This is a genomic window from Paenibacillus taihuensis, assembly GCF_003386535.1.
In the GTDB taxonomy this organism is placed as follows: domain Bacteria; phylum Bacillota; class Bacilli; order Paenibacillales; family Paenibacillaceae; genus Paenibacillus_Z; species Paenibacillus_Z taihuensis.
On the sequence record NZ_QTTN01000007.1, the window covers coordinates 1 to 57,202 of the forward strand.

The following is a 57,202-nucleotide window of genomic DNA, read 5'->3' on the forward strand; positions in this document are numbered from 1 at the left end:
TTTTTTTTCCCCTCCCGCAGACCTCCCCAGATAAGAACGTCATCTTTCTGCCCGCAACCACTGGAGTTTACAAAGGTAGCCTTTGGCGACTTGGGATTTCGTCATGTGTTGGTGACTCATCCGACTAACCCTGCCTCGAATCCAGTTCGTGTACCTTGGCTCGTGCATTTGCCTTAAGCTTCCTTCAGATTCCGCCTCGCGGCGGACACCCTTGCTCTTGGCTAACGGTAGGCGTTCGCCAGCCCCCGTTCGGGACTTTCACCCTAGAGATGACGCCCATGCTGGGCGTACAACGAAAGAAGGGCAGCCACATTCCACTGTGGCTGCCCTTCTTCATTCTATTCGCCGCTCGGATAGATAATCCGCGCACCTCCCCAATCCGCATGATCCCAATCGTTGCCGTTGCCGCCATTCTTGACGACTAGCTTAAGCTCATTGACGCCGGAGATGTCCAGATCAATGTCCGGTGTCGTCGACGTCGCATTCAAGACGCCGCTGTCGAACGCCTTCAAGGAAGGCGGAGCAAGTACCGCATTCACTTCGTTGCTCGCTTCGGAACGATTGCCCGCCGCATCGAGTGCTTTCACGGTGAATTTGCGCGCCGTGCCTGGAATAAGGCCAGTTACTGCGAATGAGGTTGCGGATACGCCGGAAGTCGAACCAGCCAAGACACCATTCCGGTACACTTCGTAACCGGTCACCGCCTTATTATCTGTGGACGCCGTCCAGGTCAGATTCGCGCTCGTGCCCGTTACAGCTGCAATCGTCAAATCCGAAGGTGCCGTTGGCGCTTGCGAATCCGGAAGCTCCGTCGTTACGGCTATCGGCTGAAGTATTCTCCGCAGCGTCTCTTGCACGCAGCGTAATACTGTAGGTCGTTGCTGCCGTAAGTCCCGTGAGCGTGAAAGACGTTTCGCCAGGAGCAGTCGAGCATGCAAGCTGTCCGTCTTCATAGACATCGTAGCTGACGACACCGACATTGTCGGATACGGGGCTCCACGTCAGATCAATTGTCTCATCGGTCTGCGAAGACGATGATAAATTCGAAGGAACTGTCGGCTTCTTCGTATCTGGCAGTCCTGGACTTACGAGAATGAGCTTTTCCTTCACATTCGAACGTCCTTCATTATCCCATACGACAAGCATGACTCGGTAAATGCCAGCTTTATCATACACATAAGTAGGTTTGGAGGATGAGCTCGGAAGTCCCGCGCCGAAATCCCACAGATACGATGCGATCGAACCGTTATCTGTCGACTTGCTTACGAATGTCACTGGTTCACCTACACGAACGAGTTGAGAATTCGTAAAGTCAGCGACAGGCTTCGGATTCGTAAACCCGCGCGGCGTCGGCTGCGTATTGTCCCCGTTACGGAAGACGAGATTGCCGGACCATTCCAGATGCTGCGCATCCGCAGGATACGGGTCCATCGTCACATCCTTGTTCCCACTGTTCGGTGTCGCTAGAGCCTGCCCCTTGAAGCTGCATGCCCCACATCACCATATTTTTGATGACATTGTAGCATTCACCGTGCCGGCGAGATAATACGTGCCTTTCGGCAGAAGTACCGTATCCCCTGGCGAAGCCGCGTCAACCGCAGCTTGGATGGCAGCTCTGTCGTCCAAGCTGCCCGAACCGTTCGCCCCGTAATTGACAACGGAAATCGTCGCCGAAGCAACTGGTCCTGCATGGGCTGCTCCTGTCAACGGACCGACCGACATCACCATAATTGCCGACAAGAACGTACTCGTTACCGATTTCTGGAATGACTTCACTTTCATGCTTCACAATTCATCTCCTTCATATAGGAAATTTGCATATTGGCACTACCTCGTGCTCTTCTCCATGCTAGCTCGAACTGTAAAAAAGTGGATCGTGTACAATAGCCGAAAATGACCTATAGAGCCGAAAGGAGAGCTTATACATTTTTCGAAATTCTGTACAATCTTGTAAATAACGCAAAAAACGTCCCTGTCCGATGGCGATCAGACAAGAGGCCGCTTCCGCTTCACACTATTCATGTATCACTGCTTCCACAACTTGTTTCGCAATAGACGCGAACGACTCAATACGTTCTGGACACCGATCAATTGCCCATCTGAGGTTATCGAAAGCTCTCAAGAGGAGCAGCTGTCTTGTGGTAACAAGGTCTTCTTCGCTCAACCCGTAACCGTCTAGAAACGCGTTGAACTCGTCTTCATTCGGGCTTTCTACAATCCCGAGCATGTGGTACATCAGCACTTGAGCAATTGTCGCATGGGGAACGACGTCTACTTCGGCATTGCCCCAATCAATCACGCTGACTAGGCCAGCCTCACCTACGATCGTGTTCTTAATCGAGAGATCGCCGTGATTTAAGCCGAAGCGGAAGCTTCTACCCTTCAATCTCTCGAACAGCTCTCTAACAAGCTGCGATTGCTTCCATGTGAGAACGCCAAGCTTGATAAGCGGATCGTGCTCCGTCAGACTGTTGATATTATGCTGCACGAATCCCAGCCAACTGCCGTCTGATCCAGCATGTGGAGGAGATAGAAACTGACCGTGGTCTGGCTCAGCCAAATTTCTTCCGAATCCGCTTGCCCCAATCGTATGCATCCGTGGCGCGTATTCACCCAGCATCCTCCAAACCTCGCTCCTTGGAGCGGAACTGTCCATCCCGTTATCGCCGTGAATATACTCTAGAATCATATAGGCTGAATCATTGGCAATCCCGATAGACAGCACCTCTGGTCCGGGAATTCCCGCTGTGATCGCTTGCTCGATGCACCATTTTTCTTTGATATAGCTTGGGTAGGAGGCTTGATCATTCATGCGGACAACGACTTTACGCTGCTCTGTTCCGACGACGCAAACCTGATTATCAATCCCTTTGTCAACGATCCGGTAGGAATGAGTAATCGCTTGCTCTGGTAGAAAATCTGCTGCGATTCGTTCTGCTTGTGCAACTACGGTGTCAGTCATTCGTTATAATCCCTCTCTTCTATTCTCTCTTGTACTATACTATCTTCTTATACACGCTCATAGCGAAAGATTAATCCACGAGCATGGTTCAAATCGTGCATGCAAAAAATCCGCGGATTTACTGACTTTTCTTCGTTATTTGTTAAAGTAATGTCCCTGCTCGAGGTCTGCGATAAGTCCTTGCTGCACCGGTTTCCAGCCAAGCAGCTCCTTCGTCTGGGCGTTCGATCTTGGCATATCGAGCGAAGCGACCATCCCTAGGAATCCGAATGCAGCTTGTGCTTCATCCTGTGATATGCTGACAACCGGAACGTTCAAGTGACGACCAATAACATCAGCAATTTCACGGAATGGAACGCCCTCATCATCCGTGCCATCCAGACGTGAGCCAGCTGGCGCAGATTCAACTGCATAGCGGAACAACGTCGCCGCATCGAGGCGATGAATCGCCGGCCAACGGTTCATGCCGTCTCCAATGTAGGCGGAAGCGCCTTTCTCGCGGGCGATGCGGATCAAAGTCGGCACAAACCCTTTACCCCCCTAACCGTGAACGGAAGGCGCAAGGGAAACAATCATTGACCGCACGCCGCGCGCGATTGATGCGAGGGCTGCTTCTTCCGATGCTTGTCCATTCGCATGAGCTGTAATGACAAGAGGTTTCCCGGAACCTTCAAGTCCCTCACCCATTGCCTCGATTGCGCGTAGATCGGTTGCGAGCGAACCGGCGAAATTCGAGAAATCGTGATTAAACGCCAGATGAATGACGCCGTCCGATGAGGCTGAGCTGCTGCGAAGAAGATCCAGATCTTCCAGAACGCCTTGCTGAACCTCTGCCCCTAAGCGTTCCAATAATTCGGCTCCTTTGTCCGAACGGGTAAGACCAACCACCCGATGACCTGCTTGAATGAGTTCTTTGACGACAGCCGAACCAATATAGCCAGCTGCTCCAGTTACGAATATGCGCATCCTAATTCCTCCTTAGCATTTGACGAACCCTACCATTCAATTCTAAACTATGAAGTGAACTCTAAGGCAAGCATGCAAAAAGGAGCTGTTGACATGAAAATTCAGGAACTTGCAGATAAGATGGGCTTAACCGCTCACACCATTCGTTTTTATGAGAAAGAAGGTCTGCTCGACGGCAGGCATATTCAGCGTGAGAAAAATAATTATCGCAACTATTCGGACGAGGCCATCGAGCGGTTGAAGCTCATAAAGAAATTCCAAGGCATCGGCTGCTCGCTCGCAGAACTCAAGACGATACTGCAGGATCATGATACGAATACGCGGACCAATCAAGAAGTAATGGAATGGATTGGTCAGAAAATTGATGAGATCGAGCGCAAGAAAGCAGAATATGACCATATGCTTGTTACGCTTCATTGGATGCTGGAGTACAGGAAAGCGCTGATTGATGATCCGGACAAAGCTGAAGCGATGATGGCGCAGTTTAGAGCCTTAAGCGCAGAATAACTAGATGGACGAAATTCGCCTTCGTCTCACAACTGCTTGAAATACATCACAATGCCTTTCGTAATTGACGTCGATACTTGCTCTTGAAACGATTTCGTCTTCATTCTTGTTTCTTCCCTATCATTCGAGATGTATCCGAGCTCAAGTAGAATAGCTGGCTTCATATTCTCGCGAATGACATGATAATCGCCAATTTGAACGCCGCGGACCTTCGTTCGGATGTTCGATTCGAACAGCTGGTCATGAATGATCTGTGCCATCAGCTCGTCCTGTGATTTGTTGTAATACGTTGTCATGCCGTATACATCATTCGTTTGAAACGCATCATAGTGAATGCTTATGAATAAATCTGCTTGCTCTGTCTGCGCGAGTTCTGTTCTGGCTTGCAAAGAGATCTTCGTATCATCTTGGCGAGTCATGGCGACAGTTGCACCTTGCTGGATTAGTTCTGTCTCAGGATAAGTGCCGTGCTTAGTGTGACGTCTTTCTCGTAAGTCCCTTGACTTCCGATGGACCGACGTCCTTGCCGCCATGCCCCGGATCAAGTACGATTGTTTTGCCTGCTAAAGGCGAGTTCACCTCGTTGATAGATTTATCCGTGCTTGATAGATTCGTTAATGCGACTGAGCTTCTTTCCTTCGCTCCATCCGATTGAATATGGAAGTAGAATGATGACAGTACGACTCCGATAGCGGCAATAGCAATATAGTAGGATGTTTTTTTCATAGGACGATTGTATGAGCTGCGAATAAAGAAGAAATAGATGCGAGATCAAGTTGATATAAAGATTGCATGCATAACAAAAAAACCGCTTGCCAACGATGAGTGAAATTTCCACCATGTTGGCAAACGGCTCAGCACATCTAGCTCGAACTGCTCGCTATCTTCCTTTATTCAAGCAAAAATAAAACGCAACGCCATCCTCCGTATTGTACGCCCCATACTCTGCCCCATGCAGCTCCAATATATTTTTGGAGATTGCGAGGCCAAGACCCGTTCCCCCATCGGCCCGCTGTCTGGACCGGTCGCCCCGATAGAAGCGATCCCATACTTTCGCAATCTGGTCTTCCGGAATATGCGCGCCTTTATTCTCGACACAGACGATGATGCGCTCACCTTTCTCTGTCTCAGTGACGATAATCTCATGCTGCTCTGGCGTATAACGGATCGCATTCGTCATGAAGTTCGTGATGACTTGCTCGATCCGGTGTTGATTGGCGCAAGCTTCAGCCATAGCTAATTGCAGGCGTAACCGCAATTGTTTGGCCCCCAACTCGTGCATGAGCCCACTGCAGATGTGCTCGATCGCTTTGTCCAGTCGGAACGTATCCATCGGCATGTTGTACGTACCCGATTCGTATTTCGCCAGCTCCAGCATATCGACGATGAGCAGATCCATGCGATCCACTTCCTGCTCCATCGCTGCGAAGTAATGCTCCTTCTTATGCGCGGCAACGCCGTCCTTCAGGATGGAGATGCAGCTCTTCATGACGCTCAGCGGCGTCTTCAGTTCATGCGAGACACCTGAAATGAACTCTTTTCGCGTCGATTCCAGCTGCTTCTCCTTCTCGATATCCTCCTGCAGCTTGCTGATGTAGGTGTGCAGCTTAGCTGAGAGCTGATTGATATTGCTCGAGAGGTCGCCAATCTCATCTTTCGCCCGGACGGGAATCGATTCCGAGAAATCCAGATTCGCCATCTTCTGCGTCGTCTGATTGATGCGCAGCAGAGGACGAGCGAGTTGCAAGGAATAATACAATGATGCGATCAGGATCAATACAAACACGAATAGGACGATATAGACGTAATAATCCTTCACCATCTGCACGGCTTCGTCCACTGGCTGCAGCGAGGTCATTGCGAATAGGTAATTTATCGACCCGCTGTCCGATTGTACCGGCAATGTGAACAGCTTGTATTTAACGTTGTTCTGCTCATAATCCTGAATAAGAAGCGAATTGGTTGGCTGGAAATCGCTAAACAACAGCTTCGCTTGGAAGGCGTTGACCTGCTCCAGGAATAGCTTATTCGAGTAGATAAGCTCGGATGCGTTTCCTTCTTTAGGGAGATGGACATCCGTGACGGTCCCGAACAATTCGATTATTGGCCATTTATCGCTCTGCAGCTTGGGCTTTCCCTGGTACTTCAGTCGATCTCCATCGAACGCTTGGCGCATGAAGGCCTGATTGGAATATAGAATCTCCCCCGACTGACGATGCAGCGAAATCGGCGTAAACGCGGTACTGCTCTTGATTCCTGTGAAGAATAGACCAGCTTGACGCAGGGTCGACAAGTCGTTAGCAGCTGCATCATCCATGCTGATCAAGTGGTACAGAGGCACCTGGTATCGAAGTTTCTCCTCTTCTTCTGACGTCGGCTTGAGTAATTTGAATTCGAGGTAGAAATCGTTCTCATACTTCAAGTTGCCGTCATGGTCCAGAATCGTGATCGATGTATTATTATTCCGGTAAAACTCCTGTTCCAGCGACTGTATAGCATGTGCGTTTCCAGCGGACTCCTGGTAAGCCTTCTTGAACACTTCGAGCTTCGTCTTCAAATCATTCACTTTTCGGTTTGCATAATAGTCTTTGAAAAATATCGTCTGCCCGATGTAGATGGCTGCCAAGATGAGCGTGCATAACGCCGCGGTGAGCAGGAACAGCTTCGGCACTATTCCGATTCTCATGGATGCGCCTCGAATTTATAGCCTGTCCGAACAACCGTGACGATCATCGCGGCTTTATCGCCGAGCTTCGTACGCAAGTTTCGGATATGGGTATTTATCGTGCGATCGTCGCCAACGTACTCAAAGCCCCATATCTTCGTAATTAACTGCTCGCGCGTAATGACAATGCCTTGATTCTGCATGAGATAAGTTAAGATTTCGAACTCTGTATGCGTAAGATTGACCGGAGCTCCATCCATCGTGACGGATCGCGATGGCAGATGAGCTCGAATGCCATTCATCGTTATAGCATCCTCTAGCTGAACCGTCTTGCCGATTCGGCTGCGGCTGTCCAGGAGGCGCTTCGCTCTTGCGAGAAGAACAGGCGGACTATATGGCTTCGTTACATAATCGTCGGCACCAAGCTCGAATCCAAGCAGCGTGTCGTCTTCATCGACCCGTGCTGTCAGCATAATGATCGGGACATCGGATTGTTTGCGGATTCGGCGGCATACGGACCATCCATCCAATTCCGGCAGCATGATGTCCAGTACAATCAGGTCCACTTGATGCTCATCGAAACTGCTATGGGCAGCTTTGCCATCCGAGGCTTCAAGTACGTTATAGCCTTCGTTCAGGAAGTAATCTTTAATAATCTCTCGGAGTATTTCTTCATCTTCTACGATTAATATCGTCTTCATGACTATGCTCCCGTTCACAGGTATTCATTGATCAGTATAACCTTCGCTGATCAAGACGATGTCGAGAGCAAGTGAAGATCAGATGAAGATCCGAGCGGGAATCGCGCTTCGAATACCGTTTGCCACATGTCGCTCATCGCTGTAATTCGTCCGCCATGAGCTTCAATGATGCTCTTGACGATGGCAAGTCCAAGGCCTGTTCCGCCTGTGACTTTGGAACGTGATTGCTCGACCCGATAGAATCGGTCGAATACGAACGGCAGATCGCTATGCGGAATGGGCTCACCGAAATTGACGAAACGAACGATCGCCTCGCCTTCTTCTTCGCCAATAGCAATGACGACTTCCTTGCCTTCAGCGCCGTAGCGGATCGAATTGGAGAGCAAATTCTCGAAGCTGCGCACGAGCAAATCTCCGTCCGCCCACACGATAACCCGCTCCACCTTCGCCGTAATTCGAATATTGACACCAGCATGCTCCGCAGCCGGAACGAACTCCTCTGCCAGCTGACGGAGGAACCCGACCAAGTCCAGTTGAGCCGGACGGATCGGGTAGCCGTTGTTCACGCGCGTATATTCGAAGAGATCATCGATCAGCTTCTTCAAGCTCTGCGCTTTCTCGTAAGCGATGTTGACATAATGGCGCAGCTCCGTTTCGTCTCGATACCGGTCTTCCTCAATGACTTCGAGGAACCCGAGAATCGAGGTGAGCGGCGTTCTTAAATCATGAGACACGCCGGTAATGAGATCGTTCTTTGACTTCTCGGCGTTTCGCTCTTCCTCGATGGATCGGCTTAGACGGGCAGCCATTTTATTAATGCTATCCGCCACGTCGGCAAGCTCACCGTCTCGCACCGGGATCGGACGGTCGAACTGTCCCTCGGCTATTTTGTCCAAGCCCTCCCGGATCTCCTCCAAATACAATCTGAGCTCGGAAGCCATCCCGTTAATGCCAGCGGCAACCGCTCCCAGCTCGTCCGCAGCTTTCACTGGCAGCGCTACATCGAGCTGCCCGCTCCCGATCTCTTGCAGCGCGACCTCGATTTCCTTCAAGTAACGAGTCAAACCGCGCGAGAACAGGAAGAACATAACGACAAATACGATAATACCTGCAGTGATCATGACAGGGTACGAACCGATATGATTAACGATCCATGGCAGCGGCCAGAAGAGCAGATTATAGATAAGCAGCCATTGGAGCAGCTGCCGGCACAAGTAAACCAGTACCAATGAAGCGACCGCGCTTTGCAGCAGAAGAAGCAAGAGCTTCACGCGCAGCGAGTAGAACCTTTTCCAATCCATCCGAATCCCTCCAGGCAATCGCTCTCAGCTGCTCTCCATCTTGTAGCCGATTCCCCAGACCGTCTTGATATAGCGAGGACTTCGGGGATCACGCTCGATCTTCTCACGAAGCTTGCGGATATGAACCATGACCGTATTTTTCGATTCCATATAAGGTTCTTTCCACACTTCTTCGTATATTTTATCCATACTGAGCACAATATCCTTATTCACTGCAAGCAGATGGAGAATCGCGAACTCGCGCGGCGTCAGCTTCACTTCCTTCTGTTCTACAGTGACCGTATGCGTCGCCACATTAATGACCAGATCTTCAATGACGATTTCGTCCTTACTGACATCAGTACGCTTGTTGAATCGGTTGTAACGGCGAAGCTGAGATTTCACACGTGCCATCAGTTCCAGTGGATTGAACGGTTTGGTGACGTAATCGTCGGCTCCGATACTTAGCCCAGCGATCTTATCGATGTCTTGGCTTTTCGCGGACAGCATAATGATTGGCATATCTCTCTCTTCGCGTATTCGCATACACGCCTCGATGCCGTCAAGCCTGGGCATCATGACATCAAGGATGATCAGATCCACCTCGTTATTTCCTAGCAGCTCAAGAGCCTCAAGTCCGTCGGACGCCTTCAGCAGCTCATAGCCTTCGTTCTTCAAGTAGATTTCCATGAGCTTCAAAATTTCTTTCTCGTCATCGACGATGAGGATCGTTTCTTTCGCAGACATAAGTTCCTCCTGGCACCAATAAACAGTTACTTCCAGCTTTCACTATACCATTCAACGCTTGCGGTGCAAATCATGCTTTCTTGCCCGACATGCCCAAATTCGTATTCAGTAACTGCGCCCAACTCGTTGTCCGCGCTGCAGTCGAGCTGTTCAGGAACAGGACATCCGTAATTTTCTTATTTTTCACGAAGGCCGCAAGGTTCCCCTTATAGGTGCGAGGATCAATGATATCAATCTCCTCGAAGTGCGGGATTAGGAACGGGATAAATGCATTCGCATAAGAATCTTTAACCACGACTAATCGCTTCCCATTCTCGTTGCCGGACAAGATTTCACCTTGCGGGAAATCTCCCCCGAGAAACACCGCGTAGTACCCATTGCCTGCCGTTGCATAATGTGGATCGACAACCTGGCGGCTTGCGCTCTTCTTCGCACCGATTGTATACGTATATCCACCATCCGGCACATAGTAGGTTATTGTATCTGGATGCGACTTCAGGCTGCTGCTAAGTGTCGCCTTATAGCTAGAGCCTAAGAATCCTGTAATCGTTCCTTTCTTATAATTGCTAAGCGAATGCGGCTTCTCTCCAATCGTTTTCATCAATTGCGTGTAGGCATAATAAGCGCCTAGTGCTGTCCAATGGTGATCGGTGCGGAAATAGATGTACTCCGAACGGTGCTGTTCCAGTGCCGAGTAGGCGTCTATCCCCGTGACTCCTTTGGCCAACTGTTTGTAAATCGCGTTGAAAGCATCCTTTTGCGAATCAGACATGTCTCGGTACTTCGAATCATCAAGGAAAGCTGCTGCCGATGGGGCGAGCATGGAGTATACGCGCACATTCGCATTAATCGATGCCTTGAACGTGTTGATGGCTGTCGCATACTGTTTGCCTGCCTCGGCGGAATAGTTGAACAATGTAACGGCTTGGTTGTTCATGATCAGATACTTCACTTTATCCGAGCCTGTGACGGAACTGCTTGCGGTGTTATCCCCTCGTTCGAGGATGCTGACGCCGTTCTTCTCAGGCAGCCCCTTCAGTCCTTTCAATTCCGCACCTGCTTGTACTAGTGAAGAACGGAACACGAAGTTGTCCGAGAAGTAACTTTCTAACTCGCGGGCATACTCGCCCTTGAACAGTTTGTTCCAAGTAAACGTCGGTGTTTGCGCCAAGTTACGCTGCTCCAGTTCAGATAACCCTGCCGAATGAGTGCCAAGCAGATTAAATGCGCCCAGTCCGAATAGGATGAGCAAGAACGACACTGCATTGAGTAGGATAAATGATTTCTTATTAAGTTTCATAGCTGTGGTCTCCTATTAAAATCTGTAGTACAAGAATGGGTTATAGGTACTTCCGACCAGCAACACCGTAGCAATGGCGAGTACGGCAGCATTCCCGATGATTGCTGCCCCGTTCTCGAGCTGCGGGAAGCTGCGAGCGAGTCGCGCTAATACGTTCTTCGCGAGCGGTGTGCAAGCGATAATGGCGATGACGAACAACAGCAGATTCTCTTTGAAATAGATCCATAGTTCCTGGTTCGCCCACTCGCGTCCATACAGTCCGAACATCGTTAACATTGCCTTCGCAGCACTCTTCAGATCGGTAAAATAGAACCACACCCAGCCAATCAGCATCACTGCCGTTGCATACAGATGTGCGAAGAACGCCGGCAGCTTATCGAGCCATGTTCCGAGGAACTGCCGCTCGATATAGATGAGGAATCCGAAATAGAGCCCCCATATGATAAAGTTCCAGCTCGCTCCATGCCAGAAGCCAGTCAGGAACCAGACGACGAACAGATTGCGCACCATATGCTTGCGGTTGCCGCCGAGCGGAATGTACACATAATCGCGGAAGAATCCGCCGAGCGACATATTCCAGCGCCGCCAGAAGTCTCCAGCGGATTTCGAGACGTAGGGGTAATTGAAATTCTCTCGCAGCTCGAACCCGAACATTTTGCCAATACCGATCGCCATATCGGAGTAACCGGAGAAATCAAAGTAAATCTGCAGCGCGAATAGGCAAACGCCGAACCAGATGCCTAGAACCGTTGCGTCTGCAGAACCAGGCTGTAACAGCTGAGAAACGGGTTCCCCCAGCAGGTTGGCGAAGATCACTTTCTTACCGAGACCAATTACGAATCGGGTGACGCCTTCGCTGAAGCTTGCGAGTGATACTTGCGGCTGTTCAATCTGCTCTTCAATGTCACGGTAGCGAATGATCGGACCTGCCACCAAATGCGGGAAGAACGATACGTAGAAGAGGATGTTCTTAGGCGTTGCAGGCGCGGGAATCGTTCCTTTGTACACATCTGTCAAATAACAGATGATCTCAAACGTGAAGAATGATACGCCGATTGGTAGCGCAATATGGGGCTCGGCAAGCTGGAACGGCAGCACGGCATTCAAGTTGTCTACGAGGAAGCTTACATACTTGAAGAAGCCTAAGATGCCGATGTTAACGGCGATCGCCGCGATATACAGCGCTTTGGCCAACCAGGTCCCTCGTGACTTGGCTATTCCAAGCGCGAACAGGTAGCCTGTTAAGGCAGCGGATAACAGGAGTACGACCCAAACGGGTTCACCCCATGCATAGAACAAGAAAGAAAATCCGATCAGCAGCCAGACGCGGAACGCCGGTTTGCGACACACATAATAGAGAACTAGTAAAGCAGGCAGAAACAAATACAGGAAGAACAAGCTGGAAAAGACCATAATAGTTCGCATAACTCCTCTCAATCTTCATCTGAAAAGGAGTGTACCAGCCAAAACTTAACGGGCTTGTGCCGGAAAGCTTAACAAATTCTTATCGTTTGTTTAGGATTTGATGAGGAAAGCTGCAAATAGAAAAAAGCCGCGATTTGCGCGGCTTTTGGATGGTATGATAGGAAAGAGTTTCAGGCAAAGGTTCTATACGTTCGCTGAGGAGAGTGAGGAAATTGGAAAAAAAAGCATTAATCGTATCTTCATTTGCAGGATATGCAGATGACATTGGCCGCTTTCTTTGGTGCTTAGAAGATGTTCGCACCAAGCTTCTCACTGAATTAACAGGTATCAGCCAAGCAAGTTTAGATCGCAGATTAGGCGAGAGACAATCAATCGGATCCCTTCTGTATCACATTGCATTAATCGAAGCAGATTGGTTGTATGTAGACCTGCTCGGTACCGAATGGGATCCAGAAATCAGCTCCTTATTTCCGGTCGACAATAAAACCGAAGATCAGTTATCTCATTTCGAAGGCGAAAGTTTAGAACAGCATATGTACCGACTTGCTAAGGTGCGTGAGCAACTTCTCTCCCACTTCCGTTCCATGGACCTGAATCAATGGCGGAAACCGAGAGTTCTTGAAAATTATGAAGTAACACCGGAATGGGTTGTATACCATTTGATCGAACATGAGTCGAATCACAGGGGGCAAATTTTCCAGTCACTTCGGGAACTGCGTATTGAATCATAGTAGTACTTGATGTGCTAGCTAAGCATCATCTTAGCCGATCCGCCGAGCCACGTGGAGAACAACGCCCCAGTGTCGGCGGACCGACTTGTCTGGACGACGATTTAGACGATCTCGGATTTCATGGAAGAGCTTCTCACGCTTCCAGTCCTCCATAAGGATATGCCCGGAGAACGTCTCGAGAAGCTTGATATATGCTTCAGCATCATAAATCAGTTCCCAATCGAAATGCGCGCTTGCTGATAAATACTCGCAGCTTGTTCGAATGACTCGCGCAACAGTTGGTTATCATTATCATTCATCGAGCGTAATTTACCTCCGTTACGTTCGATCGCGCATCGCGCCTAGCACCAGATTATAGCCGTCCGGATCTTGAATGTATGCATTCGTAAACTCCCAGCGGCCATGAGCTTCAGTGAACGGTTCAACAGCGATAACGCCGCCTTTGCCGCGCACCTCTTCAACAAATGGAGTATAGGTCATCCCAATCAACGTGAATAAATGAATCCCATCCGAATTGTGGCCCTTCCCATTCCGTCGGGTAATCGGAGCGCTTCTGCGATGGAGGATTCGGTCGCACATCGTCAACGGAGACAGCCTGTTGCAAAATAATCGTCATCCCATCTCGTTCCGCATGCCCCCAATCATCAACATTACAACCAAGCACATCGCGATAATAGGATTGCGATTTCTTAAGATCCGAGACCAGCCTAACTTGGATGGATTGCGCGAATACTCCCCTCTTTGAACCTGTAATCTCCGTTAATTGCTCTTCCATTTTACGCTCTCCCCTCGATATTATGGTTTCTTCAAGTCCTCAACCATCCTAATCAAATGTCCATTCGGATCATAGAAGGTGAAATACCCGAAGTCATGCATAACGGCCGGCTCTTGTTCAATACGCGCGCCTGCTTGTTTGATCCGCTCGTACATCGCATTCAGATCATTCGTCAATAACTCAATCATCGTCACATGTCCAGTACTGCTAGTAATGAAGAATGAACGCGGGAATACAAATTTCAGCTCGGTAACTTCCTCCGGCGTCGTTTCCATCAAGAAGATACTCGGTCCATTGCTATTCTTCAATCCGATATGTGCTTCTCCGAACGAGTAATCTGCCGAGATCAATTCGCAACCTAGCACCTCGCAATAGAAATCGACAGAAGCCTTCAAATCCAGGACTGGAAATCGGAGTGAACAGTAACCGATCACATCAGCTGCTTTCACGCTCTCGTTCGACATTGCCGCGTTCTCCTCTCCATTCGTTCTTCTCCTTCCATTCATATTCGGTAAAAAATTCCAAATCCCTGCGCATCACAAGATTTCGATATACCCTTCGGTTCCATTGACGCGAATTCGCTGCCCATCCGCAATCAGTTTAGTCGCGTTGTCTACCCCGACAATTGCGGGCAGCCCGTACTCTCTTGCGATAACTGCGCCATGCGTCATCAACCCGCCAACCTCCGTGACCAGCCCTTTAATCGATACGAACAGAGGTGTCCAGCTCGGATCTGTGAAAGTGGTGACAAGTATATCACCATCCTCTAGATCGGCATCTTCCATGTTCAATATCACCCGCGCTCGCCCCTCGATCACGCCAGATGATACCGGCAAGCCTACAATAGCGTCAGTCGGGACATTTTCTCGCTGATACTTCCCTGAAATTCCTTCTCCATCAGAAGTGAGAACGCGCGGCGGGGATAGCTTGTCATACAGTTTGTACTCGGTCTTTCGAGTGCTGATGATCTGTGGATCCAGTTGCTGCGTCCGCACGACTTCATGGTATTCATCAAAACTGAGGTAAAATACATCCTCCTTTTCATGCAGTACGCCAGCTTGCACGAGCTGTTCTGCTTCTTTCATCAAGGCTTGCTTATAGACGAAGAAGCGGCTGATATAGCCGTATTTCGGATATTCGCGATAACCGATGAAATTCCGAATGAGATCGATCTTTCGTTTCGTTTCATTCGCCTTCTCTTCGCCATCCGGTAATTGCCGTAAACGACCTAACAGCTCTTGTTCTTTGTTTATCGCTTCCTGCAGCCCATGCTCGAATTTGCGCTTGCTTTCGTGAGGCTCGAAGTTTTTGACATTGCCCAGGATTAGTGGAACAAGCGTTATGGGTTTCTCGCTCCAACGTGTTCTCGTAATATCGATTTCTCCGGCGCACCGCACCCCGTATTTGTCGAGATAAGACTGGATCGCATCCCGCGCCTCCTGACCGCCCTCCAACTTAGTGAGCCCATCCAGGAAATGATCATCTGAAGTTTGCTCCAGATAATATACGACTTCCGGATAAGGGCGAATGGCATCGGCGACATCGAGCAGCGCGAGTCCCATCTCCGATGTTACGTTGTTCGGCACAGATTGAGCAAGCTTATCTGCAGCGCTTGATTCATCCAGCCACTCTTTCATATTCTCATTCATCCATGCTGTCGCGTTCATGGCCGCAATAAACACAGCTGTACTTTCAGGGTTGAACAAAATTTTCTTTAATCCTTGCGCAATATCTTCCTTGATAAAATCAAACAACTCCGCCCCCGACTTCGCTTGGATATCACGCGACAGTTGTTCAATCGAAGCACGACTAAGATTAATGAGCTCATCAACGATTGCCGGATTATTTTCAAATGGTGGAGGCGGTGCGCTGGCGGTAACTCTGACTTTACTGCCAGCACTCGGACCTCCACCGTTCTTCTCCGCAGGCTCTATTTTGATAAAATCGCCTCGCTCGATGACGGTTAACAGTGCATCCTTGATGAGTGGATCTGACTGTCCTGCATTGTTTATGATGGTATCTCTAGTGGCGGGCGAAGCAAGCATTGCCGTAACGTCAACAAACAACCTGCCGCCTGCTCTGCGCATCGGTGCGGGAGTAAGCATCAAGTAGAAGGATAATCCCAATGGTTTAATCGGGTCTGTCATCATCTGCTGGTGTCCGACTGATAAGTAAACATGGTTCTCCTGATCATTCGCTTCAGGAATCGGGAACAGCGTCGTTATTGGCCGGCTTTGAACAATATAGAACTTACCTTGATCCAGGCACCATTCGATATCCTGTGGTGAGCCAAAATAGGCTTCGATCTGTCTTCCGAGACGCGCCAGTTCTACTATTTGTTCATCCGTGAGTGTCTGAGCCAATTGTTGGTCCGGGTCGAGCTGTTTGGTCTCGGTTCCGCTGGATTCACGTCCATAGATCGCCAGCTTCTTGGCCGCGATCCGCTTCTCGATAATCCGCTCTTCTTTCACTTTGTAATTATCGGCGGATACCAAGCCCGAGACTAATGCTTCACCAAGTCCGAAGCTGGCATCGATGGATAAGACCTTCCGGTTAGAGGTGATCGGATCGGCGGTGAAGAGTATGCCGGAAGCCTGTGGGAAAACCATCCGTTGCACGATGACGGATAGGTAGACCTGACGGTGGTCAAAACCATTCTGTATGCGGTAAATGACAGCGCGATCTGTAAACAGTGAAGCCCAGCATTTGCTGATATGCCCCAGAATCGCTTCTTGGCCGATAATATTCAGATACGTATCTTGTTGTCCGGCGAAAGACGCATGCGGCAAATCCTCCGCAGTTGCACTGGAGCGAACTGCATACGCATGTTCTTCACCAAACTTGGTGAGATAGCGAGCAACCTCCAGCACAACGCCAGATGGGATTTCTGCGTGCATGATGAGTTCGCGAATCTCTCGGCTTATCTCACCGATCTGCTCTCGATCTTCTAGTTTCAGCACGGCTAACCGATCTAATAGAGCATGATAGGCTGCGTTATGTCCAATCGCTTCCTGGTAACCGTTAGTTGTAACACAAAAACCGTCAGGTACTTGAATGCCTTGAATTCTCGACAATTCCCCTAAATTCAGACCTTTGCCGCCTACAAGTGATCGTTGATCATTTCTCATTTCCTGAATACCGAGAACGAACGCATTCATTCAACATCTCTCCTGACCCGTAGAATAAAAAACGTTTGACACAAGTTTCACCGCCATGATACAATTTAATTGTAAGATAGACTTACTATGTCTATAACTAATAAATCAAAATCATTTCATTATAGCATTGGTCATATCCCCATGCAATATAAGAAGAACCTAGGACAATGTCCCAGGTTCCTTTTTTTGATATCCACTAATTCGCCTCGCTGCTTGTTATGAAACGGACCGTTGAATCAACTGAATCGTCTTACGAGCCCCTTCGATCTCGTCACCGTCAGCCGGCACGCTCTCGACGCCCCATGTACCTTGGAACCTGTTATCCAGCAGCAGCTTGCAGAAGGCTGGAACATTCTGAGTCAGCTCCTGTCCGTCTTCTGTGAAGTGGAAGGATTTGATATGAAGCGCAGTCGCATATTTCGCGCACTTCAACCAGCCTTCTGCCTGCTTCCCATGCTTCCAGTTCCATGAATCGAGCAGCAATCCAAGCCCAGGTACAGCTTCAAGCAGCTTGACCACATTATCCGGATCTACCGTAGGTCCCCAATGATTCTCCACGATGACCTTAATTCCGGCCTTACCGGCACGTTCAATGATATCGTTATAGCCTTCAACTACAATGTCAAACACTTCATCCGTCCACTGCGCCGGTCCGCCAGAGTCGATACGGATTGAGGACGCCCCGAGCTTCTCGGCAATCGCGATCCAGCGGTACGCCCGCTGCCGGTTGCTATTACGTGCTTCTTCAGACTCTTCATAGATATGTGCCCCATCAACGGCGATACAGCCGAATGGCAATCCGGCTTCGTCAGCGGCGAGCTTCACACGTTCCAGGAAATCGTCATCCACAGCCGTTAGATGCTGAGATTGATCCGGGTTGGCTCCGGCATGCAGCGCATCAGATCCTTGATTCAGCTCAGCCAGATGTGCGTTCCAAGGATCGAGCTGCGTACAACCGAGTTCCTTGCAATCTAGTATGTACTGGAAAATATCTTGTTTCCCTGCCGCCAATAGTCTGTGAAAACTGAACGAACAAATGCTGATCTTCATACGATATCCCTCCATGGTTTCGGAATTGAACGCAATCTGACAATCTAGCAATCTCGCAGCGGAATAGAAAAATCAACATAAAACGGATGAAGCTCCTCATTCAAGCAATATTCAATACGCTCTCTAAAATTACCCCAACTGACCATCTCTAAAGCGGTTTCAATTGGAAAATAGCCTACTTCTAAAGATTCAATAGTCGTTGTTAATTCTCCTCCGACTGGCTTGGCTAGAAATAATGTATTGCAAATACTGGCGCTCACATTTTGAAAGATACCACAGAACTTCGTTACTTCGACATCTATTCCCGTCTCTTCCTTCGTTTCTCTCACCGCAGCGTCCTTCAAGGATTCGCCTTCTTCAACCTGACCGCCTGGCATTTCCCAGCCTCGCTTAGGACCTCTGATCAGAAGGATCTCGTTATGCTCATTAATTACGATGGTTGCCGCAGAAACGATATGTTTGGGAGCCATCTCATTCCCCTCCACATTCCATAATTAGAACAAACCTAGATTACCACTAATTTCCTAAAGCTGTATACGGTCCATAAGAAAAAGGCCTGCGGAAACCGCAGGCCTCATCATTCAACTTATTGCCAATCAACCGACATCTACTGTGTCACATACACACGAGCTTCATAAGGCTTCAGCGTGCAATTCCGGAGCGTATGCTCATCTTCGACCGGGTAGTTTTGCAGCATCAGCAGCGTTTTGCCTTCGAGTACGCCTGCTGGAACCTTAAGCTCAGCACTCTCCGGGGAGAAGTTGCAGATGACGAGTGCTTTGCCAGCCTCGCCGCTGCGCGTATAGGCGAAGATCTGCTCATGCTCCGGCAGAAGCAGCTCATATTCGCCGTAGACGAATTGCGGATACTCCTTGCGCAGACGGATCATATCTTTGTAGAAGCTCAGCACCGAGTTCGGATCGTCTTGCTCGTGCTCTACGTTAATCTCAGTGAAGTTCGGATTTACGCCCATCCACGGTTTGCCCTTCGAGAAACCAGCGTTCGTCGCATCCGACCATTGCATCGGCGTTCTCGAGTTGTCACGGCCGCGCTTCCAGACGATTTCCATGACTTCTTCGTGCGGTACGCCTTTTGCCGTTTCGATCCGATAGTAGTTCTTCATACCGACATCGTTGTAATCCTCGATGGACTCGAACTGTACGTTCGTCATGCCGATCTCCTGGCCTTGGTAAATATAAGGCGTGCCTTGCATGAAGAAGTAGCACGCTCCGAGCATCTTCGCGCTTTGAACCCGGTACTCAGCGTCATTGCCCCATGTGGAGACAGAGCGAGGTTGATCGTGATTCTCGAAGAACAAGGCGTTCCAACCGCGGTTTTCCAGCCCTTTCTGCCACTTGCTCAGCGTCTCCTTGAGCGCCCGCACGTCAACGGTGTTGTCGCCGCCTTTATCCCATAGACCTAGATGCTCGAATTGGAAAATCATGTTGAACTTGCCGTTTTCCTCGCCAACCCAGTCATCCGCCTGCTCAATTGTCACGCCATTCGCTTCGCCGACGGTCATGATGTCGTACTTATCGAATGTGTTTTCTTTCAATTCCTTCAGATATGTCTGAATGCCTTCGCGATTCATATGACCATCGAACGAAGGGACATAATCCAATCCTGTTGGGTTCGGCATATCCGGGAAGCCTGGCACTTTCTTAATATGGCTGATCGCATCAACGCGGAAGCCATCAATGCCTTTGTCGAGCCACCAGTTGACCGTATCGTACAGCGCATGGCGCACGTCCGGGTTCTCCCAGTTCAAATCGGGCTGCTTCACGGAGAAAATATGCATGTAATACTGCTCCGTCTTCTCGTCGTATTCCCATGCTGGCCCGCTGAAAATACTTTCCCAGTTGTTCGGTTCCTTACCGTCCTTGCCGTCACGCCATATGTACCAGTCCCGCTTCGGGCTGTCTTGGGAAGCACGGGATTCGATAAACCACGGATGCTCGTCGCTCGTATGATTAATGACCAAATCAAGGATCAGCTTCATGCCTCTAGCATGCGTCTCCTTGAGCAGTTGGTCGAAGTCGTCCATCGTACCGAACTCTTCCATAATGTCTTGATAATCGGAAATATCATAGCCGTTATCGTCATTCGGAGATTTGAAGAACGGGCATACCCACAGGACATCGACGCCAAGATCCTTCAGATAATCCAGCTTCGAAATGATGCCTTGCAGGTCGCCGATGCCATCTCCATTGCTATCCATAAAGCTGCGCGGATAAATTTGATACGCTACAGCTTCCTTCCACCAAACCTTGTTCATTGCATTTCCGCCTTTCATTCGTTTCCTACCTAGTTCATGCCCAGAATTCATCCGGCACATACCTAAACACATCGTTCAATAGATGTCCGAGAAATTAATATACCACATTGCGCAAACGTTTGCACAATTCTAGTGAAAAATATATCGGAAATGACAGCAGCAAAAAAACCATGCCATACCGCATGGTTTTCTTTCTTCATCTATTCATTTCACATGATATACGCACGAGGCGGATTCTCGACAATAGCCGGGACATGTGCGCGAGATGCGTGCTCTTCAAGTCGTTCAGCGATTTGTTCAATCCATTCAATACCGAGCTGCTCTGCATATTTAATGTGTTTAATTAGTTCAATCGCTCTTGCTGCATTCGCAGGCTCGTTAGGTTCTCCTCCCGATGGAACCGGAAACAAGAGAGCCAGTTCAACATAACGATCATGAACGATGGCGTACTGCTCTTCAGCTTTATTAAGCAGGTTAAATATAGTCTGATTGATCTCCGACTCCGACTTCACTTCTCCCCACTCCGATACCAGCTCTGCCAGGCATATCATGGCGTGCTTGCGCGATTGACGGAGCACATTAATCGTATAGGCGTGACCGAGAGGTTCAATCGCTCGTTGCCGAATAACATCCATCCACGTATCGTATGCCGCAAGCCCATTCACAAATCCGGAGAAGGTCTGGTCTTGCCCTCTCGCATGTCGGCTAATCATCTGACACCATCTCCATAGCGAATCAGAAGGAGAGATGGGATGGTCACCAACAAATCCGAGAACAAAGAGCGATCTTGTTTGTAGACGGCCCAATTGTTCGTAAGGAACCATCTCATCAGACTGCGTATCCAGCCCATAAAACTGTTGCTTCATATCGTCATATCCGTAAATTAAACCAAACTCAGAATGAATGAGTTCCCAAACCATAGCTGGCATCCCCAAATCTACGGAGCCTTGAGCAAGCGCGATCCCTTCTGTCGTGAGGTTAGGATCAGGCGGCTCGAAGTCAAAAGCTTCCACGTAACGCACACGCATACCGAGGTTTAGCATCCCATTCGTAATCAAGTAGTTACGGTCAATCATGTTTGTGCTGGACATATCGACGCTAGATTTCTCAATATTGAGCAGGAAAGCTCCGAGTAACATGCCGTCCACATAAGAAAGCGATAGCTGCGGATGACGCGCCTTCACGAATCGGTACAATTGCTCGGTTCCGGTTAGCAGAGATCCTCCGGATTCCTTAAGTGAAACGGGATCAAGTACGTTTTGCTTCAACAGTCCATCTTCCCTTCTTTGCCTAATCTGGGCACGGATTAGGAATGAGAGGCGCTCCTCTTGTACTTTCTGACGGGATCTCGAAATGATTTTGTACACATTCCCAACTGAGATTTGAAACAACTGCGCAATTTCCTGCGGAGAGCATTCCTGGAAGAAGAACGACTCGAAGATGCTCTTCTCCCGTGGGGTCAGAACTCTTAGAAAAGCTCTGATGATTCCGTACCACTCCCGCCGCTCCAGCAGGACCTGCGGATCCTTACTTGTGCCATCATTCTCGGCTTGGCTCGAACGCGCGATCAAATAGTCCATGATGCTGTTAATGTCATCTACTTGAACGGAAGCCTGGTGCATGGAGGCTGTTTGGAGCGCTGTAGCAGGCAACTCTCTGCGGTACAAGCCGCCTCTGCGCATTTTCATCAAAGCTTGGTTTCTAACGATGCTCTTGAACCAACCTAGGAACCGATGGTTGTGCGCGAGCGAGTTCAGGTTCAGGAATGCACGAATTAACGCTTCCTGCACGATGTCCTCGGACAGGTGAGGATCCTTCGATATTCGGGATGCCCACGTAAATGCTTTGAGCCGATGCCTTCGCACCAGTTCATTAAAAGCCGATGCGTCTCCACTTCGCGCAAGGACGGTCAGGACTTCGTCTTGCTCGAATTCCAGCTGCTTTTGCTGTTCATCTTCCTTTTTTCCAGCCATGAAGCGCACCTCTCATCTATTAAATCCGCCCTTACTAATAAAGATGCCAGAGCCTCGTCGGTTCTGACATTCATTTTAGAAGCTCAGGAAGATACGCTCGCCATTCAGAAACGGCTTGCAACGGTTCTCGCATAACAGCGGCATCCTCTCCCTAATCCAGGAATGCGCAGCTTCATGCTCCATCACGAACGCATAGTATCCGAATACGGCGGAAAGCATGAACCCTTCGATAGCGGCATATCTCTCTTGCGTTAGCGATTCTTGTCCAAAATACCCTTTCAGGACATGTTCTCTCGTTTCCTTAGGTGCATTCAGCGCCATCATGGCGACGTCGAATAGACGATAACCGAAGCCGAATAGGCTGTAATCGATGAAGACGAACTCTCCTCGCGGTGTAACAAGTATGTTGCTCATGTTCAAATCCGCATGAATGATCCCTTGCTTGGCCGTTTGTGGGCTTAATGACTTTAACCGGTCAGCGATGAGAGTTAACGTTTTCTCTACCGTGGCATAATGATCTGGCGAGAACAGTTCGAGTTCCACGCCGCGCCGAATTTGGGTTAACATCTGTTCGATCCTGCGAATGCCGTAATCCGGCCGATCCTCTCTCTGGACCTCGGTGTATGCGTCGAAAACCTGATGCAATGCGGCGACTTGTGCACCTAACTGATATGCAGCATCGGCCGTCGCTGAATCCTCCAGCGTCAAATTGCGCCCCTCTATCCAGCGGAGAATGGAGCAGTTATGTTGATGACCATCCACTTCGATCGGAGTCACTAATTGATTGGAAAAGGTGGTTAGAGGTACTTGTGTGACGAGGTTAGACTTTTGGGCAATGATCCGAAGCAGCTGCAATTCCGACTCAATTCCATGTCGCGTATGCTGAACACCGGCTAGATTCGTGGTTATTGGATCATGAACTCGGAGCAGGTAATCGGTTCCGTTTGAGGTATCGGTAACTTTGAAGGTCCGATTCTCATTGTGTCTAAGCAGCGTAATCTCCGGGCTTGCAATGCCATATTCGCGAAGCAATTGTGCAAGTTTGTCGTCCATATTGAGGATCACCTTCTTTAATTGAGTTGCAATCGATATACGCCAGCTTCACCGAGGAAATCGCCTCGGGTAAGCTCCTTCTCCCCTAGCAGCATTCGATAGTTCGTTATCGTGCCATCATGCGAGACGATGAATACTCTCGTGTACTTGCTGCCGATCCACTCCAATAACATACTTGCATAGGTCTCAAAAACATGCTGTTCAATCGTATTTATCCCTTCTGCCCCGAAATTCAAGCCAAAATCAACCATTTCGATGTCTGGATAGTGCTTCGTGATCTCGTTCTTCGTAAGGATATAATCGCAAGCTAGAAATGGAAATTCGGGGTTTTGAGGAAACATTCTTGGGCCCACAAGCGGTGAAATCATGAATTCCGAGCTTTGCGTCAAAAGCTGCGCCGTCTCGATCGTTCGTTTGGTCGGGCTTACAAGTACGAGATCGCTAGAATCAATCGAAATTTGCTCACGGAGTTGTGCCACCTGAGCTTTGCCGTACGCTGTCAGACTTGGATGCGGCGTGTTTAGTCGATTGGGATAGTCGGTCAGATGCTCACCATGACCATGCCGTATGAAAATGAATTCCAATCTACTTCTCCTCCTCTAACAGCAAAATGCGTCGAATCTCTGTAACGTCAGACACGATGGCAATCGGAGTGTGGTCTGTCGGTTGTGGTTTCCCCTTCGGATTGACCCATATTGCATCCATGCCAGCATTCATCGGTCCAACGACGTCATGCGTCCATGAATCGCCGATAAAGAGCGTCTCGGTAGGCGCTTTTCCAAAGTGGTTTAGAGCAATCTCATATAATTGAGGGTCAGGTTTGCGAAAGCCTAACCGCTCCGCGTGAAAGATGGTTTCGTTGCAGAAGATTTCCGTCAGTCCCATCTGCTGGATCTTCACTCGGGGATCGTATAATCCATTGGTGACTATTGCTACGTTATAGTTCTTTAACAAATCGATAAGTAATGATGTGATAGACTCATTCGTGCTTATATACTTCATGCTTGTTTCAATGAATAGCGCATCAATCTCTTCAATGAGCGCCTCATCAAAGGCTATATCGGAATGGGATAATGCGTTCTTCCAACGGGCTTTCTTAAAAGCATCTGGTGACATTTCGCGTCGAATGAATGACTCTAATATCGATTTTGGTGGCTGCAGTACTTGCTCAAGGAAGATAAGTGGATCAACTGTGCTTGTTGCGGGGTGGATTTCAAGTGTTCGAGCAAGACCAATATTGAACCAAGAGGCATTATCGAGAAGCGTGTCGTCTAGGTCAAAAAGTAACAAACTATATTTCTTCATTTCGACCCCTCCCAGCTTCGAAACTGTTTATGTAGAGGTATATAATCCTTCTTGACGTAATTTGATCGTTCATATGTTTTTACGGCCGAATTGTTACTGCTGCCAGTTATTATTTTGATGGATGTCACACCATGTAACTGAAGTTCCTGCTCTAAAAACGTAATGAGCATCGTAGCTAAACCCTTCCTCCGAGCTGGCTCTTGAATATACATTTCAGTTATCTCACCTTGAAGATCACGGTAGCAAAATGATCGAAAGTACTGTGCGCTAGCGAATCCGACAGGCTCATTATCGAGGATTGCAAGAGCGATGATCTCTTTGGATTCAGAGAAGCTGGATATGACGTCGCTCGTAGACATTCGTACTCCATTAAACTCCTCATTCAAAGTGACAAGGGTTTCCGCGTCATTTTCGGTCGCACGCCGAACGTCTCTGTTCATCATCAATTACCATGCCTTTCCCACTTCGCTTACAATTATGTAATTTTGCCCAATTATATCATATTGTGCTAGTGATGTTGGGTTAATGGCATGAAAAAAGGTCAACCAGATTACTCTGGCTGACCGACAAATGTTATGATTTCGACTTAGCCAACGCCTCCATACCTGCTTGCAACGTCTCGACGATTCGATCGACATCATAAATACTGCCTCTCCACGTGCCTCCGCTCGCGGCTTGAAGCGCAGCCCACAGCCTGGTGTCGTCAGGCAGATTCGGATCTGGCGCAAGGTCTTGGTGCATTGGACGCGAAGCGAGAATCTCAGCACCGGTCTCCGGGCTGAAGCGCTCTTCGCCTTGTCCCACAAACTGAACACTGCCCTCAAGCTTCGTTCGGTCAATTCGCACTTCAATCCAGTCGCCGTCTTGCACTTTGCCTATCGGACCGCCAACAAGCGCTTCCGGGCTGATATGGCCGATGCAGGCTCCAGTCGATACGCCGGAGAACCTTGCATCTGTCAGCAGTGTCACATGTTTTCCGAATGGCAGATGTTTTAAGGCGGAGGTTAATTGATACGTCTCCTCCATTCCCGTTCCTGAAGGGCCTCTGCCGATTAGCACGACAATATTGCCTTCCTGTACCTGACCGAGCTTTATGGCGCTTACTGCCTGTTTCTCGGTTGTGAACACTTTAGCCTGTCCAATATGGTGATAGACACCGTCTTCGCCGACAACACTTGGATCGATGGATGTTGACTTGATAACGGATCCTTCTGGAGCCAGATTGCCGATTGGAAAAGTAACGGTAGAGGTCAATCCCATGGAAGATGCACGTTCCGGGCTCAATATGACCTGGGACGGATCAATCCCATCGGTTTCTAGTAAACGTTTGCGAATTTCGTGGCGCCGCTGCGAATCCTCCCACCAATCTAGCAAATGATCGAGCGATTCGCCTGAGACGGTCTTTACTTTCAGATTGAGCAGACCAAGCTTGCGGAGATGCAGCATAACCTCCGGAACGCCGCCTGCCATAAACACGCGAATGGTTGGATGATATTCTGGTCCGTTCGGCAGCACGCTAACGAGCCGCGGAACCGCCTTGTTCACACGGGTCCAGTCTGCAACATCAGGTATTCGACACTTTGCTGCATGCGCGATGGCAGGGATGTGAAGCAGCAGATTCGTTGAGCCGCCAAATGCGGCATGTACGGCCATCGCATTCTCGAAAGCCGCATCGGTCAAAATATCCCGCATCGTGATCCCGCTCTTGTGCATCCACTGAACCGCCCTTGCCGATTGCCTTGCCATGTCGCGCCAGATCGGCTGGCCGGAAGGTGCGAGCGCCGAATGCGGCAATGACATGCCAAGCGCCTCGGCGACAACTTGCGCAGAGGCCGCGGTGCCGAGGAACTGGCAGCCGCCTCCAGGCGTAGCGCATACGCGACAGCCCAGATCGGCTGCTTCGTCGAGCGTAATTTGTCCATGCGAATAGCGAGCGCCGATCGTCTGGATCTTGCCCGCGTCTTCTCCGACAGTAGGCGGCAGCGTCACGCCGCCTGGCACGATAATCGCGGGAAGATCATGCATGGCCGCAAGCGCAATCATCATCGCGGGCAGCCCTTTGTCGCAAGTGCCCACGCCTATTACGCCGCTCCTTGTTGGAAGCGAACGAATCAGGCGCCGATACACCATCGCCGCATCGTTGCGGTATGGCAGCGAGTCAAACATGCCTGTCGTTCCTTGCGAACGGCCATCGCACGGATCGCTGACGTAAGCGGCGAAAGGAAGTCCGCCCATGGCGCTCACTTCAAGCGCAGCTTCTTTGACGAGAATGCCGACTTCCCAGTGGCCGGTATGGTACCCGAGTGCAATTGGCGTTCCGTCTTCGCTGCGGAGTCCGCCTTGCGTGCTGAGAATGAGCACCTGCTTGCCGAGAAGCTGATCAGGCTTCCAGCCCATCCCGACATTTTGGCTCATCCCGAATAAATCACCGCTCGGAAGATTCAGCAGCATATCCGAGGAAAGCGGCAGCTTGCCCTCAGGACCGGCTGCATGGGTAAAGATATCATAATGAAGCGGCTCTTCCGCCCCCATGATGAAACGTATGGCTTCGCTCATTGCTGTGCACTTCCCTCCGATTCGTTATTTCCAGCAGACGATCGTCTCGCCGGATAAGGCGTCCGAAGCGGAGCTGCACAGGAAGAGGACGATGCTTGACATATCTTCGGGCTGCGCGATTCGCTGAAGGCGGGATCGTCCCTCTTCGCTTGCAACGGTGCGTGTGGCAAGAAACCTGCCCGTATACGTAGGTGCGGGCGAGATGCAATTCACATTGACATCGTACGATCGCAGCTGCTCCGCCAGGCTTCGCGTATACGATGAGATGCCAGTCTTCGCCGCGGCATAGATAATGCCGTTCGTCACTGGCACATGTCCTGCGATCGAGCCGACATTCACGATCTTGCCGGTACTCCTGTCCCGCATATGGGAGCCAGCGAATTTGCAAGCATACATGGTGGTCAGCAGATTCCGTTCGACGACCGATCGAATATCGTCGACAGAGATATCAAGCGCGTCGTTCGGTTCCGGGCGAGGCGTGCTCTTGCCAATATCGCCCCCTGCGTTATTGACCAGAATATCCAATGACCCGAGCTCGGTGATCGTGCCGTTGATGAGCGCTTCAACTTGATCCGGATCGGTCAGATCGGCAGCGATAAAGGCAGATTTAACGCCTAGCTGCCTAATTTCCTCTGCAACCGCATGGCCGGAAGCCGCTTCGTTAAATTCGGCTGCCGAGCTGTCCCGAATGTCATGAATAATGACGTTTGCACCGGCGCGAGCCAGATCGAGCGCATATTGCTTGCCTAACCCCCGGCTGGAACCGGTAACGAGCGCATTTTTACCTTGCAAGCCTGTGGCTGTGGTATCCATAAACGATCCCTCCTATGATTAAGTAGATTCAGCTAGCTCCTCAGACATGCTATCCATAACAGAAAAAGACAGCCGAATCCTATCGACTGCCTTCTCTTAGTTGCTTCTAGATACGCGGACCTTGGCCGACCGATTGCAGGCGGCGCTTCGCCTCTTCATAGATTGCCACAGGGAGTGCCCCTTTCTCGGCAATTCGAATATTTTCAGCCAAATGCTCGGGATTCTTCGTTCCAACGATGGTCGTGGACAGATTCGGATGGCTAAGCGTGTAGCGCAGCATAAATCCGGTCCGGCTTTCGCCTTCTTCGAGAAGCTCGTCCAGCTGTGCCTGCTCCCAAATGGTCCATCGATCTTCGTTGCCGAGTCCCGCACCTGGTTCGCCTCGCCCTACACCGCCGCGGATAATCGTACCTGCACCAGCATTTGCCGCTTCCGAAATAATGTTCTCATGATCTCGTTCCAGTGCGGAATACGGAATTTGGAAGCTGTCGAACACGCCAGACCGGATGTAACTGGTGATGTGCGGCAGCGTGGAGGAGATTCCGATCCAGCGCACTTTGCCCGAAGCTTGGATTTCCCGAAGCACTTCTACCAGGTTGCCATCTTCGGTTTGTTCAACAGTCGGGTTATGCAGCTGCAGCAGATCGATGTAGTCCGTCTTCATGCGACTCAAGCTCGTTTCAATGTTATGAAGCAAGTTATCTCTTGTCCAAACATGCGGCGTCTCATCGTGATCGCCGCAATTGACGACCGTACATCCGCATTTGGTTGCTAGAATATACTCATCACGACGTTTACTGATGAAGCGGCCGATATACTCTTCGCTTAAGCCGTAATCATAAGCCGTATCAATGAAGTTAATCCCTGCATCCAGTACAGCGTTCAGGATGCGATCAGCTTCGCCTTCTGTAACGGACCGCCCGCCCCATATCCGGGGACCACGAATCTCCATAGCGCCAAATCCAAGCTTCGTAACCTCGAGCCCTGTTCTGCCTAGCACTGCCTTTTGCATCTTTCTTCCTCCTCCGTATACTCTATTATCTCTAGTGTAAACGCTTCAGCTACTTCAATTATAACAATATAGCCTGCCAAGCATAAGAAGTGAAAAAATGATTAGTCAGTAACCTTAAGGTAAGTAGGTGCAGCGCGTAGACAAGGACTGCCTCCGTCACAAGGACGAAAGCGTCCCTATCTATCACAACGAATTAGGAGTTCTGAAGCATAAGCATCCGATACAGAATGACCGCCGTTAACCGGCTTCTCAGGCTCGAACTTGCCGCCTCCAGTTCCGGAGAGAATGTCGTGCTCGGCTAAGTACCCAATCGCCTCCGCTGCCCAAGTCCACTTAGTTGCAAGGTCGCTGAACACGCTAGACTTGCTAGACGCACTCGCTTGCACCGTGACTGTGGCAGCCGGCTGCAGCGTTTTCATCGCCAGCTTCTGACATGATACGAGCCGGATAGCTCTGCCGCTGCGTCATTACGGCTTACGTTCACGCTCACGACATCTCCAGAAAGCGCCTTGATGGAGGAATTGCTCTCAAACCGGACGGTTCCTGGGGCATCCTGATAGGCGCGGACCCAGTCGATGTAAGTGTTGCTCTCGTTGCCATAGCGCGTGAAGCCGCCTGGCACTTCGAAAATCTCGAACGGATCGCTGCTATTGCCTTTAATGCCATAATGATCGGACAATGCCGGGTTAAGAATGAAATAATTGCCGTATTGCCAGCTGAACGGCAATGTCTTGTGTTGATTCACGAACACGTTATCGCAATAGTAGTACGTCATGTCCTTTGTAATATAGACGCCTAGCGTATGGAAGCACAGCGCAAGGTTAACGTTGTTAAATGGCGGCGTATCCAAGTTTATCTGGTAGCCGCCGCCGAGCTTGCTCGCATCATAGCCCGCTGCTGCCGGCTTGTCATAGCCCCATGGATGCCACGCGATTTGATAGCCATTCGGCGTACCCATGGAGCCTTCAAGGATGTCGAGCTCGTCGCTTGGCTGATTGGCCAAGTATGCATTCTGGACGTAGCCGTTCGCCGTCAATGTCCAGAACGCCGGCCACATGCCAGGGTTCGGACCGAAGAACATCCTCGCCTCAAAATATTGGTTCCGTCCGCCCTCCGTATGGAAGCCGCCCCCTGCCTGATCCATGGAGGACAGGTAGCCAGTGCTGACTTTCTGCTTCCAATAATCATCGCGGACATATCCAGTCGGATGATAGGTCGTCGTCAATTGCATGAAATCGTTGTCGGCGATCGAGAACGGATCGTTCGTGCCGCCGCGATCCTCGAACGCCGCCCAGCCGAACATTCCGCCCCGCGCTTCATCGACCTTCGCTGAAGCGTATGTAGCGCCGATACCCGTTTTGCTGATGGATGGCATTGTCTTGAAGTCGTCCGAGAACACCGTTTGCATACCGCTCGTAACCGGATTGACCGGAGCATTCTCAAGACCATTGCGCCAATGCACGCCAACCGTGTTGTTCAGCTGCAAGTATTCGTTGTCGATTTCAGTATACACTGAAGCCACAGCGATGCCGACAGATCCCATTTGGATCTCTCGGCGAACATTTCGTGAGTTTCTGAAGCTGGGAGCTCCATTTCAGCTCTCTCAAACGCCAAACTCGCTAGTTACCTTGCCACATCAACGGTGAAAGATCCCATTTTGATCTCTCGCCGACCGTTTTGTGCGTTTCCGATGCTGAGAGCTCCAATTCGTCTCTCTCAAACGCCAAACTTGCCATTTACCCTGCCATAGCATCGTCCAGAGGTCTCATATGGTTCTACCGCTGACCATTTCCGGCTGCAAATGTAGTTTCGCATTAAAAAGAGGACAGGCATGCGCCTATCCTCTATCATCTCTCTTCTCTCTCTCTGCTCTCTCTCTTCTCACTCTGTCCTCTGCCCTCTAATATCGCTTCAAGATTTGTTCCACTCATACTTTATATCGTCGAGCTGCTCTTCATTAATCGAACCTCTGCCAATAATCCGAAACCCGTTACGCTCATAGAATCGCTGCGCTTTCTTGTTCACTTCGAAAGTGTATAAGTACAGAGTTCCTGCAGATTGCTGTTTGGCGAGGTTCAGCAGCCGAGTCCCGAGTCCTAACCCCTGATAATCGAGATGAATGTACAGCTGGTTAACCCAGTTCTCATTACAAGCCAATATGCCTGCTACTTGATCACGAGTTGGATCGATAGCCAGAAGAACCTTATTGTCTTGCTTCAAAATGTGATTCAGAAAGTAAAGATGATCCTCAAACGAGTGTATGTCTTTCTGCCCAATCGCTTGCTCCTTGCTTTCCCTCCACATCTTAACCGTTTGTTCCCCGTAAGAAGGTTCATATTCAATGATTGAGAATTCCATTTGAATCCACTCCGTTCCCGTTCCAAATGCCAGTCATGCGAGCAGCTTCTTGCGGAAGCCAATCCCAGTATAAGTTAGAGGCAAGCTCAAGTTCAATCTCGCAAGACTGCGCTGAGAAACGGCAAGTGAACATGCGTCTGAACGAAGTTTCTACAAAAGCCAAATGGATGACCAGCGTGCGCTCGTCGAGCCATATGAAGCTGCCTGCGACCTTCATTGCCGAGCCTTCGCCAGGATCTGAAACAGCTAGACTGCTCATCTGCCACCAGCCTCGGCCCAATCGCGCATGCTGCTCGCCAAAGGGATTATGAATTGTCAGCGTAGCTTCATGTGGCTCGAACCGCAGGGATACCGTTTCTATCTGTTCTTGATTCGGTTCGATCATATAGATTCGGTCTTGAATAAGCGACTCAATCCGTGAAGCCGTTTCCCTCAGGTCAACTTCGATCCGAAGTTCATCCAACCGCCCGCTCAACTCTGACAAGGCTTCTCTATTCGGGGCTAATGCTTCGTTAGACATACCAGGCAACAGCGTTTCCCAGATTGCATTCACCACTGCTTCCTTCTCATCCGTTCCAGAGAACAAGGCAATGACAGCATCTTGATCAGGCATCACGAGGCAAACTTGGCCGTATGCGCCATCCGCTCGATACGTATTGTGCCGGCAGCGCCAGAATTGATAGCCATAGCCTTGCGTAAAATCGTTATATACGGGATCACCGGTGGAAATATGATAAGAAGTCGCTTCGTCAATCCAACTTGCAGGGAGCAGTTGTGCGCCGTTCCATTGTCCTCGTTGCAAATAGAGCTGCCCAAACTTGGCTGCATCTTCACTTGTAAGGCTCGTTCCCAAACCAGCATGTACAACGCCACGCGGACATTTGTCCCATTTTACTGTTGTCAGACCTAGTGGAGCAAATAATCGTGTATCCAGATAAGCGTCTATCGACTGCCCAGAGGCACGATTAATGATCGCACAGAGCATATATGAAGCTGCAGTATTATAGACAAAATGCGTTCCAGGAGCGTGCTCGATCGGGGTTGTCAGAAACAGTTTCACCCAGTTGCCGTCTCCACAAGACCACGTTGTAACAGCCTCCGCATGTCCAGACGCCATCATGAGCAGATGCCGGATCCTCATAGCGGCCAAGTTCTCAGAGGGGATTTCCGGCGCATCTTCAGGGAAGAGGTCAATGATTCGGTTATCCAGCGAGATGAGTCTCTCCGCAACTGCGAAGCCTATTGCTGTTGATATCAAGCTCTTGCTCATGGAGTACAAGGCATGCGGAATGTCTCTCCGATAAGGGTCCCACCAGCCTTCGGCAACAACGTATCCGTGCCGCGAGAGCATGAAGCCGTGAACCTCCCAATTGTTCTCGCGAATGACATCTAGAAATTTTACGATTGAGGTAGAAGAAATCCCTTGTTGCTCTGGCGTGGATCTAGGCAGACGAGTATCGCTTATCATCGTAACAACTCCTACAGTACAGGATACATGATCCTATATTCTATCGCTCATTCTCGTTGATCGATATGGAATTTTCTATCATTTTTGGACGGATTGACGTTGTCGATCACGCAAAGGTCGCTCCTTCACGAAAAAAACAGCAACCCGTCCAGTTGCCGGCTGCTGTCTGTTCCATGCTATCTCCTTCTACTCGTTCTTCTCCCAAAGCTCGATCAGTCGACCTTCAGGATCCTCGATCCAAGCAAACTTTCCGTATCCATGAACTTCTTCTTTCTTGGCAAGCGGTACGCCAAGCTGTTCAAGATGCTTAAGCGTCTCGTCTAGACTATGTACTTGGAAATTCAACATCACTTGCTGCTCTGTTGGGAAATAATCGTTTTCCTCGGCGAATAGAGTGAAGATCGTCTCGTGACCTGCTTCGGGCTTTATGATCGTCATATTCCAATCGCCAATTTCAAGCTTCAGCACGTCGTTGTACCATTTTTTCACGGCTTCCAAATTCTTCGTTCTCCAAAATATGCCGCCAAAACCTTTGATCATCGTAACGGACTCCTATCTGGTATCAAATTTTTCTATTCAGATCTCAATTATATAATAACCAAAAGCGTTACTTCCCGCCAAAATTCTAACGGTTGCCACATAGGCTATTTAGCCTAAAATGATGCTTTTGTAACTCTAACGGTTGCTAAGAAGCCTAATTGGTGCAATCACCATCGTTTTCTTATGCATCTCGCCAAATAGCCGCTCCAACAACCGTTAGCGTTTATAATGAGCTGTTTTCGTGCAAATAAGCGCTGCGGCAACCGTTACAGGGTTCCAAGGATTTGCGCCGCAATCCCATCCCAATCCGCTTGGTCGGAATTGATCTCAATCGTTGGAATTCGTGACTCTCTCGCACAGTCCCGAAGCTGCTCTTGCTGCTCTAGGAACCTTTGGGATGCCTCCGCTGGCGTCGCATCATTTTGCATCACATCGTTTTTCCAATCTCGCCCTCGGCTTTCAATATACCTGCCTTCAATAACTTCGGGTGACAAGGTTAGCAGAACACAATGAGCGTTCAGCCGCGTGAGACGCTTCTCCAAACTATTAATCTCGATTGAGTCTATAAAGGCAGCACGATGGTTCAGATGAAACCTCTCTAAAAGATAAAAAATACCGTTGGATGGTTTCTTGTGACCGAGTTTATCAATCCAATCGAATTGCTGACCGATATAGTCGACATGACGATCTAATAAACTTGCGAGTAATGTTCACTTATCGCAATGATCGATCTCTCAGCGGAATCCAACTGGCTATGAAATCACTTTCAGCCATCCGCAAAAGTAACTTCTTGCACGTCAAACTCCGTGTCCATATAGGCTTTTCCAATCCCATATTGTGCTCTCAGCTCACGAGAAACATGCTTGATCCGCAGGCTTACTTTGAAATCACGGATAAACGGGAATGGTTGAAGCCCAATTTCCACATTGTTGATCCACTTTGCACGAAACGCTTGATTCTGTATCGCCGTTCCAAAAGCTTCCTTGTACCACGGATGTTCCTCTTCTTTCGTTGCACCAGGCTGATTCAGACAAACATATAATGACAGATCATCACATAGCTGCAGCATGTTCAAATGCTGAGTTACTAACTCGCAACCAGCTTCCAAATCCAGCTTCTTCAAAATCTCGTTCTGTCTATTCGTTTCATGCTTCATGTAAGCGACACAATCCGGATGTGCCGAATTTCGAATCGGCTTGAACGACGTGTAATGAAGACTGCACAATAGCGCAGCGTAGCTGCTCATCTCCTCGACCTCGTCAATCCCGATCCGATAGAGGGGTAATTTCCCATACAGCGGGTAATCCATGAATGAAAATGGAGCATGAATACGGTCATTCCAAATCGGAGTCTCATCCAGCCTGATCCAGCCTCTATCATGCTCTCTGATCGCCAGTAGAATATCGTTCTTAAACGTAAGATCGATATAGTAACCATCCTTGAAATGGCCAGCAATATCTCTAGATAGAATCGCATGATCGTGTTGGGTTACCATCGAGAAATCATTTTCGGATTCACGTACAATCATCTTCCCCACTCCTTCAGGTTAGAGTGATGCTTGCCACTTTTGGACCTCATGCAGGAGATTATCTTCCAAATTAGCTGAGTTCGTTTTGTCATTCCATATTTGAGCGTGATACTTTTCGGGGAACATGGATTTTATCGATTTGGCATTCTCATCGCCATCTTGCGGTTCTTTGTAACCGGTGACGGTGTAGGCGCCATCTTCTTGTTTCAATGTTACGACGGCGGGCAAAGAATGTCCGTTCATACTATTTTCGCTGTTCTTGTTGAAGCCGCCGTAAAGGGAGTACATATATACCTTGATTTCGTTCCCTGCCTTGGCAGATCCATATACTTTATGAACCTCGAAGGACTTATCAGTACCCGAATAGACATCTTTGTAGTGCTCGACGATATAGTTAGAGATCGCTTCGTTTGCTGCTTGGTCAAGCTCTACATTTTCAGATGCAGAATACGCATATACGTGCATTCCTGTGTACTTCAAATAAAATCCATTCTTGATATCCTTTAACTGATCATAATCAACCGCGAATGAAAAATCTGACCCTGGCCCTGACCCTGTTTCGCCAATTATGATTTCATGATGTTTCGAATCGTAAATTGTGAAAGCGTCTATGGAGTAGAAGCTTGAAATGGTACCAACGCCATTGTAGCTGTTATTGCTCATAAATGTGCCATTATCGCGATTCAGTTGGTAAGTGGTGTGAAAACTAAAATAGATGTCATTTGCAAATTTGCCGCGATTCCAAACATCCTGAAGATAGATGGTCGTTTGATTCAATTGTACTAATTTATGATTTTCCTTAAGACGTTCCTCCGATTTAAAAGGAATCCATTCCGGTTTAATAAATATCTCGAAAGGCTGAGAGTCTCGTAGTTGTTTCACTACATATCCATCTGCTTCTAATATCTTCTTCTGCCTTTGATTCTCTGTAGAAGAACATCCCGCAGTAACCCCTAGTATGATAAGCAGCGAAACTAGCATTCTTCGCATCGCAATTCCTCCAACTTCAATCCTCTTTCTTCGCCTCTATAACAAAAACCGGACCATGCCATTTCTCATTGTCTATGAAACTCTCTTGATATACCTCATTATTCGAATACTTCGAAAGCACCTGTTTCCAAAACAGATAAGCAGGCTGGTTAGCAGCTGTCTGCCTCACTTCCCACATGCCGGGGAACTTATTGAAGAGTAAATCTGCAACCGTACTGCCAACTCCTTTACGCCTGTACTTTCGCATAATAAAGAAATCGCTGATCGCATTTGTTTTCTCGGCAGTGCTCAATTTCATATAGTCCTGCTGGATATCCAGACTAACTAATACAAAGCCAGCAATCTCTCCATCTACCGTTACGATAAGGGGACGACGATACTCGTCTGTCCACTGGTGGTCAAAGTATCGATATACGTACAACCCGTGATTGTTAAGGATATGTCCATCAAACTCGCTGCTGTCGTATCGATAGAGCTGAATAAGGTTGTAAAGAACGGTCTTGTCTTCATATGGAACTCGACTAAGTTCAATATTCATGTTGCCTCTCTCCTCTATCTCTCTCTGACTCCTACCAGAAACCACCATCCGAATGTATGATCTGTCCCGTAATCCATTCCGCTTCATCACTTGCTAAGAACACGACTAGCTTGGCGGCGTCTCTCGGGACTCCAATTCGTCCCATCCGGAACTTGGGCAGTAGTGCTGCTTTCAATTCATTGTTCATCCATCCACTGTCGGTCGGTCCAGGATCTACGGCATTCACCGTGACTTGAAGCGGTGCCAGTTCGAGCCCTACTGACTTCGTGAACGTGGAAACCGCGCCTTTCGTTGCTACATACGCCAAATTTCCGGGTTCCGGCGACTTGTCTTGACCTGATACCATGTTAATGACCCGGCCGCCATGTTTTCCTTCAATAAGCTTGGCAAACTCAACGGTCAGAAGAAGTGTCCCTCTTACATTCACGTTGTAATGCGCATCCAGGTTATCGGCATTCAATGAACGAAAATCTACATCTATGGAATAGGCTGCATTATTCACTAAAATTGCAGGCGAACCTAGCTTCTCCTGAACTTCATCAAGCAGCAACTTCGGTGCTTCCGGCTTGGATAGATCCAGTTCCATAGACTCGCAGCGCACGCCAAAGCTTCGAATCTCCTCTTTGAATCGCTCCGTCCAGTCCAGATCCTCATCAGTGACATAGCTCATATGTTGATCGTACCTCGTCCAATGCGTGAAGAAAATATCCGCGCCTTCTTTGGCGAATTCTCGGCAAATGGCAGTGCCGATTCCGTTCCTACGGCTCGTACCTGTAACAATCGCAATCTTATTTAATAATCTCGTCAACATGATCACTCTCCTCGTCGTTTCTCTTCAAAGCTCCATGCCGATTTCGTAATCGTATTCCAGCAATCAAATAGCCCATGCAACTCACGAAAAAGAGCATAAAGATACTTGGGAAATTTACGAGGTACAAGCTTAGTGGGAATGCCCAGAAGAACGCAATGAGCAGCAGCACATGGCTTTTCCGAAGAGTACCTAGTAATGCTGCACACGCAGGCGCCAGGAGGAACAAACCCATCCGCTCGATTGTCGTATGATTCGCAGGCACGGAACTGTATGGATTAGCAAACAAGAAAATGAAATACATTCCAATTGCCAGCAATGATGAGAGTAGGCCTATGTACTTCCATGAATTCAACTCGACCATCTCCTCGTTTCTATCCCCTGCTATTGAACTATGATCTCGCGCAATTGCACATGAACTGCATCCGTATCTCGCAATGTTTCACCGCTGATCCATGCACTTACTTGCATCCCGACTTTAAGGTCCGAAGGAATAAGTCCAGTTTCATGAGACGTCGAATGAATATACAGATCATCATCTGGCGTACCTAGCCAAACTAAAGAATCCGCCTCTTCTCCTTCGAGACGATCAGGCTGGATTGTAATTCTTCCAGATTTGTCGATTGACGTAATCGTTCCCGTTACATCTGGCTGCTCGTTTCGTGCTTCTTCTACGATGCGAAGTGAGAATGAACGCCCCACTAGCTCATAGATGGACTGCTTTAAAGCTTTGAAGGCTTCGTTAGTAACGGGTTGACGATTCCAAGCAAAATTCCTTACAGTAAGCGCGATCCCTTGAGCACTCACTCTCACATCGACCGGATGCAACCCGTAATCCGAAAACATCTCCTGTCTTCCGTAGAACTTCGCCACCGCCTGGCTTAACTTCGATTTCAACGTATAACCAAACGGATAAACAGGCTCGGATTGAAAGTTCGGAGTAGCACGAACGAGTACATATGCGGCTTCGAAGGGCACGTCTGTTACGACAGTCCGAGTCAGGTCGCCATTAGGCGCAAGCTCCTTGATGGAAGTGGCAGTTTTGCCGTTCTTGTCTACAGCAATGATGCTTAGCGTTATAGATGACGGGCGCTCTCCATATCCTTCTTCCCGCTCGAATGTGAAGCTCAGACGGTTGGCGGAAGCTCCTGAACTGAGCCGTACCTGGTGTTGGGTCAAAACCGTCGGAATAAGCGGATATGGCGCGTCCGACATGATTGGAGGATACGCTGGATGATGAACATCACGAATAATCACTTGAGACAAAAGTCGATCAAAGGTAGGATCCATAACAGCCAGCGCAGTGTGATTTCTACCTACAGTTCTTGTCTCGTAAGAGTAGGAATACCTTAGGCCGCGGAGAATCGGCGTTGCAGGGACATATAGATCGCCCGCTCGATATTCAGGTGCTGCTAGAAGGTCATAGCCCATATCGCCTCCATAGATAGCACTCGCGATGCCCTCTCGCAAACCGCCAACTTCATCCACAGAAACAAGGGGTCTAATCTTATAAGAGCTCTTCATCATGGTCTTATTCTGCTGCACGACCGGATAGGTCCGTTCCGTCACAATTGCACCAATTGTGTCTGCGAACGTATGCAGCGGCACCATCAGCTTGTTATTTTTCAAGTACGGTGCTTTATCTCCGGGGAATAACACAAATTGATCATTCATGAGCAATGGGATTAACTGCTTACCCGCTTGAGTTCGTTCACCTGAATCAGCAATTACAGACGTCGTCGAAACAGTTAAAACTCCCCCTACCATGATTACAACAAAACCATTAAATATCTTCCTCCTATGCTTGGCTATCACCGACAACAACAACACCTTCCTCTATGCATGACTGCGAAAAAAGCAAAATCAATTCCTAAATATTGTATATCTTTCAGACGCTGAAATCTCCTAAAAGTTGCTAATCCCGCCAAATGAAAAAGGGCTCTCAGATCGCTCCGAGAACCCTTCTCCCTATTAGTTCTTCAAATGCCTCTCCCAGTGCCAGGAAGCCAATACTTCGCGTATGTCTTTCTCGTCGTCCACAATTAACAATCGGTACATGTCTCATCGTCCTTCCCGAGTTGTCTAGCTTCTGCAATTGCTCTGCAAACAGCAAAAAAAAACGATAGCTCTGCCGCCATCGTTCGATCGTTCCTTCATGAAGTCTAATCCTGTCTGCGCCTCGGAAAACAATCTGAAGGATAGCACAGTTTCCCATTTATCCAGTTCTCCATTTTTCCCAATTTTGTACGCATTTAATTGAAGCCGTTAAGGCTTGCGCATTAACTTACGTATTCACTTCTCCGCTTGGAATCTCCTGCGGAATTAGTTAAAGGTTTGCTTAAATCAGCTTTGCTCGTCTTCGCTTGCGTCTGAAATTTGAATAGCAGCAGGCCAGCGATCAACGCGGTGACGCCGATAGCCTTCTGCCAGCTGAATGGAACTTGCTCTAGACCGAACCAGCCCGTCGAATCCCACCATAACGCACAGACCAGCTGGGATGCCATGACCATCGTTGTCGAAGTGCTTGGTCCAAGAAGTCGAACGCCTTTCACTACGCATGTCACAACGCCAATCCCTAATAATCCACTAAACCAGAACCATAGCGGCATTGCCGGCCAATTGAAGAAATCCGCACCTTCCATTATGACTCCAACGCCAAGTGACGCGATAAATCCCATTCCCAGCACGAGCGCCGTTGTCGTGTGAGAGTGAACCGCCGTGTTCACTTTGTTATTGAACAAGGTTTGCACGCTGACGAGCATTCCTGCCATCAATGCCAACACTACACCAACCATCATCGATACTCCCTCCGCTCCCCATGTTGTTCGTAGATATTTCGTCCAGCGGCTGCTTCCAGTCCAGCGCGGTCTTGGACATGCAGCGTACCTCGGTTTCGATCAATTAGATGCATGTTGCAAAATTTCAGAATGACCCGGTTCAAATGCCTGTAGCTGGTGCCGATCAAGCTCGCGATATCCTTCAAATTAGCTGTGCTGACTTTCGTGGCTTGCGGTGTTGTCACGGACAACAAATAGCTTGCGAGACGAACTTCAACCGGATACAGCAGATTGAAGCTTAGTGAGATCGACTTGTTATAAAATTTATCCGAAATCAGGTGCAGCAGAAACTGCAGGAACGATACTTCCTCCCGGTAGAGGTGCAGGAATCTTTTGTGGATTCCGATCGCCTCTACAGCGGTTACCGCCGTGACCGTATTTAGCGTTTCCAGTCCGTTCAGACACTCGATTTCTCCAATAACGCCAAGGGGCGAAGTGAAATTCACGAGCAGCGTGTTGCCTTCCGTAGACGTCGTATAGACTTTCACTTTCCCGCGCACGATAACGAAGATCCATTCTTGCGCCTCGCCCTGCTTGCACAGCGCTTCCTCCGGTTCGAACTGAAACAGTACGAGATGCTGTCTGAGCGAGCTTGGAAAAATATCTTCAAGCGCGTGCTGCGCCAAGTATTGTCCGATTCGTTGTGATGCGTTCTCGATTTCTTTCATCGCATAAGCCCCCTCTCGTTGATCGATTGGCGAATTAGAATGATAAACATAAGATGCCCGTGATCATTAGTGCAATTCCGATCCATTGCGGCATCCGAAGCTGCAGTACACGCTTCCCGTACCAGCCGGCTTTCTCCATGCCAAGCGTAGCGAAGATCTGAGCGATCAATACTGCCGATACGGTTAGTGCTGCGCCATTTAAGTGAAAAGCTGTGATGTTGCTGAAAATAATGATCGCTGCGAGCGCCCCGCCGAATCGATAATAAAGTTTAACTTGCGATAGCTTCCTCCACGAGCGGTCCTTTGTAATCCATACTATCAGCATCGCCGCAACAAATCCGGTCCCTTGCGTTAAAGTCGCAGCTTGCCACGATCCGAGCTTCTCTCCGATTGCTGCGTTCGCGGTGCTTTGCATCGTTAGAAATACGCCTCCTAGTATGGCGTATAGGATTCCTTTCATTCGCCGTCTTCCTCCTCCTCCATCAACATTGCTCTTCTTATTTAACGATGAACCAATGAATTGGAAAAGGACATATGTCCTGAAATTAAAAACAGCCGCCGATCGTTGTCGGCAGCTTGATTTGCGTATGGTAAAAGCAGTACGCGTTCCTATCATCCATAGTGGAAGTCGTGGCTGATGCTTCCAACTCTGTTGGCGACATCGATGCCGATGCCGATGCTGATGCATACCAGACCGTCGTCGCCAGTTGGATAACCGCCGCGACGTAGAATGGCAGCACCCAGTGGCCGTGCTCAATCATTCTGCCAAAAGCACCAGGCCAGAGCACGATGCTCAATCGCAGCAGAAGGGCACGCCATCTTGTCTGCATGAATCGTCGCTTTCTGCTGCTTCTTTCGTTGGCTGGCTCGGCAATATCTGTGCCAGATAGGTCGAGCTCCTCAGCGCTGCTCACCTCTGGACTTGTGCGCGAACGGCGTTTGCTCGCCGCCGCAGCGCTCCGATTGCTGCGCGATCCCATGTGAAGCGATGTAGTCAGCGCAGTCAGGATAGCGGCGGAATATATAGAGCCGGACCACGGCATTAGCGCTACCGTGACTACGCCAGCCAGCTGCATGCCCACGATCGCCTTCGCCGTGCCGAAACGTTCGGCCGCCCAGATGCCGCCTATCGATGTAATCCCAGCGCCGGCGTAGGACAACGCCATGACGATGCCGATCTCTGCTTCGGATACGCCGAACTTGGCTCGCAGCCAGTAGGACGTCATCGTACCGGAGAGCGCCAGCGCCAAGCCATTGACCAGCGCTGCGGCACTCGATGAACGACCCGTTGTTCGATCATCTGTACTGGCAGCTACAGTTCCAGCTCCGCGTGATTTCCGCTCGCCGCCTTTCAAGCGGTATACGATTGCCGCGCATGCTAGCGACAATGCAGTAATGACCGCGAACATTGCTCGATAAGTGCTTGCGCCGTTTTGAGCGATTTGCAAGAATTGCGGTACACCAGCGAGCAGGCAGCCAACCGCTAAGCCGATGTAGCCGAATGCCGCATGAAATCCGTAGGCGCGATCCGTCTGCTGCTTCGCGTGGGCTGCAATCCAGAAGCGCTCAATCGGACCCGCCGGTCCGCCGGAGCCGCTATGTCCCACGCCTAATCCGGCGACTGCAAGCGAGGTGCAAATAACAGCCGCGTTCGTCGAGAAAACCAGCGTTAATGATGCAACAGCAGTCAACAGCTCGAATGCGAGCAGATATTTTTTGGCGCCGAGCCGGGCATTAATCGTTCTTGCGAACGCCGACAATGAGAGACGGACAAGCAGCGTGAGGGCAATCATGCCGCCGACTGCTCCACCGCCAAAGCCGAGCGCGTTCAAATATAAGCTGACATCGACAATCGCGATGCCCTGGCAGACACTCCGCAAGCAGGCGATGGTCTGAAGTAAACGAACGTTGCGATGAGCCGATTTCCAATCCTGATACAACCGCTTCAATATTGTGCCTCCTTACTCTGCTGCCCGAATACCCTATAGCATCCATTATACGTGTCAAAGTTGACATCTTCTGTCCACAATCATTAGAATGGAGCTAAAAAAACGGGAGGCGGAGCATATGCGAGCGGATCGGCTCATCATGATGACCTTGCTGCTGCAGACGGAAGGCCGGCTTACTGCGAAAGAGCTGGCGAAGCGGCTGGAGGTGTCTGAGCGCACCATTTACCGGGACATCGACGCGCTGAGTGCGGCGGGAATCCCCGTCTATGCCGAGCCAGGCAACGGCGGCGGCATCTCGCTTCCGCCGGAATATCGCACGCGCGCGGACGACTTGACCTCCTCGGAAGTGCAAGCGCTGTTCGTGCAGCATGCCAGCCAAACGATGGAGCAGCTCGGCATCGGCTCCTCTTTCCGGTCGGGGCTGCTGAAGATAATGAATGCGCTCCCTACTCGGCACAAAGTAGACGCGGAGTGGATTCGCGACCGCGTCTTCTTGGACACAGAGGCATGGCGGCCGCGCGATCCGCAGGTCGATTTCCTGCAGCTGGTGCAGCAGGCGGTATGGGAACAGCGCGCTGCCCTTCTCGTTTATCAATCGAAGGATGGAGCGTTGTTCGAGGCACGGGTCGAGCCGCATGGACTAGTCGCGAAGGGCGGAATCTGGTTCATGGTAGCCAGCGTTGGCGCTGAGGTTGGTGAGTCCGAGGTAAATAGGCGTATGTTGCCTTTTCGCCTGACGCGAATACAATCCTTCACGCTGCTTGAGGAGCGTTTCGATCGACAGACAGAGTTCGACCTCGTCCAATTCTGGAGGAAGTGGGTCGAACGTTTTCAATCGACGTACTTTATGCCTGAAGGGTGATTGCAACCACCTCGCTTGCCTCCACGAAAGGGCTATGTTGGATAAATCCCACAATAAAATAGGATTTGAGCGATAATTGCGAGCTATAGTGGAAAAATCCACTCATTTCCGCTAAAAACAGACGAAATGAGCCCATTTCGCCTAGAATGAATGGATAAATCCAATATAGCTTTGAAAACACCTTAATATCTGGATATTTGAGTGGATATATCCACTATAGCATCGGTGTCCAGAAGTTGGAACTAGTCGAAGGTCGCTACGGTGCTCCTGAGAGTAGGATTTTCCGACTCTCAGCTATGAAACCCGTGAATTTCCAGTGCGAGAGTCGAATTTCTCTACTCTCAGATCGGAAAGCAAGGCTGACCAGCATTTTCTCACTGCTGAGAGTCGGAATTTCCGACTCTCAATCTTGAAATCGGCTTATTTCGGGCATGAGAGTCGGATTTTCCGACTCTCAGCTATCGAGCAGCGTAAACTGGTTAGTTGGCGTGCTGAGAGAGGGTTTTCCCTCTCTCAGAGCCAAATTGGAGGGTATTTCGACTTGAGAGAGGCTTTTTCTGCTCTCAAGCAGCGAAAACGCGATTAGTTGGTTAGTTTGGCGTGCTGAGAGAGGGTTTTTCCGCTCTCGGAGCCAATTTAGAGGGTATTTCGACTCGAGAGAGGCTTTTTCCGCTCTCAGCGCATTCCGGTGCTAGGAAGGATCACGCCTCTCTCCTTATACAAAAAAACGCCGCCGCGCATCGGCTGCGTTTTAAAGCTCAAAACCAACTCAAACACCAAGCTCGGCCTACACTTCCCAAGGCCTATTTCCCAAACAAACCTCTACCAATGAAATTAGCACTAACCGGCTTCTTCCCGACTTCTCTCGCCCACACTGAGAGCTGTCCCATATGGTGGATCTCGTGGGCGATGACGTGGCGCATCACTTCTCCGTATGTATGGTGTTCCTCTTCACCATCGTCCGTAATGTCAATCATCACGCGCTCTTCGAGACTGGCATTCCAATCGTATACGATTGGCGCGAGCTCCTTATGGCAACGAGCGGAAAAATCCTTAACTTGTTGCAGACTCGCCACTTCCTCAAAGGAAGGAATAAAAACCTGCTGCTGCTGGATACCGCCGCAAATCCAGCCATACTCAACCGCGACAATATGATACAACGTCGGCAAAATGTATCCTAACCCGCCGGTCCGTTTCTTCATCAGCTCTTCCTCAGCCACAGTCGCGCACCAATCGAACCACTCATTCCGGACTTGCCAATTGTATTCGAACAGTTTAATCATTACTTTTCCTCCTTCTCCAAAATCACTAAGGAATACATCGCAGCGCCGCATTGACCACCCATCGGGTTTTGACTGACCACTCTCCACCCATCTGAAAGCATAGCATTCAATACTTCAAGGTTGTTCTTCTTTGAAGTTACATAATAAACGACGATTGCTTCTTGCATCGGAGTCATGCCCCTCTCGACTATTATTAATTGGCCTTCATCGATACAGTTAGTTCACTCGCCCGTCACTTCAAACTTCGGTTTCTGACCATACGCCATGACGAAAAGCATCATTGCATACGATTCTGTATCATTAAAGAGCTGCTCCGAAGCCGACGACATCCTCTCATATTCTTGCTCTGTAATGATTCCGCTATGGAAAAATGCTGCGAACCGCTTACTATCGAACTGTCGCTTGAAGCCTGCAATCCCATGAATGTCACTATGCTTGGTAACAGTATCCATATCAATCTGAGTGAAACCTGCTTGACTTAACAAACGTGGTACGCTGCGTCCGATATGGCGGTTTCCTCCTTTTTTAGCCATGTGGTTCGCGACTTTCTTCAAGACTGTTGGCAAGACATCCAGATCCGGATGTACAACTCCGAAGATACCATCATCTACATCAATAATTACGAGTTTCCCTCCAGGTTTCAGGACACGATATATCTCTCGAGCTGCCAGCAGAGGATCATGTATATGCAGAAACAACAGCCTTGCAATCACAAAATCAAACAAATTGTCGGGAAGCCAGCCCCATATCATATACAGACGACTGAACAAATCGAAGTCTTGAAGAAGCTACGTCTGAGAGAAGCGATCTAGCTTTGTCAATAAGAGAAGCATCTATTTCTAATGCAGCAATCTGGCTGTCTGGCAGACTGTGAAATAGTTGTACTGTTACGAATCCTGGCCCGCTTCCTAGCTCAAGGACGTTCATCCCGTTCTGGAGTCCATACCATTGCAGATTGCGATACTCTTTCTCCCATCCCATCGTTGCTTGCGCCTTTAACCGCTCTACTTCAGACTCAAATCCAAGGATCGCATTTTGTATATTATAAGTGGATTTACGCTCGTGCACCAGGCAATCCTCCTGACTCTACCAAGTTCCAGCTACTAGCATCATATTCCTTAAAATGTTAATATTCAACTATTTCCTCAAGTTGAACAAAGGCACCTAATCTTTTCGATTAAGTGCCTTTGTATGCTTAATTCGTTATGCTACCAGCCGCTAACTCAAGATCTTGTCTCTCTATGAAGCGTTACTTTTCGATGAGTAGGGCAATATTTTCGAAGCTCCAAGCGGGCTGGATTATTTTTCTTGCTCTTGGTCGTCATGTAGTTGCGGCTGCCGCATTCCGTACATGCCATCGTGATCGTTACGCGCATGCAGATCATCACCACCCTTTGCCTACATGTTATGAACAAAGGCGATTAGGTGATCATCTATTTCATCAATTTACCAGCCCTTTATGACCGCTTCGGCTGATTGTTTTAGTTCCAATTTCAAAAAGCTTGAAAAGCTTTCCCAGCTTAAAGTTGGCAAGTCATCAACTTCGACATAATGATAGACTCGGGGATCGTCATTTCCATCCAGTTGAAAATAATCAAACTCATAGCCCTGATGCATACAAAAAACAAAGCTATTTTTTAGAAAGTCATCGGATACATTTCGTTCTTTAAGCAGTTCTAATGCTTCCGCGTTATTTTCGATGAGATGATGGAAGAAGATATCAGTCCCTGCATAAAACTTACCAGCATCCTTACCCGCACAGTCCCAGTCCGATCACTTCCTGCTCCCCTCCAACCGCTCTTCCTCTTCCTTAATCCGCTCGACGGGAATCCGCTCGAACAAATGACTCACACCGCTCAGCTTCTGCCCCGCAGGAACCGTAATGAGCTCCCAACCCGGCTCATCTCCGATAGCCAAGAATGCTCGAATCCTCGCGCATGCTGCAGGAAGAAACGGATTCAATAAGCTGCTCAAGTTAGCAATGATCTGCGTGCAGACATATAACGTTTGCGCACAAGCAGTGGGGTTATCACGGTACGTGTTCCAAGGCTTTTCCTCGTCAAAATATTTGTTAGCCCGCCTGATAACGCTGAAAATCTGCTCCACCGCTTCCTTGAAGCGACCAGCTTCGATCAACTCTCCTACGGTATCAAACAGACTGCTCAGTGCAGTCGACCACTCGTTATCCAAGCTGCCGGATGGCACCTCAGAATGGAAGGATTTGGTGATAAAAGCGAGCGTTCGGTTCACGAAATTACCGAAAGCGCCGAGCAGCTCCCCATTATGGCTATGAATGAACTCCCTCCACGAGAAGTCCGTATCTCGCCGCTCAGGACCGTTCGCGATCAAGAAGTAGCGGATCGAATCGGAGGAATAACGCTCCAAAATATCCGGTACCCAAACAGCCCAGTTCCGGCTCGTGGAGAACTTCTTCCCTTCCAAAGTCATATATTCGCTGGAGATAATTCGATCCGGACGATGCAGATTACCCGCTCCCGATAGAATAGCTGGCCAAATTAACGTGTGGAATGGAATGTTGTCTTTGCCATGCACGTAATAGGCTATAGTATCCGCACCATCTTCAGCCCAGAAGGGCCTCCAGTCTGCACCATTCGTTTCTGCCCACCGGATGCTTGCCGAGAGATACCCGCTTACCGCTTCAATCCAGACATAAATTTTTTTCCCTTCGAATCCTTCGACCGGAACATCAACTCCCCAGTCCAAGTCCCGAGTTACAGCTCTGTCTAGCAGCCCTTCCGCCAGATATCTCTCCGTCATCTGTACGGCATTGTCCCGCCACCCGTCAGCAGCATCCGTATAAGCACGCAGTTCATCCTGAAGCTTAGACAGCAGCAGATAAAAATGCTCGGTTTCCCTGTTCACCGGCGGATTCCCGCATAGCTTGCATTTTCGATCCAGCAGGTCCGATGGGTCCAGCAGGGTCGAGCAGTAGTCACACTGATCGCCTCTCGCCTTCTCTCCGCAGACGGGGCATATCCCCTCAACGTAACGGTCCGGAAGGAACCGCTGATCGATTTCACAATACGTTTGCTCTACAGTTCTGCGATCGAGATAACCGTGTTCGAGAAGCTGAAGGAAAATCTGCTGCACCGTCTTGTGATGATGCTCCTCATCGGTTCGCGTGTACAGGTCATAGGTGAAATTCAGCCTGTTGAAACAATCCTTGAACTCCTCGTGGTACTTGTCGGCGATTTCTCTCGGACTCACTCCCGCTTGAGATGCCTGCACCGCAACTGGCGTTCCGTGACAATCGCTTCCGGATACATACAGCACTTGGTCGCCTTTAGATCGGTGATAACGCGCAAGCACATCTCCAGGCAGCAAACTCGCGAGCCTGCCCAGATGAAGGGACCCATTCGCATATGGCCAGGCACCGCCAATAAATATGGTTCGCATCGATGTTCCTCCTCCTCATATAGAAAAATACAAAAGACTCTCATCCCAAAAGGGACGAGAGCCTGTTATCACTCACGTGCTGCTGGGAGACTTCTTCACTCCTGCTCACCAACCGGAGCTCTCCGGATAAGCCGTCATCCCGTTACTCGTACTCATCATAGCCGTTTCATATTCAAGTTATTTCCAATTATATGCGTCGTGCCAACTGCTGTCAACGCTCATTACCGAGGCTCCCTACTCCCTCAGAGCTCTCGGATCGATAGCTCCATTCGTTGCAAAAATGGCAGAGTCAAATTGTACGGGTTCATCCGTTTCCTTAGCTTCAATAAGGTCTGTATCTCGCTCTTGGCTATTCTGTAGATCTCGCATATCATCATTCATTTCTTGCTCGTTCATGAAGTGTCTCCTCCTTGTGATGGTTTGCGACTGGATTTGTTGAATATAATCGCTCCTAATAGAATGATTCCAATCATGATTAATCCTGAAGTGACAACGGGGTTCGGGATCGTTTGGGAGAAGATGACGCAAAATGTACCCACAAGTCCTGCGACTTGAAAGAAGATGACGGATCGCGGGTCAGGCGGGAAGGGTCTTGCCGATGCGAATGCGTCCCATGTCGCCATGACGTAAAATCCTGGATAGAAATGCGCAACCTCCAAATTGGCGGACTGAAAAATTTTCTCGTCGTGGCCGATCATATCGAGTCGAATGACGTGATTGAGGTGGATCGTGCTATTCAGAGCCAACTCCAACAGCAGCAGGATTAAGGCTTTAACGTACTGGCGATTGTATAACTGGCCGAATCCCGGCATGATTATGGAGCAAATGACAGCCAAAATGCGCACGCGGCAGCCCTCCGTGAAGGTGGTAAGTTCTACTAGTGTGCATCTCTTATTAGAAAATCATACTGCTTCGGAAAAGCTATAATCAAAAAAAGCCGCGAACCACGCGGCTTTTGGTGTTTCTAGATATGCGAGAACTTGGAGAACTTCTGCTTGAACAGTTCTCAAGGCCTGTCCCGATGAGATGGAATCCAATAATGTAGGCGATATAGGTGACCAGCGGTATGAACAATAACCACCTATAAATGTACAAGCTGCTTCGTGCTTGGCCGATTAGCCCGCTCCACTCGTTCGTTCGGCTCGCAAAGATCGGGTCGAACTCATCTGGATACAACACCGTGCCGCCGACGAATATATTAAAGATTCCGAGCTGGCCGAACAAGCTAAGAATCAGCACGATTTCTTGCACGAATAGAATGAGAAAGCTCTCCATTAAGTGTGGAAATAGATGCCTCCGGATAATCGTCCAAGTGAAAATCCCATTCACGACCAGGTTGTACTGGTAGCCATTATAGGCATAGACATTGGAGAATACGAGCGCTGTCACTCCGTTCAGGTTGTATAGATATTCAAAAATAAACAAATTGCCGAACAGGATCCCCAAAAACTTATGCAGGTCTGCTTTGACAAAAGGAAGTACGTTAGGCAGCGCGTGAAAGAAGATGATATAACGTTTGCCCATCCCACGTGCTTTTGCAAAACTGATGTAATCCTCGGTCAACGTTTGATTCATATGGAGCGTTACATTTCGAATGATATAAGTCCCAGGAATAAGTATGGCTGAGATTAACGGCAGTGCGATCGCCGGATCATCCGTAGTGACGCTTGCCACTTGAAAGAGGCTCACCCCGGTCGCATCTACAATCACTACAACTAGCAACTGAAGCAGCAGGACGATGACAAAGTCCGGAATTACACTCGTCAGCTCCAGAAGACGTTTGAGCCTCTCTGCACAGATAACCGAGAAATAAATGCCGAGTAGAATGCCGATCGTCATGGCAATCGAAGCCCCAACCGTCATATAAACTAATGTTAGTTTGAAGTTGCTTCCTACCTGCTCTAGAAAGGCTCTCTCCGTCCTGCCAGCCATATAATGCAGAGTTTGTCCATTCAGCAAACCTCTAACATAGCTTTCCAGACTTGACGGACCATTAGACCAATGGAATTGCAGTGCACTATCCACTCGGTTCTTGCTAATAATGGTGGGAGGCATGGCAATAACGAATACAAATAATAGCATGCCGGCAATGATCGAGATGTACTGCGCAGCTTTTGTCATGCCGTATCTTTCCCCTTAGAACTGTTTCAGCCAATCTCCGAAACGGGTCGAGGCAATGTGTGGACGATTGCCGCAAGGCACGAGTGATTGATCATCCACTTTCACGGAACCGAAGTAAAGTGCGCTGGCATCTGTAATGACCTGCCTTCTGTCCCGAGTCGCACTCAAGTACTGTCTTACAAGCTCATCAAGCGGAATCTGATCCGGACCAGCCACCTCGACCGTCCCGCAAACTTGCGTTTTTAGAGTGAAATCGGCTACTGCTGCCGCAACATCATCGGACACCATTGGCTGCGTGAGCGCGGAAGGCAGCCGGACGATGTCTCCTTCGGTCGCTACCAAAGCAATACTACTAACGAACTCGAAGAATTGCGTAGCACGAACAATCGTATACGGGACGCCTGAAGATTTGATGAGCTCTTCCTGAGCCAGCTTTGCACGGAAATATCCGCTCTCCTGCAAGCGGTCGGTACCGACAACAGACAATGCAACATGATGACTGATGCCAGCGTCTTGCTCAGCAGCAAGCAGATTACGCGTTGATTTGACGAAGAAGTCCATGACTTCTTTATCTTCGAATGATGGCGGGCTTGTGACGTCCACGACGACTTGTGATCCGCGGATCGCATCTTCCAACCCTTCACCTGTTACGCTATTAACACCTAAAGAAGGCGATGCGGCTACTACCTCATGCCCACGCTCCCGAAGGATGTTTACAAGCTTCGAACCAATAAGTCCGCTCCCACCTATGACTGTAATTTTCATCATAATTCCTCCCCCATAAGTTTCGTTATTAATCAGCAGATCGTCAGCAGCTCTGTTAAGCTGGAAATCGTGTACGTGCTTTGTAACCCTGGCTTACTCTGCTGCTGCGTTCTGTTGATCCAACATGTATCTATTCCCGCCTGCATACCGCCTTTAATATCCGAATTCAAGGTATCCCCGATCATTAATGCTTCTTCCCTCTTGAAATTCGGGATATGCTTCATCACATGCTCAAAGAAATGAATCGATGGCTTCTGATAGCCGATACTTTGCGAGCCGAAGATGTCTTCGAAATAATCGTACAGCCCGGATTGTTTCAATCGCTTGATCTGCGTACGAGAAATGCCATTCGTGACGATGAACAATCGATGGGTGCCAGATAGCTGCTGAATGACTTCCAAAGCACCTTCTATCAAGATCTGCTCTCCCTCGCCGAGCAGCTCCCTGTACAGGTTCTCCCATTCAAGCCCATCTACTTCCTTCCCCAGCTTGAGCATCGTTTCCGAGAATCTGGTGCTCAGCACGATGTCGAGCGTTTTTGTTCCATTCTCATAATCGGCCCACAGCTGTTTGTTGACCGAATTATAGAGTTGAAACAGCTCGTCTGTTAATGAATGTCCATGCTGCTCAAATAAATGTGTTAAAGAGCGAAGCTCATTCGCACCAAAGTCCAGCAAGGTATCGTCCAGATCAAATAAAAGGATCTTGTAGCTCATCGTTCCTCCAGCCTTGATTAGATGAACTCCCCATACACAGATTCATTGCATGGGGAGCTCGGTATCAATGAGATATTATTTATGCGCAGTTGGCTGATAAGCGCCAGGTACCATTGTTGTAGAGATCGCCATACGGTTCCAAGCGTTGATAGCGTTGATCGCCATCAGAAGATCAACATATTGTCCTTCGTCAAAATGTTTGCGGACCTCTTCGTATACTGCATCCGGGACGCCGCCTTCCGAAATTTTCGTTACCGCTTCTGTTAATGCCAGCGCTGCACGCTCTGCAGCTGTATAGAATGGAGCTTCGCGCCATGCATTCAGCAAGTACAAACGCTGCTCTGTTTCACCCATTGCACGAGCGTCTTTCGTATGCATGTCCAGACAGAATGCACAGCCATTTATTTGCGATGCGCGAGTTTTGACAAGCTCGAGCAGCGTTTTATCAAGACCGCTTTTATTTACAAAACCCTCTAATTTCAACAGTGCTTGCAGCGATTCCGGACGTACCTTCATATAATCGAGTCTCATTTCCATTTCTCTAACACTCCTTTAGGTTTTTGTTTTTGACGAGTTAATCGTCGACAACTTTTATCGTCGATCAACTACGTCTACAATATAACTCGTCTGCGAGTCGGTGTCAACAGATGATCACCAGCGTCATGACTGTAATATCTCCCATTCCTCCATTTGACAAGGTGTGCAAATGGACCTAAAATTATTATTAACTTTTGCGCTCAGAAAGCAGGTGTTTGCATGCAGTATAGTATCGGCGTTGAATATGCACTGCACTGCTTGGTTTATTTGATCGATATTCCACCTGATTCGACCATCGGGATTAAAGAACTCTCCACTTTTCAAGGAATTTCGGAAACTTACTTATCCAAGATCTTCGGTAAATTAGCGAAAGCCGAAATCGTTATCTCTGTACCCGGCGTTAAAGGCGGCTACAGACTTTCTAAACCTGCCGCGGACATTTCGTTCTGGGATGTCGTACAAGCCGTTGAAGGTGCCGCTCCGATCTTTCAATGCAAGAACATTAAAGATAACAGCTTGCTCTGCCAGCAAGATGAAGAGTTCGCGTCATGCTCCCGCTCTACTCCATGTATCATTAACTTAACGATGCGCGAAGCTGAGCAAAGTATGCGCAATGTGCTCCGTGGCAAAAACTTGCTCTGGCTAAAAGAAGAGGTGGACAAGGTGTTAACGCCTAAAGCACGCCAAGAAACACAGGACTTCTTCTCCTTCGGAAGTCGTGTGCAAGGCTGAATCCATCTGCAGCACACAATAAGCCTTAGTCCGTTAAATAACGGCGCTAAGGCTTTTTTCGGTTCCTTATAAAGGTATAACATCATTAGCAGACCATCATAATAAGACGAGTATTTTTCTTAGACAGGTGGTACGCCCTATGCTCCCCAATCTGAAACAAGCATTACGAGCGAGTATGAAATCGGACGATTTCATGCAAACCACGGTGGTTATTCAAGATAAACAGTTATTCTTGTCGTTCTATAAGACGCTCGTTAGCCATGAACAGCTTCATCATGATTTACTTTCCTTTCTAATGATTCCTAATGAAGGAATCGATACTTTGGATGATCTTAAGGCATTAATTCCGCTTGAAAACATTACGCTTTCTTCTGATTTGACAGAAATTCGGAAGAGCGTATCCGAGGGTTCTATCTTCCTTCAGCTGGACGATGGGTCGAATGATGGACTGATCGTGGATATATCTGATCCGATGCTGGGTCATCGCATCAATAACGACACCGAGAATGAATACAGCGTACTCGGCCCGAAGGTTGGGTTTGTCGAGAATATCGATATCAATTTATCTCTGCTTCGAAGAGGGCTTGGTACCGAGAAGCTGATATTCGAGGAACACAAAATCGGTACGCTATCAAGAACACGCGTCGTTATTGCCTATATGGAGGACGTTACCAACCCGCAGCATATTAATACGGCCAGACAAAGACTTCTCGATTTGGATTTTGACGTCGTATTCGAAACGGCTCTTCTGGAACAGCTCATTACGGATAACTCGAATTCACCGTTTCCTTTATTCCTCTCGAGTGAGCGTTTGGACAGAATCATGTATTCGTTAATCAACGGGGAAGTCGCTATTATCTGTGACGGGTCACCTTCTGTAATTACGGGACCTACGACTATATTTAGCTTTATTATTTCGCCTGAAGATTATTACTTGCCATGGATTATGGGCTCGTTCTTTCGGCTTATCCGCTATTTCGGAGTCGCATTCTCCATTCTGGCAACCTCCTTCTACGTAGCGATTCTGACGTTTCATTACAACATCATACCGAGAGATCTATTGGGACCTATAATAGAGTCCAGATCTAACGTGCCCTTCCCTCCCCTCTTGGAAGTGCTGTTCCTGGAAATCACGATCGAATTATTGCGCGAAGCAGGCTCCAGGTTGCCGACGAAAGTCAGTCAAACGCTTGGTATAGTAGGCGGCATCATCCTTGGACAGGCAGCTGTGGCGGCGGGTTTAACCAGTAATATCCTGCTTATCATCGTTTCGCTCTCTGCACTCGCTTCCTTCACTACCCCTATATTCAAAATATCGAATACGATCCGATTTTTGCGGTTCCCATTAATAGTATTGGCTTACTTGTGGGGCGGTTTAGGCATCATGATGGGGTTGATACTAATACTTGGGCATTTATTGCGGCTCAAGTCGCTCGGTTCACCTTACATCGTGCCCTTGTTCCCTTTTCGCTACAACAGCTTTAGCGACAGTATCGTCCGCTCTTCGTTCACCATGTTGTATAATCGATTCTTTACGACGAGGCCGCTCACTCAACAGAGATACACCGTCCGAAAAAATAAAGATATCGGCGACGACTACAATAATGAATAAGCCTCGTGCTTAGGGAGGATAAATTATGAGAAAGCCGCTGCTTGCGATCTTCTGCTGCAGCCTCCTAACGGGTTGCTCGCAAGATCATATCGTGGACCGGATCAACATCCTCCAAAGCATGGGCGTTGATATGGATGGAGAGACCGTCAAGATGAGCGCATCTTATCCCAAATATATCAAAGGTGCCGGGGAGCAATCTCCGATAACCGCTGAGTCGAACGTGATGTACGGGGTATTCACAGCTCTAACTGCCAAGTCCACGCAGCCGGTCGAAATCGGGCAGTTGCGCACTTTGGTGATCAGTGAATCATTCGCGCAAAGAGCCATTCCCGATCTTGCCGACATCATTAATCGAGAGATTATTAAAAGCAGCAATACGACAATCGTAATCACCAAACAAACTGCAAGCTCGATCATTGCCAAAAGCTCGAAGGAACAGCCGTATTACTTGTCCGAGCTAATTGAACAGAATATTTTTCATGGGAACACGCCCCGGACCAATTATCATTCGTTCGTCAACCAGTATTACGGAGAAGGTCAAGATGTTTATTTGCCTGTCATTAATGAAGCTGAAGGCTTATTGCATATGGATGGTGTCGCCGTCTTTAAGGGAGATGAATTGAAGCTATGGTTAGATAGTGATGAAGGCTTGTACCTCAAGCTGTTGAAAGACAAGAAATTGAATGGCGAATATGATTTCAAAACCGGCCCTAAAGCGATGTATTCTTTCGTCATCCTTCGCGGGAAGAGCAGAATTGACTCGTCACACCGTAATAAAACGAGGATTTCCCTCCAATTATCGATACAAATAAGAGAAATACCGGAGAAACTAAGCCTTGAGAAAGAAGCAGATTTAAATGCTGTAAGAAAGCAAATAGAAGAGCAATTAAATTCAGCCGTCAAAAGTTTGTTAATTCGCTTGCAAAAGAACAAAACTGATCCTGTCGGCCTCGGAGAGCAATATCGACGATCCCATAGGTCGTTCAGCGAAGATGAGTTTTACGGAAAAATCTATCCGAGGATGGATTTCGAGGTTAAAACGAATATTATTATTTTACATTCAGGGGTTGGACGTTAGTGCAGCAGCCGGTACAAGAGAATTACACGATTAGCGGATATTTTGTTTTCTTCATCATCGGCGTCTGCCAAGCTGCCGCGAATATATTCAATTTCCAAGCTCGGATCGTTCGAGATGCAGGACAAGATAGCTGGATTTCCATCATCATTATAGGTCTTGGCCTGAATGTCATCATCTGGATGATCTATAAGATGCTAGGCAATCCAAATAAAGATGTCATTGATTTACATCAAACCATTTTCGGCAAATACATAGGCAATGCCATTTCCTTGCTGATCGTCGGATACTTTTTCTTTATGGCCCTCTTCTGCTTCCGTGCCTACATGGAAATTATTCTTGTGTGGGTCTTTCCAACCGCTAAAGTATGGACGATGGCTGCTTTCTTCATTTGCATCTTTTATTACGTTATCTCGGGCGGCTTCCGGGTCATTGCCGGCTTCAGCTTTTTCTACTTGTTTCTGACTCCGTTGCTTTGGTGGCTATATTTCCCGGTTAAACAAGGCGAGTTCCATAATCTTCTGCCTATGTTTAATCATTCTGTTGCAGAACTGCTGCAAGGCTCTCGCGCATCCGGTTTCATCTTCTTCGGACTTGAAGCTTTGCTTATCTACTTCCCGTTCTTGAAGGAGCCCGAGAAACATTCCAAATGGGCGCATTTCGCCATTCTATTCACAACATTCAAATATGTGGTGCTTATCATTGTGACGCTCATGTATTTCAGTCAAGGATTACTACAACATGCGCTTTGGCCGACGCTCGCAATGACGAAGATCATCGAGTTCTCGTTCCTTGCAAGGTTCGAGTATTTGTTTATTTTTCTATGGATGCTGGTCATCGTCCCGACGGTGTGTATCTATATCTGGTGCTGTACAAGAATTCTAAAGCGAGTAACTGTGCTAAAGCCTCGAATCACGCTGCCAGCCATGCTCGCGATTCTCTTTATCGCCGCGAATACCTTCAAGGAACGTACGCAGATCGTTCTGCTGGAGAATTTTATCAACAAAATCGGATTTTATTTCATCTTTATTTACATACCGATACTCTTCATCATCAGCATCTTTGCGATCAGGAGAGTGCAATCGAACTGACATAGAAAAAAAGCACGACTTCCTATAGGGGAAGCCGTGCTTTTACTTTCTAA

60 protein-coding genes and 1 pseudogene are annotated in these 57,202 nt (G+C 48.8%); 7 read left to right on the forward strand and 54 right to left on the reverse strand.

Annotation, left to right across the window (positions count from 1 at the left end; translation table 11 throughout):
• Positions 1–338: 338 nt before the first annotated feature.
• The 5 genes and pseudogenes from A8990_RS07600 to A8990_RS07620 all read right to left on the reverse strand — a co-directional run bounded on the left by A8990_RS07600 (position 339) and on the right by A8990_RS07620 (position 3,928).
• Positions 339–770 (reverse strand): NPCBM/NEW2 domain-containing protein, encoded by a 432-nt coding sequence (locus A8990_RS07600; protein WP_181909474.1) that lies wholly within the window; start codon positions 768–770, stop codon positions 339–341.
• Entirely contained in the window at positions 709–1,431 is a 723-nt protein-coding gene (locus A8990_RS07605) for a PKD domain-containing protein (protein WP_116188426.1), read from the reverse strand. Before A8990_RS07605 ends, A8990_RS07600 begins: the two co-directional genes overlap by 62 nt.
• A gap of 66 nt (positions 1,432–1,497) precedes the next feature.
• Positions 1,498–1,782: a glycosyl hydrolase family 28-related protein gene (locus A8990_RS07610; RefSeq protein ID WP_116188427.1), complete on the reverse strand. Its 285-nt coding sequence runs from the start codon at positions 1,780–1,782 to the stop codon at positions 1,498–1,500.
• A 232-nt stretch (positions 1,783–2,014) separates the two neighbouring features.
• Entirely contained in the window at positions 2,015–2,962 is a 948-nt protein-coding gene (locus A8990_RS07615; protein WP_116188428.1) for an aminoglycoside phosphotransferase family protein, read from the reverse strand.
• Positions 2,963–3,097: 135 nt separating this feature from the next.
• Positions 3,098–3,928, reverse strand: a pseudogene (locus A8990_RS07620) (SDR family oxidoreductase).
• Between the two features lie 93 nt (positions 3,929–4,021).
• On the opposite strand from A8990_RS07620, the gene A8990_RS07625 reads away from it, so the two are divergent.
• The gene (locus A8990_RS07625; RefSeq protein WP_116188429.1) at positions 4,022–4,435 is read left to right on the forward strand and encodes a MerR family transcriptional regulator; all 414 of its coding nucleotides are present in this window, start codon (positions 4,022–4,024) and stop codon (positions 4,433–4,435) included.
• Between the two features lie 26 nt (positions 4,436–4,461).
• Here the strand turns inward: A8990_RS07625 and A8990_RS32005 are convergent, their stop codons facing one another.
• From A8990_RS32005 to A8990_RS07660, 8 genes are all read right to left on the reverse strand, one after another.
• Positions 4,462–4,854: an N-acetylmuramoyl-L-alanine amidase family protein gene (locus A8990_RS32005; protein WP_245995887.1), complete on the reverse strand. Its 393-nt coding sequence runs from the start codon at positions 4,852–4,854 to the stop codon at positions 4,462–4,464.
• Positions 4,855–4,906: 52 nt separating this feature from the next.
• Positions 4,907–5,161 carry a hypothetical protein gene (locus A8990_RS32010; RefSeq protein ID WP_245995888.1) on the reverse strand — a complete coding sequence of 85 codons (255 nt, stop codon included), beginning with the start codon at positions 5,159–5,161 and terminating at the stop codon, positions 4,907–4,909.
• A gap of 154 nt (positions 5,162–5,315) precedes the next feature.
• Positions 5,316–7,121, reverse strand: coding sequence for a sensor histidine kinase (locus tag A8990_RS07635; protein ID WP_116188430.1), 1,806 nt, complete (start codon positions 7,119–7,121; stop codon positions 5,316–5,318).
• Positions 7,118–7,801 carry a response regulator transcription factor gene (locus A8990_RS07640; RefSeq protein ID WP_116188431.1) on the reverse strand — a complete coding sequence of 228 codons (684 nt, stop codon included), beginning with the start codon at positions 7,799–7,801 and terminating at the stop codon, positions 7,118–7,120. Before A8990_RS07640 ends, A8990_RS07635 begins: the two co-directional genes overlap by 4 nt.
• Positions 7,802–7,851: 50 nt before the next feature.
• Positions 7,852–9,102 carry a sensor histidine kinase gene (locus tag A8990_RS07645; protein WP_116188432.1) on the reverse strand — a complete coding sequence of 417 codons (1,251 nt, stop codon included), beginning with the start codon at positions 9,100–9,102 and terminating at the stop codon, positions 7,852–7,854.
• A 24-nt stretch (positions 9,103–9,126) separates the two neighbouring features.
• Positions 9,127–9,828 (reverse strand): response regulator transcription factor, encoded by a 702-nt coding sequence (locus A8990_RS07650; RefSeq protein WP_116188433.1) that lies wholly within the window; start codon positions 9,826–9,828, stop codon positions 9,127–9,129.
• A gap of 70 nt (positions 9,829–9,898) precedes the next feature.
• Positions 9,899–11,128 carry a DHHW family protein gene (locus A8990_RS07655; RefSeq protein WP_116188434.1) on the reverse strand — a complete coding sequence of 410 codons (1,230 nt, stop codon included), beginning with the start codon at positions 11,126–11,128 and terminating at the stop codon, positions 9,899–9,901.
• Between the two features lie 15 nt (positions 11,129–11,143).
• Complete coding sequence (locus A8990_RS07660; protein ID WP_245995889.1) at positions 11,144–12,553, reverse strand: MBOAT family O-acyltransferase; 1,410 nt, start codon at positions 12,551–12,553, stop codon at positions 11,144–11,146.
• 203 nt (positions 12,554–12,756) lie between these two features.
• Here A8990_RS07660 and A8990_RS07665 point away from each other — a divergent pair, with 203 nt between their 5' ends.
• Positions 12,757–13,284 carry a DinB family protein gene (locus A8990_RS07665; protein ID WP_425463889.1) on the forward strand — a complete coding sequence of 176 codons (528 nt, stop codon included), beginning with the start codon at positions 12,757–12,759 and terminating at the stop codon, positions 13,282–13,284.
• Positions 13,285–13,602: 318 nt separating this feature from the next.
• On the opposite strand, the gene A8990_RS31455 is transcribed toward A8990_RS07665, so the two are convergent.
• The 29 genes from A8990_RS31455 to A8990_RS07820 all read right to left on the reverse strand — a co-directional run bounded on the left by A8990_RS31455 (position 13,603) and on the right by A8990_RS07820 (position 42,938).
• Positions 13,603–13,764, reverse strand: a complete 162-nt coding sequence (locus A8990_RS31455; RefSeq protein WP_181909450.1) for a VOC family protein — start codon at positions 13,762–13,764, stop codon at positions 13,603–13,605.
• The gene (locus A8990_RS07675) at positions 13,742–14,059 is read right to left on the reverse strand and encodes a hypothetical protein (protein WP_116188437.1); all 318 of its coding nucleotides are present in this window, start codon (positions 14,057–14,059) and stop codon (positions 13,742–13,744) included. Before A8990_RS07675 ends, A8990_RS31455 begins: the two co-directional genes overlap by 23 nt.
• Before the next feature lie 20 nt (positions 14,060–14,079).
• On the reverse strand, positions 14,080–14,523 hold the full coding sequence (locus A8990_RS07680; protein WP_181909451.1) for a VOC family protein: 444 nt from the start codon (positions 14,521–14,523) through the stop codon (positions 14,080–14,082).
• 72 nt (positions 14,524–14,595) lie between these two features.
• Positions 14,596–17,217, reverse strand: coding sequence for a phosphoenolpyruvate synthase (gene ppsA, locus A8990_RS07685; protein WP_116188439.1), 2,622 nt, complete (start codon positions 17,215–17,217; stop codon positions 14,596–14,598).
• A 216-nt stretch (positions 17,218–17,433) separates the two neighbouring features.
• Positions 17,434–18,267, reverse strand: coding sequence for a sugar phosphate isomerase/epimerase family protein (locus A8990_RS07690; protein ID WP_181909452.1), 834 nt, complete (start codon positions 18,265–18,267; stop codon positions 17,434–17,436).
• Between the two features lie 44 nt (positions 18,268–18,311).
• On the reverse strand, positions 18,312–18,737 hold the full coding sequence (locus tag A8990_RS07695; RefSeq protein WP_116188441.1) for an NUDIX hydrolase: 426 nt from the start codon (positions 18,735–18,737) through the stop codon (positions 18,312–18,314).
• Between the two features lie 137 nt (positions 18,738–18,874).
• The gene (locus A8990_RS07700; RefSeq protein WP_116188605.1) at positions 18,875–20,542 is read right to left on the reverse strand and encodes a glycoside hydrolase family 13 protein; all 1,668 of its coding nucleotides are present in this window, start codon (positions 20,540–20,542) and stop codon (positions 18,875–18,877) included.
• A gap of 209 nt (positions 20,543–20,751) precedes the next feature.
• Positions 20,752–22,515 (reverse strand): RNA polymerase sigma factor, encoded by a 1,764-nt coding sequence (locus A8990_RS07705; protein WP_116188442.1) that lies wholly within the window; start codon positions 22,513–22,515, stop codon positions 20,752–20,754.
• A gap of 75 nt (positions 22,516–22,590) precedes the next feature.
• Positions 22,591–23,568 carry a phosphotransferase enzyme family protein gene (locus tag A8990_RS07710; RefSeq protein WP_116188443.1) on the reverse strand — a complete coding sequence of 326 codons (978 nt, stop codon included), beginning with the start codon at positions 23,566–23,568 and terminating at the stop codon, positions 22,591–22,593.
• 17 nt (positions 23,569–23,585) lie between these two features.
• The gene (locus A8990_RS07715; RefSeq protein ID WP_116188444.1) at positions 23,586–24,152 is read right to left on the reverse strand and encodes a histidine phosphatase family protein; all 567 of its coding nucleotides are present in this window, start codon (positions 24,150–24,152) and stop codon (positions 23,586–23,588) included.
• 1 nt (position 24,153) lies between these two features.
• Positions 24,154–24,873: an HAD family hydrolase gene (locus tag A8990_RS07720; RefSeq protein ID WP_116188445.1), complete on the reverse strand. Its 720-nt coding sequence runs from the start codon at positions 24,871–24,873 to the stop codon at positions 24,154–24,156.
• Positions 24,870–25,316, reverse strand: a complete 447-nt coding sequence (locus A8990_RS07725) for a GNAT family N-acetyltransferase (protein ID WP_342772805.1) — start codon at positions 25,314–25,316, stop codon at positions 24,870–24,872. The genes A8990_RS07720 and A8990_RS07725 overlap by 4 nt, the downstream gene beginning before the upstream one ends.
• 130 nt (positions 25,317–25,446) lie before the next feature.
• Positions 25,447–27,429 (reverse strand): YjhG/YagF family D-xylonate dehydratase, encoded by a 1,983-nt coding sequence (locus tag A8990_RS07730; RefSeq protein WP_116188446.1) that lies wholly within the window; start codon positions 27,427–27,429, stop codon positions 25,447–25,449.
• A 24-nt stretch (positions 27,430–27,453) separates the two neighbouring features.
• Positions 27,454–28,242, reverse strand: a complete 789-nt coding sequence (locus A8990_RS07735; RefSeq protein WP_116188447.1) for an SDR family NAD(P)-dependent oxidoreductase — start codon at positions 28,240–28,242, stop codon at positions 27,454–27,456.
• A 106-nt stretch (positions 28,243–28,348) separates the two neighbouring features.
• On the reverse strand, positions 28,349–29,254 hold the full coding sequence (locus A8990_RS07740; RefSeq protein ID WP_116188448.1) for an aldo/keto reductase: 906 nt from the start codon (positions 29,252–29,254) through the stop codon (positions 28,349–28,351).
• A gap of 176 nt (positions 29,255–29,430) precedes the next feature.
• Entirely contained in the window at positions 29,431–29,673 is a 243-nt protein-coding gene (locus A8990_RS07745; RefSeq protein WP_116188449.1) for an S-layer homology domain-containing protein, read from the reverse strand.
• Positions 29,670–30,776: a glycoside hydrolase family 16 protein gene (locus tag A8990_RS07750; RefSeq protein ID WP_181909453.1), complete on the reverse strand. Its 1,107-nt coding sequence runs from the start codon at positions 30,774–30,776 to the stop codon at positions 29,670–29,672. Before A8990_RS07750 ends, A8990_RS07745 begins: the two co-directional genes overlap by 4 nt.
• 389 nt (positions 30,777–31,165) lie before the next feature.
• Positions 31,166–31,612, reverse strand: coding sequence for a GNAT family N-acetyltransferase (locus tag A8990_RS07755; RefSeq protein WP_116188451.1), 447 nt, complete (start codon positions 31,610–31,612; stop codon positions 31,166–31,168).
• The gene (locus A8990_RS07760; RefSeq protein ID WP_116188452.1) at positions 31,593–33,080 is read right to left on the reverse strand and encodes a serine hydrolase domain-containing protein; all 1,488 of its coding nucleotides are present in this window, start codon (positions 33,078–33,080) and stop codon (positions 31,593–31,595) included. Before A8990_RS07760 ends, A8990_RS07755 begins: the two co-directional genes overlap by 20 nt.
• Positions 33,081–33,266: 186 nt before the next feature.
• Positions 33,267–33,620, reverse strand: coding sequence for a VOC family protein (locus A8990_RS07765; RefSeq protein ID WP_116188453.1), 354 nt, complete (start codon positions 33,618–33,620; stop codon positions 33,267–33,269).
• Positions 33,621–34,386: 766 nt separating this feature from the next.
• Complete coding sequence (locus tag A8990_RS07770; protein ID WP_116188454.1) at positions 34,387–35,148, reverse strand: DUF3891 family protein; 762 nt, start codon at positions 35,146–35,148, stop codon at positions 34,387–34,389.
• 18 nt (positions 35,149–35,166) lie between these two features.
• Positions 35,167–36,138 carry a hypothetical protein gene (locus tag A8990_RS07775; protein WP_116188455.1) on the reverse strand — a complete coding sequence of 324 codons (972 nt, stop codon included), beginning with the start codon at positions 36,136–36,138 and terminating at the stop codon, positions 35,167–35,169.
• 16 nt (positions 36,139–36,154) lie between these two features.
• Positions 36,155–36,676, reverse strand: a complete 522-nt coding sequence (locus A8990_RS07780) for a GNAT family N-acetyltransferase (RefSeq protein ID WP_116188456.1) — start codon at positions 36,674–36,676, stop codon at positions 36,155–36,157.
• A gap of 31 nt (positions 36,677–36,707) precedes the next feature.
• A complete protein-coding gene (locus tag A8990_RS07785) occupies positions 36,708–37,484 on the reverse strand; it encodes an SDR family oxidoreductase (RefSeq protein ID WP_116188607.1) in 777 nt (258 codons plus the stop codon).
• A 384-nt stretch (positions 37,485–37,868) separates the two neighbouring features.
• Entirely contained in the window at positions 37,869–39,305 is a 1,437-nt protein-coding gene (locus tag A8990_RS07795) for a hypothetical protein (RefSeq protein WP_147306786.1), read from the reverse strand.
• Positions 39,306–39,763: 458 nt separating this feature from the next.
• Entirely contained in the window at positions 39,764–40,282 is a 519-nt protein-coding gene (locus A8990_RS07805) for a DMT family transporter (protein WP_116188460.1), read from the reverse strand.
• Entirely contained in the window at positions 40,279–40,989 is a 711-nt protein-coding gene (locus tag A8990_RS07810; RefSeq protein WP_116188461.1) for a Crp/Fnr family transcriptional regulator, read from the reverse strand. Before A8990_RS07810 ends, A8990_RS07805 begins: the two co-directional genes overlap by 4 nt.
• A gap of 34 nt (positions 40,990–41,023) precedes the next feature.
• A complete protein-coding gene (locus tag A8990_RS07815) occupies positions 41,024–41,449 on the reverse strand; it encodes a DMT family transporter (protein WP_116188462.1) in 426 nt (141 codons plus the stop codon).
• Between the two features lie 85 nt (positions 41,450–41,534).
• Complete coding sequence (locus A8990_RS07820; protein ID WP_116188463.1) at positions 41,535–42,938, reverse strand: MFS transporter; 1,404 nt, start codon at positions 42,936–42,938, stop codon at positions 41,535–41,537.
• Between the two features lie 118 nt (positions 42,939–43,056).
• On the opposite strand from A8990_RS07820, the gene A8990_RS07825 reads away from it, so the two are divergent.
• Positions 43,057–43,800 carry a helix-turn-helix transcriptional regulator gene (locus A8990_RS07825; protein ID WP_181909454.1) on the forward strand — a complete coding sequence of 248 codons (744 nt, stop codon included), beginning with the start codon at positions 43,057–43,059 and terminating at the stop codon, positions 43,798–43,800.
• An 803-nt stretch (positions 43,801–44,603) separates the two neighbouring features.
• On the opposite strand, the gene A8990_RS07830 is transcribed toward A8990_RS07825, so the two are convergent.
• From A8990_RS07830 to A8990_RS07870, 12 genes are all read right to left on the reverse strand, one after another.
• Positions 44,604–45,083 carry a DinB family protein gene (locus tag A8990_RS07830; RefSeq protein ID WP_116188465.1) on the reverse strand — a complete coding sequence of 160 codons (480 nt, stop codon included), beginning with the start codon at positions 45,081–45,083 and terminating at the stop codon, positions 44,604–44,606.
• The gene (locus A8990_RS31460; protein WP_181909455.1) at positions 45,083–45,250 is read right to left on the reverse strand and encodes a DUF4177 domain-containing protein; all 168 of its coding nucleotides are present in this window, start codon (positions 45,248–45,250) and stop codon (positions 45,083–45,085) included. Before A8990_RS31460 ends, A8990_RS07830 begins: the two co-directional genes overlap by 1 nt.
• Positions 45,251–45,304: 54 nt before the next feature.
• Positions 45,305–45,808 carry a methyltransferase domain-containing protein gene (locus tag A8990_RS32015; protein WP_245995890.1) on the reverse strand — a complete coding sequence of 168 codons (504 nt, stop codon included), beginning with the start codon at positions 45,806–45,808 and terminating at the stop codon, positions 45,305–45,307.
• On the reverse strand, positions 45,801–46,151 hold the full coding sequence (locus tag A8990_RS32020; RefSeq protein ID WP_245995891.1) for a class I SAM-dependent methyltransferase: 351 nt from the start codon (positions 46,149–46,151) through the stop codon (positions 45,801–45,803). Before A8990_RS32020 ends, A8990_RS32015 begins: the two co-directional genes overlap by 8 nt.
• A gap of 155 nt (positions 46,152–46,306) precedes the next feature.
• A complete protein-coding gene (gene rpmG, locus A8990_RS07840; RefSeq protein WP_116188466.1) occupies positions 46,307–46,459 on the reverse strand; it encodes a 50S ribosomal protein L33 in 153 nt (50 codons plus the stop codon).
• 397 nt (positions 46,460–46,856) lie between these two features.
• Complete coding sequence (gene metG, locus A8990_RS07845; RefSeq protein WP_116188467.1) at positions 46,857–48,500, reverse strand: methionine--tRNA ligase; 1,644 nt, start codon at positions 48,498–48,500, stop codon at positions 46,857–46,859.
• A gap of 234 nt (positions 48,501–48,734) precedes the next feature.
• Positions 48,735–48,896: a hypothetical protein gene (locus A8990_RS31465; protein WP_181909456.1), complete on the reverse strand. Its 162-nt coding sequence runs from the start codon at positions 48,894–48,896 to the stop codon at positions 48,735–48,737.
• Positions 48,893–49,345 carry a hypothetical protein gene (locus A8990_RS07850; protein ID WP_116188468.1) on the reverse strand — a complete coding sequence of 151 codons (453 nt, stop codon included), beginning with the start codon at positions 49,343–49,345 and terminating at the stop codon, positions 48,893–48,895. The genes A8990_RS31465 and A8990_RS07850 overlap by 4 nt, the downstream gene beginning before the upstream one ends.
• Positions 49,346–49,427: 82 nt before the next feature.
• The gene (locus A8990_RS07855) at positions 49,428–50,621 is read right to left on the reverse strand and encodes an ABC transporter permease subunit (RefSeq protein ID WP_116188469.1); all 1,194 of its coding nucleotides are present in this window, start codon (positions 50,619–50,621) and stop codon (positions 49,428–49,430) included.
• Positions 50,622–50,636: 15 nt separating this feature from the next.
• The gene (locus tag A8990_RS07860; protein WP_245995892.1) at positions 50,637–51,389 is read right to left on the reverse strand and encodes an SDR family oxidoreductase; all 753 of its coding nucleotides are present in this window, start codon (positions 51,387–51,389) and stop codon (positions 50,637–50,639) included.
• 29 nt (positions 51,390–51,418) lie between these two features.
• Complete coding sequence (locus A8990_RS07865) at positions 51,419–52,102, reverse strand: YjjG family noncanonical pyrimidine nucleotidase (RefSeq protein WP_116188471.1); 684 nt, start codon at positions 52,100–52,102, stop codon at positions 51,419–51,421.
• A gap of 75 nt (positions 52,103–52,177) precedes the next feature.
• Positions 52,178–52,639 (reverse strand): carboxymuconolactone decarboxylase family protein, encoded by a 462-nt coding sequence (locus A8990_RS07870; RefSeq protein ID WP_116188472.1) that lies wholly within the window; start codon positions 52,637–52,639, stop codon positions 52,178–52,180.
• A 219-nt stretch (positions 52,640–52,858) separates the two neighbouring features.
• On the opposite strand from A8990_RS07870, the gene A8990_RS07875 reads away from it, so the two are divergent.
• The 4 genes from A8990_RS07875 to A8990_RS07890 all read left to right on the forward strand — a co-directional run bounded on the left by A8990_RS07875 (position 52,859) and on the right by A8990_RS07890 (position 57,149).
• Positions 52,859–53,371: an Rrf2 family transcriptional regulator gene (locus tag A8990_RS07875; protein ID WP_116188473.1), complete on the forward strand. Its 513-nt coding sequence runs from the start codon at positions 52,859–52,861 to the stop codon at positions 53,369–53,371.
• A gap of 139 nt (positions 53,372–53,510) precedes the next feature.
• Positions 53,511–54,983, forward strand: a complete 1,473-nt coding sequence (locus A8990_RS07880; protein ID WP_116188474.1) for a spore germination protein — start codon at positions 53,511–53,513, stop codon at positions 54,981–54,983.
• Positions 54,984–55,008: 25 nt separating this feature from the next.
• A complete protein-coding gene (locus A8990_RS07885; RefSeq protein ID WP_116188475.1) occupies positions 55,009–56,061 on the forward strand; it encodes a Ger(x)C family spore germination protein in 1,053 nt (350 codons plus the stop codon).
• Entirely contained in the window at positions 56,061–57,149 is a 1,089-nt protein-coding gene (locus A8990_RS07890; protein WP_116188476.1) for a GerAB/ArcD/ProY family transporter, read from the forward strand. Before A8990_RS07885 ends, A8990_RS07890 begins: the two co-directional genes overlap by 1 nt.
• The last annotated feature ends 53 nt before the right edge of the window (positions 57,150–57,202 follow it).

Excerpts from the sequence above, each read along its gene's own strand:
- A8990_RS07805 (WP_116188460.1), bottom strand. The coding sequence starts at position 40,282 with ATGATGGTTGGTGTAGTGTTGGCATTGATGGCAGGAATGCTCGTCAGC.
- A8990_RS07730 (WP_116188446.1), bottom strand. The coding sequence starts at position 27,429 with ATGAGCGAAGCCATACGTTTCATCATGGGGGCGGAAGAGCCGCTTCAT.
- A8990_RS07870 (WP_116188472.1), bottom strand. The coding sequence starts at position 52,639 with ATGGAAATGAGACTCGATTATATGAAGGTACGTCCGGAATCGCTGCAA.
- A8990_RS07645 (WP_116188432.1), bottom strand. The coding sequence starts at position 9,102 with ATGGATTGGAAAAGGTTCTACTCGCTGCGCGTGAAGCTCTTGCTTCTT.
- A8990_RS07680 (WP_181909451.1), bottom strand. The coding sequence starts at position 14,523 with ATGTCGAACGAGAGCGTGAAAGCAGCTGATGTGATCGGTTACTGTTCA.
- A8990_RS07610 (WP_116188427.1), bottom strand. The coding sequence starts at position 1,782 with ATGAAAGTGAAGTCATTCCAGAAATCGGTAACGAGTACGTTCTTGTCG.
- A8990_RS07700 (WP_116188605.1), bottom strand. The coding sequence starts at position 20,542 with ATGAACAAGGTTTGGTGGAAGGAAGCTGTAGCGTATCAAATTTATCCG.
- A8990_RS31455 (WP_181909450.1), bottom strand. The coding sequence starts at position 13,764 with ATGACCTATACTCCATTTGTTGAAGAGGTGCGCGGCAAAGGCGGCGTT.
- A8990_RS07615 (WP_116188428.1), bottom strand. The coding sequence starts at position 2,962 with ATGACTGACACCGTAGTTGCACAAGCAGAACGAATCGCAGCAGATTTT.
- A8990_RS07875 (WP_116188473.1), top strand. The coding sequence starts at position 52,859 with ATGCAGTATAGTATCGGCGTTGAATATGCACTGCACTGCTTGGTTTAT.
- A8990_RS07735 (WP_116188447.1), bottom strand. The coding sequence starts at position 28,242 with ATGGATACCACAGCCACAGGCTTGCAAGGTAAAAATGCGCTCGTTACC.
- A8990_RS32010 (WP_245995888.1), bottom strand. The coding sequence starts at position 5,161 with ATGAAAAAAACATCCTACTATATTGCTATTGCCGCTATCGGAGTCGTA.
- rpmG (WP_116188466.1), bottom strand. The coding sequence starts at position 46,459 with ATGCGCGTAACGATCACGATGGCATGTACGGAATGCGGCAGCCGCAAC.
- A8990_RS07810 (WP_116188461.1), bottom strand. The coding sequence starts at position 40,989 with ATGAAAGAAATCGAGAACGCATCACAACGAATCGGACAATACTTGGCG.
- metG (WP_116188467.1), bottom strand. The coding sequence starts at position 48,500 with ATGCGAACCATATTTATTGGCGGTGCCTGGCCATATGCGAATGGGTCC.
- A8990_RS07885 (WP_116188475.1), top strand. The coding sequence starts at position 55,009 with ATGAGAAAGCCGCTGCTTGCGATCTTCTGCTGCAGCCTCCTAACGGGT.
- A8990_RS07815 (WP_116188462.1), bottom strand. The coding sequence starts at position 41,449 with ATGAAAGGAATCCTATACGCCATACTAGGAGGCGTATTTCTAACGATG.
- A8990_RS07765 (WP_116188453.1), bottom strand. The coding sequence starts at position 33,620 with ATGATCAAAGGTTTTGGCGGCATATTTTGGAGAACGAAGAATTTGGAA.
- A8990_RS07650 (WP_116188433.1), bottom strand. The coding sequence starts at position 9,828 with ATGTCTGCGAAAGAAACGATCCTCATCGTCGATGACGAGAAAGAAATT.
- A8990_RS07655 (WP_116188434.1), bottom strand. The coding sequence starts at position 11,128 with ATGAAACTTAATAAGAAATCATTTATCCTACTCAATGCAGTGTCGTTC.
- A8990_RS07705 (WP_116188442.1), bottom strand. The coding sequence starts at position 22,515 with ATGGCTGGAAAAAAGGAAGATGAACAGCAAAAGCAGCTGGAATTCGAG.
- ppsA (WP_116188439.1), bottom strand. The coding sequence starts at position 17,217 with ATGAATGCGTTCGTTCTCGGTATTCAGGAAATGAGAAATGATCAACGA.
- A8990_RS07880 (WP_116188474.1), top strand. The coding sequence starts at position 53,511 with ATGCTCCCCAATCTGAAACAAGCATTACGAGCGAGTATGAAATCGGAC.
- A8990_RS07860 (WP_245995892.1), bottom strand. The coding sequence starts at position 51,389 with ATGATGAAAATTACAGTCATAGGTGGGAGCGGACTTATTGGTTCGAAG.
- A8990_RS07720 (WP_116188445.1), bottom strand. The coding sequence starts at position 24,873 with ATGAAGAAATATAGTTTGTTACTTTTTGACCTAGACGACACGCTTCTC.
- A8990_RS07710 (WP_116188443.1), bottom strand. The coding sequence starts at position 23,568 with ATGGACGACAAACTTGCACAATTGCTTCGCGAATATGGCATTGCAAGC.
- A8990_RS07775 (WP_116188455.1), bottom strand. The coding sequence starts at position 36,138 with ATGCGAAGAATGCTAGTTTCGCTGCTTATCATACTAGGGGTTACTGCG.
- A8990_RS07690 (WP_181909452.1), bottom strand. The coding sequence starts at position 18,267 with ATGAAGATCAGCATTTGTTCGTTCAGTTTTCACAGACTATTGGCGGCA.
- A8990_RS31460 (WP_181909455.1), bottom strand. The coding sequence starts at position 45,250 with ATGCAAGAAGCAATCGTCGTTTATTATGTAACTTCAAAGAAGAACAAC.
- A8990_RS07695 (WP_116188441.1), bottom strand. The coding sequence starts at position 18,737 with ATGGCTCCCAAACATATCGTTTCTGCGGCAACCATCGTAATTAATGAG.
- A8990_RS07780 (WP_116188456.1), bottom strand. The coding sequence starts at position 36,676 with ATGAATATTGAACTTAGTCGAGTTCCATATGAAGACAAGACCGTTCTT.
- A8990_RS07625 (WP_116188429.1), top strand. The coding sequence starts at position 4,022 with ATGAAAATTCAGGAACTTGCAGATAAGATGGGCTTAACCGCTCACACC.
- A8990_RS07770 (WP_116188454.1), bottom strand. The coding sequence starts at position 35,148 with ATGATTGTACGTGAATCCGAAAATGATTTCTCGATGGTAACCCAACAC.
- A8990_RS07865 (WP_116188471.1), bottom strand. The coding sequence starts at position 52,102 with ATGAGCTACAAGATCCTTTTATTTGATCTGGACGATACCTTGCTGGAC.
- A8990_RS07855 (WP_116188469.1), bottom strand. The coding sequence starts at position 50,621 with ATGACAAAAGCTGCGCAGTACATCTCGATCATTGCCGGCATGCTATTA.
- A8990_RS07675 (WP_116188437.1), bottom strand. The coding sequence starts at position 14,059 with ATGGAAGAGCAATTAACGGAGATTACAGGTTCAAAGAGGGGAGTATTC.
- A8990_RS07740 (WP_116188448.1), bottom strand. The coding sequence starts at position 29,254 with ATGCAAAAGGCAGTGCTAGGCAGAACAGGGCTCGAGGTTACGAAGCTT.
- A8990_RS07640 (WP_116188431.1), bottom strand. The coding sequence starts at position 7,801 with ATGAAGACGATATTAATCGTAGAAGATGAAGAAATACTCCGAGAGATT.
- A8990_RS07635 (WP_116188430.1), bottom strand. The coding sequence starts at position 7,121 with ATGAGAATCGGAATAGTGCCGAAGCTGTTCCTGCTCACCGCGGCGTTA.
- A8990_RS07745 (WP_116188449.1), bottom strand. The coding sequence starts at position 29,673 with ATGAAAACGCTGCAGCCGGCTGCCACAGTCACGGTGCAAGCGAGTGCG.
- A8990_RS07825 (WP_181909454.1), top strand. The coding sequence starts at position 43,057 with ATGCGAGCGGATCGGCTCATCATGATGACCTTGCTGCTGCAGACGGAA.
- A8990_RS07605 (WP_116188426.1), bottom strand. The coding sequence starts at position 1,431 with ATGGACCCGTATCCTGCGGATGCGCAGCATCTGGAATGGTCCGGCAAT.
- A8990_RS07760 (WP_116188452.1), bottom strand. The coding sequence starts at position 33,080 with ATGATAAGCGATACTCGTCTGCCTAGATCCACGCCAGAGCAACAAGGG.
- A8990_RS07830 (WP_116188465.1), bottom strand. The coding sequence starts at position 45,083 with ATGATTAAACTGTTCGAATACAATTGGCAAGTCCGGAATGAGTGGTTC.
- A8990_RS31465 (WP_181909456.1), bottom strand. The coding sequence starts at position 48,896 with ATGAACGAGCAAGAAATGAATGATGATATGCGAGATCTACAGAATAGC.
- A8990_RS07660 (WP_245995889.1), bottom strand. The coding sequence starts at position 12,553 with ATGCGAACTATTATGGTCTTTTCCAGCTTGTTCTTCCTGTATTTGTTT.
- A8990_RS07725 (WP_342772805.1), bottom strand. The coding sequence starts at position 25,316 with ATGATGAACAGAGACGTTCGGCGTGCGACCGAAAATGACGCGGAAACC.
- A8990_RS07755 (WP_116188451.1), bottom strand. The coding sequence starts at position 31,612 with ATGGAATTCTCAATCATTGAATATGAACCTTCTTACGGGGAACAAACG.
- A8990_RS32005 (WP_245995887.1), bottom strand. The coding sequence starts at position 4,854 with ATGACTCGCCAAGATGATACGAAGATCTCTTTGCAAGCCAGAACAGAA.